The sequence below is a fragment of the Anditalea andensis genome (assembly GCF_000714815.1).
Taxonomy (GTDB): domain Bacteria; phylum Bacteroidota; class Bacteroidia; order Cytophagales; family Cyclobacteriaceae; genus Anditalea; species Anditalea andensis.
Map to the genome: position 1 here is coordinate 1 of NZ_JMIH01000011.1, position 57,671 is coordinate 57,671.

62 protein-coding genes and 1 pseudogene (1 of these 63 running past the window's edge) are annotated in these 57,671 nt (G+C 36.2%); 47 read left to right on the forward strand and 16 right to left on the reverse strand.

The window, feature by feature from the left end; all coding sequences use genetic code 11:
• Positions 1 to 336: 336 nt before the first annotated feature.
• From EL17_RS22455 to EL17_RS02185, 11 genes are all read left to right on the forward strand, one after another.
• Positions 337 to 1,647, forward strand: a complete 1,311-nt coding sequence (locus EL17_RS22455; protein WP_164674913.1) for a hypothetical protein — start codon at positions 337 to 339, stop codon at positions 1,645 to 1,647.
• Between the two features lie 630 nt (positions 1,648 to 2,277).
• The gene (locus EL17_RS02140; RefSeq protein WP_035069492.1) at positions 2,278 to 2,994 is read left to right on the forward strand and encodes a capsular polysaccharide synthesis protein; all 717 of its coding nucleotides are present in this window, start codon (positions 2,278 to 2,280) and stop codon (positions 2,992 to 2,994) included.
• Positions 2,995 to 3,469: 475 nt separating this feature from the next.
• A complete protein-coding gene (locus EL17_RS02145) occupies positions 3,470 to 5,671 on the forward strand; it encodes a peptidase domain-containing ABC transporter (RefSeq protein WP_035069495.1) in 2,202 nt (733 codons plus the stop codon).
• Between the two features lie 2 nt (positions 5,672 to 5,673).
• Positions 5,674 to 6,981: an HlyD family secretion protein gene (locus EL17_RS02150; protein WP_035069498.1), complete on the forward strand. Its 1,308-nt coding sequence runs from the start codon at positions 5,674 to 5,676 to the stop codon at positions 6,979 to 6,981.
• Positions 6,982 to 7,240: 259 nt separating this feature from the next.
• Positions 7,241 to 7,819 (forward strand): Crp/Fnr family transcriptional regulator, encoded by a 579-nt coding sequence (locus EL17_RS02155; protein WP_051719745.1) that lies wholly within the window; start codon positions 7,241 to 7,243, stop codon positions 7,817 to 7,819.
• An 84-nt stretch (positions 7,820 to 7,903) separates the two neighbouring features.
• Complete coding sequence (locus EL17_RS02160) at positions 7,904 to 8,377, forward strand: DUF2147 domain-containing protein (protein WP_240485919.1); 474 nt, start codon at positions 7,904 to 7,906, stop codon at positions 8,375 to 8,377.
• A gap of 13 nt (positions 8,378 to 8,390) precedes the next feature.
• Positions 8,391 to 9,356, forward strand: coding sequence for an NAD-dependent epimerase/dehydratase family protein (locus tag EL17_RS02165; protein WP_035069502.1), 966 nt, complete (start codon positions 8,391 to 8,393; stop codon positions 9,354 to 9,356).
• Positions 9,357 to 10,141: 785 nt separating this feature from the next.
• Positions 10,142 to 10,390: a tyrosine-type recombinase/integrase gene (locus tag EL17_RS02170; protein ID WP_084166091.1), complete on the forward strand. Its 249-nt coding sequence runs from the start codon at positions 10,142 to 10,144 to the stop codon at positions 10,388 to 10,390.
• A 182-nt stretch (positions 10,391 to 10,572) separates the two neighbouring features.
• Complete coding sequence (locus EL17_RS02175) at positions 10,573 to 10,812, forward strand: hypothetical protein (protein ID WP_035069507.1); 240 nt, start codon at positions 10,573 to 10,575, stop codon at positions 10,810 to 10,812.
• Between the two features lie 3 nt (positions 10,813 to 10,815).
• Entirely contained in the window at positions 10,816 to 11,220 is a 405-nt protein-coding gene (locus EL17_RS02180; protein ID WP_035069511.1) for a PIN domain-containing protein, read from the forward strand.
• Positions 11,221 to 11,799: 579 nt separating this feature from the next.
• On the forward strand, positions 11,800 to 12,444 hold the full coding sequence (locus tag EL17_RS02185) for a GNAT family N-acetyltransferase (RefSeq protein ID WP_035069515.1): 645 nt from the start codon (positions 11,800 to 11,802) through the stop codon (positions 12,442 to 12,444).
• Positions 12,445 to 12,734: 290 nt separating this feature from the next.
• Here EL17_RS02185 and ltrA read toward each other — a convergent pair whose 3' ends face one another.
• Both ltrA and EL17_RS02195 read right to left on the reverse strand, forming a co-directional pair.
• The gene (gene ltrA / locus EL17_RS02190; RefSeq protein WP_240485920.1) at positions 12,735 to 13,910 is read right to left on the reverse strand and encodes a group II intron reverse transcriptase/maturase; all 1,176 of its coding nucleotides are present in this window, start codon (positions 13,908 to 13,910) and stop codon (positions 12,735 to 12,737) included.
• A gap of 336 nt (positions 13,911 to 14,246) precedes the next feature.
• A complete protein-coding gene (locus tag EL17_RS02195; protein ID WP_035069517.1) occupies positions 14,247 to 14,459 on the reverse strand; it encodes a hypothetical protein in 213 nt (70 codons plus the stop codon).
• A gap of 371 nt (positions 14,460 to 14,830) precedes the next feature.
• On the opposite strand from EL17_RS02195, the gene EL17_RS02200 reads away from it, so the two are divergent.
• A complete protein-coding gene (locus tag EL17_RS02200) occupies positions 14,831 to 16,216 on the forward strand; it encodes a serine hydrolase (RefSeq protein ID WP_164674914.1) in 1,386 nt (461 codons plus the stop codon).
• A 427-nt stretch (positions 16,217 to 16,643) separates the two neighbouring features.
• Here EL17_RS02200 and EL17_RS02205 read toward each other — a convergent pair whose 3' ends face one another.
• Positions 16,644 to 16,856 (reverse strand): hypothetical protein, encoded by a 213-nt coding sequence (locus EL17_RS02205; protein WP_035069520.1) that lies wholly within the window; start codon positions 16,854 to 16,856, stop codon positions 16,644 to 16,646.
• A gap of 346 nt (positions 16,857 to 17,202) precedes the next feature.
• Here EL17_RS02205 and EL17_RS02210 point away from each other — a divergent pair, with 346 nt between their 5' ends.
• The 11 genes from EL17_RS02210 to EL17_RS02260 all read left to right on the forward strand — a co-directional run bounded on the left by EL17_RS02210 (position 17,203) and on the right by EL17_RS02260 (position 23,910).
• A complete protein-coding gene (locus EL17_RS02210) occupies positions 17,203 to 18,069 on the forward strand; it encodes a hypothetical protein (protein ID WP_035069523.1) in 867 nt (288 codons plus the stop codon).
• Between the two features lie 64 nt (positions 18,070 to 18,133).
• On the forward strand, positions 18,134 to 18,865 hold the full coding sequence (locus EL17_RS02215) for a GNAT family N-acetyltransferase (protein WP_164674915.1): 732 nt from the start codon (positions 18,134 to 18,136) through the stop codon (positions 18,863 to 18,865).
• Between the two features lie 224 nt (positions 18,866 to 19,089).
• Positions 19,090 to 19,389 carry a type II toxin-antitoxin system RelE/ParE family toxin gene (locus EL17_RS02220; protein ID WP_035069529.1) on the forward strand — a complete coding sequence of 100 codons (300 nt, stop codon included), beginning with the start codon at positions 19,090 to 19,092 and terminating at the stop codon, positions 19,387 to 19,389.
• A 2-nt stretch (positions 19,390 to 19,391) separates the two neighbouring features.
• Positions 19,392 to 19,676, forward strand: coding sequence for an addiction module antidote protein (locus EL17_RS02225; protein WP_035069532.1), 285 nt, complete (start codon positions 19,392 to 19,394; stop codon positions 19,674 to 19,676).
• A gap of 360 nt (positions 19,677 to 20,036) precedes the next feature.
• On the forward strand, positions 20,037 to 20,315 hold the full coding sequence (locus tag EL17_RS02230; protein WP_035069535.1) for a transposase: 279 nt from the start codon (positions 20,037 to 20,039) through the stop codon (positions 20,313 to 20,315).
• A gap of 5 nt (positions 20,316 to 20,320) precedes the next feature.
• Positions 20,321 to 21,166, forward strand: a complete 846-nt coding sequence (locus EL17_RS02235; RefSeq protein ID WP_262482636.1) for an IS3 family transposase — start codon at positions 20,321 to 20,323, stop codon at positions 21,164 to 21,166.
• A 187-nt stretch (positions 21,167 to 21,353) separates the two neighbouring features.
• Positions 21,354 to 21,533, forward strand: coding sequence for a hypothetical protein (locus tag EL17_RS02240; RefSeq protein ID WP_035069540.1), 180 nt, complete (start codon positions 21,354 to 21,356; stop codon positions 21,531 to 21,533).
• 74 nt (positions 21,534 to 21,607) lie between these two features.
• Positions 21,608 to 23,158, forward strand: coding sequence for an ATP-binding protein (locus tag EL17_RS02245; RefSeq protein WP_262482637.1), 1,551 nt, complete (start codon positions 21,608 to 21,610; stop codon positions 23,156 to 23,158).
• Positions 23,146 to 23,394, forward strand: coding sequence for a KTSC domain-containing protein (locus EL17_RS02250; protein ID WP_205623520.1), 249 nt, complete (start codon positions 23,146 to 23,148; stop codon positions 23,392 to 23,394). Before EL17_RS02245 ends, EL17_RS02250 begins: the two co-directional genes overlap by 13 nt.
• A 4-nt stretch (positions 23,395 to 23,398) precedes the next feature.
• Positions 23,399 to 23,503 carry a KTSC domain-containing protein gene (locus tag EL17_RS23830; RefSeq protein WP_205623521.1) on the forward strand — a complete coding sequence of 35 codons (105 nt, stop codon included), beginning with the start codon at positions 23,399 to 23,401 and terminating at the stop codon, positions 23,501 to 23,503.
• Positions 23,504 to 23,616: 113 nt separating this feature from the next.
• The gene (locus EL17_RS02260) at positions 23,617 to 23,910 is read left to right on the forward strand and encodes a WYL domain-containing protein (RefSeq protein WP_035069543.1); all 294 of its coding nucleotides are present in this window, start codon (positions 23,617 to 23,619) and stop codon (positions 23,908 to 23,910) included.
• A 411-nt stretch (positions 23,911 to 24,321) separates the two neighbouring features.
• Here the strand turns inward: EL17_RS02260 and EL17_RS02265 are convergent, their stop codons facing one another.
• Positions 24,322 to 25,773: an alpha/beta hydrolase family protein gene (locus tag EL17_RS02265; RefSeq protein WP_084166093.1), complete on the reverse strand. Its 1,452-nt coding sequence runs from the start codon at positions 25,771 to 25,773 to the stop codon at positions 24,322 to 24,324.
• Between the two features lie 295 nt (positions 25,774 to 26,068).
• On the opposite strand from EL17_RS02265, the gene EL17_RS23020 reads away from it, so the two are divergent.
• Together EL17_RS23020 and EL17_RS02270 are read left to right on the forward strand one after the other, a co-directional pair.
• Positions 26,069 to 26,221 carry a hypothetical protein gene (locus EL17_RS23020; RefSeq protein ID WP_240485921.1) on the forward strand — a complete coding sequence of 51 codons (153 nt, stop codon included), beginning with the start codon at positions 26,069 to 26,071 and terminating at the stop codon, positions 26,219 to 26,221.
• A gap of 326 nt (positions 26,222 to 26,547) precedes the next feature.
• Positions 26,548 to 27,390 carry a hypothetical protein gene (locus tag EL17_RS02270; protein WP_035069551.1) on the forward strand — a complete coding sequence of 281 codons (843 nt, stop codon included), beginning with the start codon at positions 26,548 to 26,550 and terminating at the stop codon, positions 27,388 to 27,390.
• 297 nt (positions 27,391 to 27,687) lie between these two features.
• On the opposite strand, the gene EL17_RS02275 is transcribed toward EL17_RS02270, so the two are convergent.
• The 4 genes from EL17_RS02275 to EL17_RS02290 form a co-directional block, all read right to left on the reverse strand.
• Complete coding sequence (locus tag EL17_RS02275) at positions 27,688 to 28,818, reverse strand: hypothetical protein (RefSeq protein ID WP_035069553.1); 1,131 nt, start codon at positions 28,816 to 28,818, stop codon at positions 27,688 to 27,690.
• Positions 28,819 to 29,214: 396 nt separating this feature from the next.
• Positions 29,215 to 29,706, reverse strand: a complete 492-nt coding sequence (locus EL17_RS02280) for a DsbA family protein (protein WP_035069556.1) — start codon at positions 29,704 to 29,706, stop codon at positions 29,215 to 29,217.
• Positions 29,707 to 29,713: 7 nt separating this feature from the next.
• Positions 29,714 to 30,316, reverse strand: a complete 603-nt coding sequence (locus EL17_RS02285) for a vitamin K epoxide reductase family protein (protein WP_035069559.1) — start codon at positions 30,314 to 30,316, stop codon at positions 29,714 to 29,716.
• Positions 30,317 to 30,375: 59 nt separating this feature from the next.
• Positions 30,376 to 30,552, reverse strand: a complete 177-nt coding sequence (locus EL17_RS02290) for a hypothetical protein (protein ID WP_164674917.1) — start codon at positions 30,550 to 30,552, stop codon at positions 30,376 to 30,378.
• A gap of 1,091 nt (positions 30,553 to 31,643) precedes the next feature.
• On the opposite strand from EL17_RS02290, the gene EL17_RS02295 reads away from it, so the two are divergent.
• From EL17_RS02295 to EL17_RS02325, 7 genes are all read left to right on the forward strand, one after another.
• Complete coding sequence (locus tag EL17_RS02295; protein WP_035069565.1) at positions 31,644 to 32,096, forward strand: DUF3761 domain-containing protein; 453 nt, start codon at positions 31,644 to 31,646, stop codon at positions 32,094 to 32,096.
• A gap of 26 nt (positions 32,097 to 32,122) precedes the next feature.
• Positions 32,123 to 32,944 (forward strand): ion transporter, encoded by an 822-nt coding sequence (locus tag EL17_RS02300; RefSeq protein ID WP_035069570.1) that lies wholly within the window; start codon positions 32,123 to 32,125, stop codon positions 32,942 to 32,944.
• Between the two features lie 15 nt (positions 32,945 to 32,959).
• Complete coding sequence (locus tag EL17_RS02305) at positions 32,960 to 34,042, forward strand: DUF4236 domain-containing protein (RefSeq protein ID WP_035069575.1); 1,083 nt, start codon at positions 32,960 to 32,962, stop codon at positions 34,040 to 34,042.
• 725 nt (positions 34,043 to 34,767) lie between these two features.
• Positions 34,768 to 35,604, forward strand: coding sequence for a maleylpyruvate isomerase N-terminal domain-containing protein (locus tag EL17_RS02310; protein WP_035069580.1), 837 nt, complete (start codon positions 34,768 to 34,770; stop codon positions 35,602 to 35,604).
• A 1,132-nt stretch (positions 35,605 to 36,736) separates the two neighbouring features.
• The gene (locus EL17_RS02315; RefSeq protein WP_035069583.1) at positions 36,737 to 37,228 is read left to right on the forward strand and encodes a HEPN domain-containing protein; all 492 of its coding nucleotides are present in this window, start codon (positions 36,737 to 36,739) and stop codon (positions 37,226 to 37,228) included.
• A 499-nt stretch (positions 37,229 to 37,727) separates the two neighbouring features.
• Entirely contained in the window at positions 37,728 to 38,564 is an 837-nt protein-coding gene (locus EL17_RS02320) for a helix-turn-helix transcriptional regulator (RefSeq protein ID WP_035069585.1), read from the forward strand.
• 88 nt (positions 38,565 to 38,652) lie between these two features.
• Positions 38,653 to 39,156 (forward strand): DinB family protein, encoded by a 504-nt coding sequence (locus tag EL17_RS02325; protein ID WP_035069588.1) that lies wholly within the window; start codon positions 38,653 to 38,655, stop codon positions 39,154 to 39,156.
• 543 nt (positions 39,157 to 39,699) lie between these two features.
• Here EL17_RS02325 and EL17_RS02330 read toward each other — a convergent pair.
• On the reverse strand, positions 39,700 to 40,026 hold the full coding sequence (locus tag EL17_RS02330) for a reverse transcriptase family protein (RefSeq protein WP_035069591.1): 327 nt from the start codon (positions 40,024 to 40,026) through the stop codon (positions 39,700 to 39,702).
• Between the two features lie 204 nt (positions 40,027 to 40,230).
• On the opposite strand from EL17_RS02330, the pseudogene EL17_RS02335 reads away from it, so the two are divergent.
• Positions 40,231 to 40,392: pseudogene (locus EL17_RS02335) on the forward strand (helix-turn-helix domain-containing protein); the annotation flags it as partial.
• Between the two features lie 279 nt (positions 40,393 to 40,671).
• Here EL17_RS02335 and EL17_RS02340 read toward each other — a convergent pair.
• Positions 40,672 to 41,028 (reverse strand): winged helix-turn-helix transcriptional regulator, encoded by a 357-nt coding sequence (locus tag EL17_RS02340; protein ID WP_084166096.1) that lies wholly within the window; start codon positions 41,026 to 41,028, stop codon positions 40,672 to 40,674.
• 103 nt (positions 41,029 to 41,131) lie between these two features.
• Between EL17_RS02340 and EL17_RS02345 the strand changes: the two genes are divergently transcribed.
• From EL17_RS02345 to EL17_RS02355, 3 genes are all read left to right on the forward strand, one after another.
• The gene (locus tag EL17_RS02345; RefSeq protein ID WP_035069594.1) at positions 41,132 to 41,878 is read left to right on the forward strand and encodes an SDR family NAD(P)-dependent oxidoreductase; all 747 of its coding nucleotides are present in this window, start codon (positions 41,132 to 41,134) and stop codon (positions 41,876 to 41,878) included.
• Between the two features lie 602 nt (positions 41,879 to 42,480).
• On the forward strand, positions 42,481 to 43,194 hold the full coding sequence (locus EL17_RS02350; RefSeq protein WP_035069597.1) for a helix-turn-helix transcriptional regulator: 714 nt from the start codon (positions 42,481 to 42,483) through the stop codon (positions 43,192 to 43,194).
• Positions 43,195 to 43,258: 64 nt separating this feature from the next.
• On the forward strand, positions 43,259 to 43,804 hold the full coding sequence (locus EL17_RS02355) for a VOC family protein (protein ID WP_035069600.1): 546 nt from the start codon (positions 43,259 to 43,261) through the stop codon (positions 43,802 to 43,804).
• 177 nt (positions 43,805 to 43,981) lie between these two features.
• Here EL17_RS02355 and EL17_RS22460 read toward each other — a convergent pair whose 3' ends face one another.
• Positions 43,982 to 44,935, reverse strand: a complete 954-nt coding sequence (locus tag EL17_RS22460; protein WP_051719748.1) for a helix-turn-helix transcriptional regulator — start codon at positions 44,933 to 44,935, stop codon at positions 43,982 to 43,984.
• A gap of 90 nt (positions 44,936 to 45,025) precedes the next feature.
• Between EL17_RS22460 and EL17_RS02365 the strand changes: the two genes are divergently transcribed.
• Together EL17_RS02365 and EL17_RS02370 are read left to right on the forward strand one after the other, a co-directional pair.
• Complete coding sequence (locus tag EL17_RS02365) at positions 45,026 to 46,198, forward strand: FAD-dependent oxidoreductase (RefSeq protein WP_035069602.1); 1,173 nt, start codon at positions 45,026 to 45,028, stop codon at positions 46,196 to 46,198.
• A 3-nt stretch (positions 46,199 to 46,201) separates the two neighbouring features.
• On the forward strand, positions 46,202 to 46,588 hold the full coding sequence (locus EL17_RS02370; protein WP_035069605.1) for a hypothetical protein: 387 nt from the start codon (positions 46,202 to 46,204) through the stop codon (positions 46,586 to 46,588).
• A gap of 782 nt (positions 46,589 to 47,370) precedes the next feature.
• Here EL17_RS02370 and EL17_RS23835 read toward each other — a convergent pair.
• On the reverse strand, positions 47,371 to 47,508 hold the full coding sequence (locus EL17_RS23835; protein WP_205623522.1) for a nitroreductase family protein: 138 nt from the start codon (positions 47,506 to 47,508) through the stop codon (positions 47,371 to 47,373).
• Positions 47,496 to 47,840, reverse strand: coding sequence for an NAD(P)/FAD-dependent oxidoreductase (locus EL17_RS02375; RefSeq protein WP_035069608.1), 345 nt, complete (start codon positions 47,838 to 47,840; stop codon positions 47,496 to 47,498). Before EL17_RS02375 ends, EL17_RS23835 begins: the two co-directional genes overlap by 13 nt.
• A gap of 90 nt (positions 47,841 to 47,930) precedes the next feature.
• Between EL17_RS02375 and EL17_RS02380 the strand changes: the two genes are divergently transcribed.
• Complete coding sequence (locus EL17_RS02380) at positions 47,931 to 48,470, forward strand: hypothetical protein (protein WP_035069611.1); 540 nt, start codon at positions 47,931 to 47,933, stop codon at positions 48,468 to 48,470.
• A gap of 74 nt (positions 48,471 to 48,544) precedes the next feature.
• Here EL17_RS02380 and EL17_RS22465 read toward each other — a convergent pair whose 3' ends face one another.
• Positions 48,545 to 50,689, reverse strand: a complete 2,145-nt coding sequence (locus EL17_RS22465) for a zinc-dependent metalloprotease (protein WP_051719749.1) — start codon at positions 50,687 to 50,689, stop codon at positions 48,545 to 48,547.
• An 8-nt stretch (positions 50,690 to 50,697) separates the two neighbouring features.
• Positions 50,698 to 51,171, reverse strand: a complete 474-nt coding sequence (locus tag EL17_RS02390; RefSeq protein WP_035069614.1) for a hypothetical protein — start codon at positions 51,169 to 51,171, stop codon at positions 50,698 to 50,700.
• Positions 51,172 to 52,875: 1,704 nt separating this feature from the next.
• Between EL17_RS02390 and EL17_RS02395 the strand changes: the two genes are divergently transcribed.
• From EL17_RS02395 to EL17_RS02405, 3 genes are read left to right on the forward strand one after another with little or no spacing between them, the layout of a single operon-like run.
• Complete coding sequence (locus EL17_RS02395) at positions 52,876 to 53,085, forward strand: hypothetical protein (RefSeq protein WP_035069617.1); 210 nt, start codon at positions 52,876 to 52,878, stop codon at positions 53,083 to 53,085.
• 47 nt (positions 53,086 to 53,132) lie between these two features.
• Positions 53,133 to 54,281 (forward strand): recombinase family protein, encoded by a 1,149-nt coding sequence (locus tag EL17_RS02400; RefSeq protein ID WP_164674919.1) that lies wholly within the window; start codon positions 53,133 to 53,135, stop codon positions 54,279 to 54,281.
• Positions 54,278 to 54,829 (forward strand): hypothetical protein, encoded by a 552-nt coding sequence (locus tag EL17_RS02405; protein ID WP_035069620.1) that lies wholly within the window; start codon positions 54,278 to 54,280, stop codon positions 54,827 to 54,829. The genes EL17_RS02400 and EL17_RS02405 overlap by 4 nt, the downstream gene beginning before the upstream one ends.
• A gap of 233 nt (positions 54,830 to 55,062) precedes the next feature.
• Here the strand turns inward: EL17_RS02405 and EL17_RS02410 are convergent, their stop codons facing one another.
• Positions 55,063 to 55,404 (reverse strand): PKD domain-containing protein, encoded by a 342-nt coding sequence (locus EL17_RS02410; RefSeq protein WP_035069623.1) that lies wholly within the window; start codon positions 55,402 to 55,404, stop codon positions 55,063 to 55,065.
• A 360-nt stretch (positions 55,405 to 55,764) separates the two neighbouring features.
• On the opposite strand from EL17_RS02410, the gene EL17_RS02415 reads away from it, so the two are divergent.
• The 5 genes from EL17_RS02415 to EL17_RS02435 all read left to right on the forward strand — a co-directional run.
• Positions 55,765 to 56,151, forward strand: coding sequence for a TetR/AcrR family transcriptional regulator (locus EL17_RS02415; RefSeq protein WP_240485922.1), 387 nt, complete (start codon positions 55,765 to 55,767; stop codon positions 56,149 to 56,151).
• 281 nt (positions 56,152 to 56,432) lie between these two features.
• Positions 56,433 to 56,870: a DUF6010 family protein gene (locus EL17_RS02420; protein ID WP_051719751.1), complete on the forward strand. Its 438-nt coding sequence runs from the start codon at positions 56,433 to 56,435 to the stop codon at positions 56,868 to 56,870.
• A gap of 2 nt (positions 56,871 to 56,872) precedes the next feature.
• On the forward strand, positions 56,873 to 57,337 hold the full coding sequence (locus tag EL17_RS02425) for a hypothetical protein (RefSeq protein ID WP_035069626.1): 465 nt from the start codon (positions 56,873 to 56,875) through the stop codon (positions 57,335 to 57,337).
• Between the two features lie 2 nt (positions 57,338 to 57,339).
• On the forward strand, positions 57,340 to 57,657 hold the full coding sequence (locus EL17_RS02430) for a DUF3817 domain-containing protein (protein WP_035069629.1): 318 nt from the start codon (positions 57,340 to 57,342) through the stop codon (positions 57,655 to 57,657).
• Between the two features lie 5 nt (positions 57,658 to 57,662).
• A protein-coding gene (locus EL17_RS02435; protein WP_051719752.1) for a plasmid pRiA4b ORF-3 family protein crosses the window boundary here: on the forward strand, positions 57,663 to 57,671 show its beginning. 804 nt of this gene lie beyond the right edge of the window; the window shows 9 of its 813 coding nt (coding positions 1–9); the start codon lies at positions 57,663 to 57,665; the stop codon falls past the right edge of the window.

Genomic DNA, 57,671 nt, shown 5'->3' on the forward strand with positions numbered 1-57,671 from the left:
GGGGCTGAAGTATAATTGATGAAGCTAGATAATAAATTCTAGACATAAACAAACTAGAACTTAGATTAGATAATTAGAGCCTTATGATGATTTATCTGATGTTGATTTTTATTACTGTGGCCAAAGTTTTAAGTTGGAACAATCTATTAATTAAAATACTAAATTTTAGTAAATTACAACGATTGTAGCATGAATAAATGATAATAATTGTGAATTAAGCTTTTAAGTACGATTGGGGTTTTTAGGTGATCGTGGGATCATAATTTTCCTAAGAAACTTTTATTAAAACTATTCTTCTTAAAAATTATATTTTTAGTTTGAGCAATGATCAAAAAAATGGATAGAATTGACGTGTATGTAATTAATCGGGTAAACCGGACAGACAGAAAAGCAAGTATAATTTCTGAATTTTTAAATAAAAAAGAGTTACAAATGATCCTGGTGCAGGCAATCGAGAATCCGATTGGAGCCGTTGGACTGTGGCAAACTATATATAATATAGTGGGACAAGCCAATAAAGAGAATATGGATCATGTTGTCATTTGTGAGGATGACCACATCTTTACTCATAATTATTCCGCTATCAACCTACAAAAGGCAGTATACAATGCTATACAGCTTCAAGCAGATGTTCTTTTGGGTGGAATTAGTTGGTTTACAAACTGTTACCCTGTAGGTAAAAACCTATATTGGGTTGAAAAATTTTCCGGTCTTCAATTTGCAGTTATATTTAAGAAATTCTATTCTAAGATACTCAATACTAATTTTCAGCTTGGTGATTCGGCAGATTATAAGATATCGTCCCTCAGCGATAAAATATATTTTATCCATCCCTTCATTTCCATTCAGAGGGATTTTGGCTATTCAGATGTAACAGCAAAAAACAATTCCAAGGATAAGGTTGAGAAATTGTTTAAGGATTCTTCCATTTTGGTTGAAGCAACAAAAGAAGTTAAGTCGTTTTATAAGAAAAAAATTGAGAAGCAAGTTAAACCCCTAACGTTTTCAAATTTTGATCACATATCTATAACTACGTATATAATCAATTCAAACGATTGCACAAATGTTTTATCACGAATCCATTCTCAGTTTGAAGGAAGAACTGAGTTTGATATTCGTATGATTTCATTATGTGAACATAACAATCCCGAGAAAGCGTATTTGATCACTTTAAAAAAAATCATTCAACAAGCAACTGAGGAGGAGGAAGATGTGATCATCATCTGTGATGAAGATCATTTGTTTACCACTTCCTATTCAAGAAGTTGTCTAATAAGGTATATTATAGAAGCACATCAATTAGACACCAAAATACTTTGTGGAGGAATAGACGATTTCGAAACAGCAATACCAATAACTCGAGATAGGTTTTGGATCAGAACATTCAAATCCTCTTCATTTGTTGTATTATATCAATCGGTTTTTAATTTAATATTAAGGCAACAGATATCCGATAATCATACAATCGAATGCTTTTACAGAGAATTAACAAGTAACAAAATGGTTATGTTTCCATTCATTTCACAAAGAGAGGGGTTCGATGGGGAGAATTCCGAAAGGAAACATAACTCAAATGAATTTCTCTCTTCCCGATTAACTAAAATATACCAAATAGCAGAGTCATCAGATAAATCATTGAGATCTTAAGAAATTACAAAAACTAAATAAATATATACATATATATATTATTTCTTGCGGGGTAAAAGAAGTTAGTTTGGGACCTTTTACAGCGCCCTTCTAAAGATGGTTGACCTAAATTGAAAATCTTAACCGTTTAAGACTAAAATGGGACTGAAAAGATAACGTCAATAATATAATTATTGAAAAGGATTTTCCACACTCTTAAGAAAGTTAAATTAAAGTAGTTAGAAATATTAATAAAAAGTATTGGTAATAAAAAAATAAAATATTATCGTATATTAATAAATAATATAAAAGGATATTTCAGGAATTCTAAAATTTTCCAATTACACAATTATTACTTCATATCATAATAAATTAATATTTGGCTTTTAAGAATAGAATATTCTGTCCAAATAATGTATTATATCTTTTCAAAAAGATGATGTTTGAGAAGACTAAACTTTGGCTTATTGAATACTTGGTAGAAATATATGATTCTAAAACCAGGGAATTAGGAGGACAAGATCCGAATATAATAATGGAAGCATAGAGAATAAATCGAATATAGAAATATTTTGATTTGCACTATCAATGTTGAGGAGAAGGGTAGACTATTAAAAATTATTTAAAAGTTAATTTAGAAATATAATAAAAATGAATAACATTGTACAATCACTTTGGATTTCAGAACAAATGCCGCAACTGCAAAGGTTGTGCCTGGAATCATTTCTAAAAAACAATACTGAATACTACCTGTATACTTATTGTGAGGTTAAGGGACTACCTGATGGAGTTGTGTTAATGGACGCAAATGCAATAATTCCAAAGGAATTTATATTTGTTGATAGATTTAATTCCTATGCCACTTTTGCAGATTGGTTTCGAGTAAAACTTCTTTATACTATTGGTGGATGGTGGGTTGATGCCGATGTTGTTTGTTTGAAGGAATTTGTCTCAACCGAAGATTATGTTTTTGCAACCGAAATATCGAATAACAACCCCGTGATATGCAATTGTGTGATGAAATCACCTAAAAATTCACCTGTTTTGAATGCTGTATTGCATACAGTAGAACAAAACCTATCCGGTAGGAATTATAAGACTATTTCTTGGCGAGAAATTGGGGCATTAGCTCTAGTTGATGGAATTATGGACTTTTCCTTGCTAAAATATGTGGTCAGTCCTGAAGTTTTCTGCCCAATAGACTATAAAAACTATCAATATATAGCTGGCAACAAGAAGATTATTGTCCCAACTGAAACATATGGAGTTCACCTTTGGAATCAAATGTGGGTATGGAATAATATGGATCCGTCCGTAATAATTGACAGTGCCTCATTTCTAAAGAGGTTTGTTGTGGAGGATAGCTAATAAAAATTGATATTAAAATGAATTATCATTTTCAAAACTACCACAAACCAGATCAGAATGACTGCGGCTCAAAATATTGTAAAATGATGTGCTTGCTCTACTCAAGGAATGCGTATATAAATCTCCGTCGCAAGATATATCAGGCAAAACGGGACTGTCAATCTCCCTGCATCAGTGGTGCGGTGAAGAAGCTGGGCTTTTGTACTCAAGAGAAGCTGACCATACTTTCTACCTTTATAGTTCGATCTAGTTGTGCATTTTGAAACATAAAATAAGTATCCGCTTGGCGCGTGTCTGTACTCTTTATACTTTGTCTAGATCCTGAATTTGATATAATGAGTCATTGTATTGTTACTTGAAGTTACTATATCCATTTCAAGGGAGTTTTAAATCAAACAATTTTTTTCTTATTACAAGAAATAAAAAGCTTTATTATATTATAAAAATAGTCATCAAATAATAAAATGAAATTTTCTTGAAAAACACTTTCCCATTTTACAAACAGCCCGACACAAAGGACTGCGGCCCTACTTGCCTTCGTATTATTGCAAAATACTATGGCAAATTGATATCCTTAAAGGAGATAAGGAGTTTTTCGGAAACCACCCGATCTGGCAGCAACTTACTTAAATTGAGCGAGGCAGCTGAGTCTATTGGTTTTAAGACCATTGGAGCCAAACTCAATTTTCATAAATTAAAAAATGCGCCATTACCCGTTATAGTTCATTGGGATAAGAACCACTTCGTCGTAGTTTATCGGATTAAAAAAAATAAGGTATATATTTCTGATCCTTCTTATGGTTTGATAAGCTTATCCAAAGAAGAATTCATTGGGCGATGGATCGGAAACTCGGCCGATGAAAACACCAAAGAAGGCATCACTCTTTTGGTAGATATCACTCCCGACTTCAAAAAGCTGAAGTGGGAAGATAGCGATAAGCGATCCTTAAACTTTTTGTTCCGGTATTTATTAAGCTATAAAAAATTATTAATTCAGCTTTGCATAGGTTTGCTTGTGGGTAGCCTTTTGCAGCTTATTTTTCCCTTTCTTACCCAAAGTATCGTCGATGTGGGTATCCAAAACCAGGATATCGGATTTATCTATGTAGTCCTGATGGGTCAGTTAATGCTCTTTTTCGGACGCACCAGTGTGGAAGTATTGCGGAGCTGGATATTGCTCCATTTAAGTACCCGTATTAATATCTCTCTGGTATCGGACTTTTTTATCAAACTGATGAACCTGCCTATTGCCTATTTTGACACTCGGATGACTGGGGATATCATGCAACGCATAGGAGACCATCGACGGATAGAGAATTTGCTGACGGGAACAACACTCAGTACACTGTTTTCATTTTTTAACTTTTTCGTTTTTGGAGCGGTTCTAATATACTATAGCATTACGATATTTTTGATATTTTTGGTAGGGAGCATAGTCTATATTATGTGGGTCCTGTATTTTATGAAACGCAGGAGAGAATTGGATTACAAGCGCTTTGCCCAATTAAGCCAGGAACAGAGCACTGTGATAGAACTGATCAACGGAATGCAGGAGATTAAAATGAACAATGCGGAAAAGCAAAAACGTTGGAGGTGGGAATTTGTACAAGCAAAACTGTTCAATGTCTCCATTCAGACCCTGTCCCTAGAACAGACCCAGGGAGTAGGTTCTTCTATGATAAATGAGCTCAAGAATATTTTAATCACCTTTACCTCTGCCGTGCTGGTGATAGAAGGAAATATTACTCTGGGCATGATGCTTTCGCTCCAATACATCATTGGCCAACTAAACAGCCCCATCATTCAAGCCGTTAGTTTTATTCAAGCCTATCAGGATGCAAGTATCAGCCTAGAGCGACTGAACGAGATTCATGATAAAGAAGAGGAAGAAAGCATTGAAAAGCAGTATATCCGAAAAGTCTTTATAGGGAAAGAACTGACGGTCAAAAACCTTTCATTCCGGTATATAGGAGCCGATAAGCCTGTGCTGGAAGGTGTCAATTTGGTGGTGCCTTCCAAAAAAGTCACAGCAGTCGTAGGTGCAAGTGGAAGCGGGAAGACCACCCTGATGAAATTGCTGTTGAAATTTTATGAACCCTCCAAAGGTGAGATTCTTTATGGCAATCATGACCTGAAAATAGTTGCTGCGCGAAGCTGGCGGGACCACTGCGGTGTGGTGATGCAGGAGGGATATGTATTTAACGATACAATTGCTGCTAATATAGCCGTGGGGCAGGATCAAATTGATCAGGAACAATTAATAAAAGCAGCTAGGATTGCTAATATTTATGATTACATCCAATCCCTTCCACTTGGCTTTAATACCAAAATTGGTAACGAAGGTATAGGCATCAGCACTGGGCAAAAACAGCGACTATTTATCGCGCGAGCTGTTTATAAAAATCCAGAGATTTTGTTTTTTGATGAGGCTACCTCAGCATTGGATGCAAGAAACGAGCGTGTTGTAATGGAAAACTTAAATAATTTTCTTAAAGGGAAGACTGTATTTGTCATTGCACACAGATTAAGTACAGTAAAGAATGCAGATCAGATCATCGTTATTGACCAAGGGAAAATAGTGGAACAAGGAACTCACGAAGAATTGGTGGCATCTCAAGGGGTATATTATGATTTGGTAAAAAACCAATTGGAACTGGAACAGATAAATACAAATTAAAAATGCCAGATCAAAAAGCATATAGTACTAATCTTCATCTCCGCTCCGATGAAGTCCAAGAGATCATTTCTACCCCTCCAGCATGGCTAATCCGCTGGGGAATAACCTTGGTCTTTATACTTACTGCAGTTATAATTATTTTATCCTTTCTGATAAAATATCCGGATTATGTTCAGGCAAAAATCTTGGTAACTACCATGGAGCCCACTGAGCGGGTGCTTGCACGTGCTTCCGGACAGATAGAAAAGTTATTTGTGAATAACGGGGATGCTGTCACATCGGGGCAGATGCTAGCTGGAATTAAAAGTACGGCGGCTCTTGAAGATGTCCTATTTCTGAAAGAAATACTCGAGTATGAGGCATTTGGAAAAGAAAATAATTATGATTATCCGATGGAAACGCTATCCAATCTGACACTTGGAGAGGTGGAACCAACCTTTTTGGATTTTGAAAGAAACTACATGGAATACCAACTTTTAGAAGAACTTCAACCTTATATAGGAAAAATGCAAGGTAGCCATTACTCGCTACAGGAAATCAATAATAGAATACAAAGTCAAGTTATACAAAAGGAATTGTTAGAGCGGCGATTAAAACTAGTACAGATTGATTACCTGAGGAATAAGGTTCTTCACGAAGATGGCGTGATTTCAGATAAAGATTTTGAGAATAGGGAAATGGAGTATCTCCAAATGCAAGAGCAGATAAACAGCATGGCTATAGTTATTTCCCAGATGCAAGAAGCACTCAGTACAGGAAACCAAACACTAAGAGTGATGGAAATAAACAAGCAGGAGGAAGAAACCCGAGTTCTTAAGAACTTAATTCAGTCTTACCATAGTTTAAAACGTGCAGTCAGGGATTGGGAATATATCTATCTGATGAGCTCATCTACAGGAGGGTTGGTTAGCTTCCAGAAAATTTGGAGTTCCAACCAACAGGTCAGTACAGGAGAACTTGTGTTTACTGTGCTTCCAGAAAATAAGGAAGAACTGGTTGGGGCAATGAAAATACCTGCGCAAAATGCAGGAAAGGTTGCTGTAGGCCAAAAAGTCCTGATTAAGTTAGATAATTACCCATATCAGCAATATGGCACTCTACTGGGGGAAGTTATTAGGATTTCTGTCACTCCAGACGATGAATTTAATTATTTGGTTTATGCCTATCTTCCTGAAGGTACCCGAAGCTCCTTCAACAATAATATACCATTTAACCAAGAGCTTTTGGGTAATGCAGAGATAATCACAGAAGACCTGAGTGTGGCCGAGAGACTTTTTTTCAAGTTTAAATCAGTTTTGGATTTTAAATAAAAAAGTGACAGGCCTTTTACTTTTATGATTAATATATAAAATCTGAATATTTTCAATGTGGCACTCAGGGATAAAATACAGCAACTATAACCTTTTGAACAATTTTAAATCATTAAATCTTCAATTAAGCTTATAAACAAATTCCTAAAAGTTATTCTGGAGGTATTTTTCGAATACTATATGAGGATTAGAAATCAGCTCAAATTGAGGGATTTTCTTTGCGTTAGTCAGAATTTTAAACAGACATCACCCAAAAAAAATGACAGAACAATTTTTTACATACACCGACAAATTTGTGAACTTCAGACAAGCCGACAAAGAACTTTTGGCTTCGGCCATGTCCTTTAGACATGTAAAAACAAAAACCGATCTTGTTTCATATGACAAGCGGACAGACGAGTTATTTTTCTTGTTAAAAGGTTGCCTTAGGAAGTATTATATAAAAGACGGTCAGCAGATAACGATATACATTACAGCAGAAAATAGTTTTATTGGTGCCTTTGACAGTTTTATCACTGGTACTGCGTGCAAAGAAATCATTGAAACACTTGAACCTTCAGAGTTGCTTGTCCTCAACAAAAAAGACTTGGACAAACTTTACAAAGATATTCCGCTAATGAACGAATTTGTGCGAAAGATCTTGGAACAAACATTAATTCAGTTTCAACAAGCATTAACATCTTTCATTTTAGATAGTCCCGAAGAACGATACACAAAATTACTGTCACAAAATCCTGAAATCCTGCAACGCGTTCCGCAACATATGCTTGCCACCTATTTAGGCATTACAGCCACTTCACTCAGCCGTATCAGAAAAAGAATTGTAGAAAAATCGTAACCCGTTTTCTTTCTTGTCTTTTGTAAACGTTTTTTGCAATACTCATCTACCAACTTTGCATTGTAACATAAAACAATTCAAAGTATGGACAACATCAATTTCGGTTGGAGAAGCCTTCATCAAGGCAAACTCACCACAATGCTCCTGGGCTTTCTATTTCTAAGCCTGACACTCACAGCTCAATCTTCCAAAACAGCTATTGTTGGCACTTGGCTTAACCAAGAGAAAGCTGCCAAGGTTGAAATCTATCAACAAGAGGAAAAGTTCTTTGGTAAAATCGTATGGCTTAAAGAACCAAACGAAAATGGCAAACCTAAAACCGACAACAAGAACCCCGACAAATCAAAAAACAGCGACCCAATCATAGGATTGGTCATGTTGAAAGATTTTGAGTTTGATGGTAAATCCACTTGGGAAAACGGTACAATTTACGATGCACGAAGCGGAAAAACTTATTCTTGCTATTTAACCCTTCAAGCCGACAATACCCTCAAAGTTCGTGGCTATATGGGTATTTCACTATTCGGTCAAACCAACATTTGGACAAAAACCAACTAAAATCTACAAAGCAATGAAACAAGTATTTGTAACGGGCGGTTCGGGTTTTGTAGGTCAAAACCTAATCCCAATGCTCATAGAAAACGGCTACAAAGTAAAAGCCTTGGCACGTTCGGCACAAGCCGTTCAAAAGGTAGAGCAATTAGGAGCATCAGCCGTAAAAGGAGATTTAAATGATGCACAAGCTTTGGCAGATGGCGTAAAAGATTGTGCTTCGGTATTTCATTTGGCGGCTTCGGTTGATTTTTTCGCTTCTGAAAAAGAACTTAAAAAACTGCACGTTGATGCCACCGAACTTTTGTTGGAAGTTGCCAAAAATGCCAGGGTTAAAAGGTTCGTGTATTTAAGTGCGGCTTCGGTTATTATGAACGGTAAGCCTATCAAAAATGCTGATGAGACCTTTGTTTCTGACAACATTATTGACGGCTATTCACGAACAAAACTGCAAGCAGAATATCTGGTTTTGAAAGCCAACACAAAAAGCTTTCAAACCATTGCTGTGAGCCCCCCATTAGTTTGGGGCAAAGGCGACCCAAATACATTGGTTGGTGTTATGGAAGCCACTAAAAAAGGAAGAATGCAGTTTATTGATGGTGGCAAACACCGTTTAGTAACCTGCCACGTTTTAAACGTTTGCCAAGCATTAATCTTAGCGGACCAATCAGAGCAAAATGGTAAAACCTATTTCATTACAGATGGTGAAACACCTATATTTAAAGACTTCATTAAAAAGTATGTGGCTACGCAAGGTGTAACCATTCCCGACAAAACAGTTTCGTTGACAATGGCAAAACGTGTTGCCTCTGTCATGGAATTTGTTTGGAAAATATTTGGATTGAAAGGACACCCGCCACTTTACAAAGGACTCGTAAATGTTTTGGGCGTAGAGTTTACTATCAACGACAGCAAAGCAAGAAAGGAACTTGGCTATAAGTCATTTGTAACCATAGAGCAAGGACTTGACCTCATGAGAAAGTAAAAAAACTCCCACCAATCAAGGTACTGCCTTAAATATCAAGTAATTTCTCTGACTTTTTCTTAAATTTTTGATAACGAAAAGCGGCGATTCTTTGCACGGAAGTTCATCTACTGTAGGACTGGTTTTTTCCGGTCCTACTTTTTTGGTGGATCCTTCGGATCCAAGCGAAAAGAGGGGCTAAGGTTCATCATCATCGATGTTTAAAAAGGAGGCTACAGGGGCACTCTTGACGATGGTAATGGGCCAACCTAACCGATAGACAATTAATAAATTAGGCAATATTATCACAGATCATTGGGCCACATCCTATAGGATTCTCTAACATACTTATATCACAAGTAATAAATGGTATTGACTCCTCTCCCCTTTCTAAATAAAATACCATAACTTAGGTGTTGACTTTTAGTTATATACGTATTATATTTAGGTATGATGTGAAAGATTGTTTATCACCTGGTTAATCATAAGCCTCCGAAGAATCGGGGGCTTTTATTCTATACATGAGGGTATATAAAAATAATTTTTACGGTTTACGAAAATAATTGCTCCTACTCCCCTATTACGATCTATAGAAAGTGGTCTTTGACTAGCTTTATTTGTATTACATAATATTGTAGGAAATATACCTAGAATAAGGTATTGTTTAGGGGTGGGAAAATGGTTTTATTGGGGAAAGGAGGGAAATGGATATTGCTGAGATATTTTGTATGAATATCCAATTTTGGAGTTAGGTTGATATCTATAAAGTAATTATCATCTTAGGAAGCACAAAGGAATAACCAATAATGTATGGTAGAAGGAGTATTCAAAATATTTTAAAATCTGCTGTAGAAAGAGTTGGGATAAAGAAGGGGGTGACTGATCATACCTTGCGCCATTCTTTTGCCACACCTTTATTGGAACAGGGAACCGATCTCAGGTATATTCAAAGTTTATTAGGTCACGAAAGTCCAAAGACCACGCAAATTTACACGCACATTACAACTGGAGGATTTGATCAAATTAAAAGCCCCTTAGACAAATTGGAAATATAAAAGGTCAGTTTTACATTTATCTAATTCGGTTATAGACGCCGTAATCGCGCCTAACACTCCGAATTGGAAAGCTATACGCCATAATGGCATAGAGAAAACGTTACATGGAAGTTTAAAAGAACCAAGTAGGATGAAAATCAGTTTTTATGATGTAATTTCATATATTTATTAAAAATCAGGCTATGACACATGCAGAACGCCATATCGTAGAAACGTATTCCGAGCTTATTGAAAGTTTAAATTCAGCAAGCAAACTAGAGCTGCTAGAACGGCTTGCGAAATCTATAAGGAAAGGGAGAAAGTCTAAAGAAAAGGATTTTTTCAGTTCCTTCGGAGGTTTGATATCAGAAAAGCCAGCCGAAGAAATCATAAAAAATATTAGAGAAAGCAGGAAATTCAGAGAGAAAGACTTGAAGCTTTAACGTATGCAATATTTGCATGACACGAGTATTTGTGTTTTTTTTCTAAGGGGTAAACTCAATCTTGATAAAATTATCAATGAAAAAGGTCTTGAGAATTGTTTCATTTCTGAAATAACAGTTTTTGAACTAAAATACGGAGCAGAAAATAGCGATGATCCCAAAAAATCTCACAGGGCGGTTGATAAATTTGTAAAAGGACTAACCATCATTCCGATTTTTGGGATAGTAGACCAGTATGCAAATAACAAAGTCTTACTTCGAAAAAACGGAACACCTATGCATGATGAATTTGATTTGATCATTGGTGTTACTGCACTTACAAACGAAATGATTCTAGTTGCTGACAACATAAAAGACTTCCGACATATCAAAAACCTGAAACTGGAAAATTGGGTGGAGATAAAATAACCTCCCTGTAATCGAGGTACTGTCTTAAATAGCAAGTGATTTTTGAAGATTTTTTCTTAAATTTACATTAGCGAAAAGCGGCGATTCGTTGCACGGAAGTTCATGTACTGTAGGGCCGGTTGATGCTGGGCCTACTTTTTTGGTGACTCCTACGGAGCCAAGCGAAAAGAAGGGCTTTGGCTCATCATTACCGGAATATTTTTGGGTTGATAGATGGTAGTTCTGATGTTGGACGGGTGGATACGTTAGTAAGGGAACATTGATTCTTATCCTTACTCTTCACATGTTAGATAGAGTCAGTGAAGTGTTCAGTTCTAAAGATAGAAAATTTGTATTCATCAAGTGAAATAGCCTGTTCCGATTTATCGGGATTTTTGTAAAGTGAATTTGTTATGCCAATCCTCAAGGATATTTATTTCTTGATCAAAAAAGAAAGATGGGCTTAGTTAAGAGAATAAAAAAACAAATCGATAAATTAGGTCTGACTAATGAGGATTAGAAATCAGCTCAAATTAAGGGGTTTTGTTTACGTTAGTCAGAAGGCTAAAGAGCGACTACGAAAAAACAATCCTGTAAAAAATGACTGAAGTAGAAATACCAGACTATAATATTTTTATGATGTGCGACCAACTGAACAAAAACGCACTTACTGAATTGAGTTCCGATTATTATTTTAGGAACTGTAGACCAAATGAATTGGAGAAATGGAAAGCTTTTCCGTTTGACAGTGAAACTATACCCAGCGAGTATGAGGACTTTATGAATGAGATTATTAAGGATTCGTACAGCGTTGAAATGGAAACTTTTTATAAGAACACAATTTTTATTTGCAACAATGAAGATAAACCTGTAGCAACTTGTTCTCATTGGAAAGCATACAGTAAATTTAATTCCATTCACTGGTTAAAAACACTCAAAACTCATGAAGGACAAGGATTAGGAAGGGCAATACTTTCTGAAATAATGAGGAAATTTAGTACAAAAGATTACCCTATTTATATTCATACTCAACCAGGAAGTTTCAGAGCAATAAAATTGTATTCAGACTTTGGCTTTAAACTATTGAAAGGTGGAACAATAGGACACAGAGTTAATGAACTTGAAAAATGCTTACCAATACTTAGTGAATTTATGCCTAAAAAAGATTTTGACAGTTTGGAGATAGTGGATACACCGAGTAGTTTCATTAAATTGTTGAAAAATGAAACGACAATACAATTTTGAGAAAGAAGCCCAGACCGCTAATTGAGTAGACGGCCGTGAGCTATAAGCTCACGGTGCGCCTCTCACACCACCGTACGTACGGGTCTTCCCGATTTTTCATCGGGAGCGGTTCACTGGATTGTAGGTTGCGTTTTAAGATAATAGGAAAGCATCGACTCATACCCTTTTCTTCTTAGGCGTGACAAAGTGATAGTGGTTATCAGAATCGGACTCTGAGCTACTGCCCATCCCCCTTTTTCCCTCCCCTGCAGTCTGGCCCCTCGCTAAAATGACCTAAAGAGGTCATTTCTTTACGCTCGTTCCTTCCATGCGTAGGCATGGTCTTGGTCAACTCCCAGTCTGATCAGGTTTTTGCGTTTCCGCTCTGGCTTTTTCCAGTCGTGCCAGATACAGTACCGAAGTCTGTTTCTCAACCACTCATCGAGTGATTTCAGCTTTGCGGAGATACTGGCAAGGCGGTAATTGTTTACCCATCCCCGCCAGACCTCTACGAGCTTTTTCAGCCGTTCCTCAAAACTGTACGGTCTGGTTTTCTTGGTAATCTGCTTGAGTTTGCGTTTCAGGGATTCCCAACTGTTCTGTTTCACCACCAACTGGTATTTTCCTTTTACCCCTTTCTGATAAGTCGGGACGAATGCGTGTCCCAACAGTTCAAAGTTGGAGGGTCTTCGGATCCCGCTTTTCTCCCTGTTGATGGGCAGTCTGAGCTTGTCTTTTAGAAAAAGGTAGATCTCGTTACCCACCTTTCGGGCTTCTCTTTTTGACTTGGTGTAGATGCTGAAGTCGTCAGCATAGCGGACGTATTTCAGGTTTCTCCGTTCCAGTTCCTTGTCCAATAAGTCCAGAAGGATGTTGGACAGTAGCGGACTGAGTGGCGAGCCTTGCGGAACGCCTTTTCTACGCCTGTGCAGTTTTCCGTCAATCCGGATTGGTGCACGTAGCCATTTTCGGATAAGCCGTAGGGTTGTCGGGCATTTTACCCGCTGATAGATGAATTGTAGGAGAATAGAATGGTCCACCTCGTCAAAGAACCCTTTTAGGTCGATATCCACAATGTCCTGATAGCCATCATTGGTGTATTTCAGTGCCTGTGTTACTGCCTTATGGATGTTCTTCTCGGGGCGGAAGCCGTAGCTGTATTCTTCGAACGTAAGTTCATATTTAGTCATCAGCACCTGGCTTACCGCCTGTTGGATCCATCTATCTACCACTGTGGGAACTCCAAGCAATCTTGTTTTCCCGTTTTCCTTGGGGATTTCCACCCCTCTGATAGGCTGAGGTACATACGTATGGTTGAGGATGGACGTGGCAATACTGTCCCTGTTGTTTTCCAAGTAGGAAAACAATTCGGTGACTTTCATGCCGTCTACCCCAGCCGAACCCTTGTTCCGCACCACCTGTCGGTAGGCTTTGAAAAGATTCTTACGGTTGAGTACTTTTTCTATCATAATAAATCTTTTAACCATCCCCACATCCCGGCCCCTCACTAAAAATGTCCAAAGGGATATTTTCTTAACGTTCGGTCCTGCTTAAGATGAGGCTGTACCAATATGGCACTCCCCATCGAATTTGGACGTAATCCAGCGTTCAGTCCTTCGTTACCCAGTGAGAACTCTGTAGATCTTACAGCTCGTTACCGATAACTACTATGACCTCTGCTAACTTCTTGGCTCATAGAAACCGAGTCTATTCCAACCCACCCTGCCACCTGGCCCATCGCTAAAAATATCCACTGGATATTTTCTTAACGCTCTGTCCTCTTGGTAAGATGAAAATCCTTGTGCCTATCTCTGCCATATCTACTATTTTGGTACTTCCTCCTTTTGGAAGGTTTGGACTTCGGCATGATGTGTTACCTCATCCAACCTCATAGCCTCAGTATATGGTTTATTCGCTATATTTAATTCTTTTAAGGAGCTCATGATACGCTTCGCTTGATTCTGTTCGTCAGTACAGACACCGCAGTCTGGCTTACTTGCCCCCCTGCAAGCTGGCCCCTCGCTAAAAACTTTCACAGAAAGTTTTCTTTACGCTCGGTCCTCTCACGGAAAACCAGCTTGCCACTTGCTTGGCTTCGGGACGTTACCCCCGCGCTTAAGGGACTTTATTCGCTTTAATATTATTTTTCAAAGGAGTTCATGAATGCTCCGCATTTCACCCGTTGGAACGGTCAACTTTTTGACCTATATTCACCATTCAAGGCACACACAGGCGTTTGGCCCAATGGCTGAGGACTTGGTTAATTGAACATTCTACCTCGCATCAACTTTTATGGAACATTGACAGTGATTTCCTCCGAATTCCGCCACTGTGCCAATCGCCAAAACGTTGTGTGTCATTTTAAGAATAAACCATGAAGCTCATCATAATTAATAATTACGTAAGGATGTTTGGATTAAAAACTCTTTTCTTCTTGTTATTGGTTTTTACTTTTCAAGAGACATGTGCTCAGAAGCTGTCTAAAAAGGGAAAAAAAGCAATTGATAGAATCGAATCATACCTATTGAAAGAATTTCCTTCAGACGAACCAGGTGCTGTAGTACTAATTGCTCAAAAAGGAGAAATTATTTACAAAAAAGCTTTCGGTATTTCAAATTTGGAAACAAATGAAAATCTTGCTTTAGAGGATGTATTACCAATCGCATCAATGACAAAACAATTTACAGCAGTTTCAATACTAAAATTAGTTGAGGAAGATAAACTTAGTCTAACAGACTCGATCCAAAAATATATTCCAGAATTTCCAAGTAAAAAACATAAAATAACGATTGAGAATTTATTAACTCAAACTTCTGGAATAAGAGAATATTTTGATGTTGATGAAAGTGAATATCATCTCTTAACAAAACACCATCATCCATTAGAAATTATTGAATATTTTAAAAATGACCCTTTGGAATTCGAACCAAATACGCAATATCAGTATAGCAATTCTAATTATTTTTTATTAGGATTTATCATTGAACGAGTATCGGGAAAATCCTATGGAGAATATCTTGAAAAGGTCATTTTTAGCCCTCTCAATATGTTGCAATCATCATATTGGTATAGCATAAATAACCCGAATGCAAAACAACCAATTGGATATCAATATGTAAGTGGGAATTTTAAACCTACAATTGCAGTTGACGGCTCAATTTGGTATTCAAGTGGTGGTATCACCTCTACAGTTGACGATTTATATAATTGGAATTTAGCCCTTTTCAATGACATGTTATTGAATTCAAATGAATTACTAAAAAAAGGTATTTTACTTAAAAATGGAGAGAGTACAGGTTATTCATTTGGTTTTTTTATCAAAGACCTTCAAGGTTCTGTAACATTTCAACATGGAGGTAATCTTTATGGCTATTCAAGTAGCGGTCTATATTTGCCCAAGGAAGACATATACGTGGCTATTCTTTCAAACAGAGGATTTAAGCCAACAGAAGACATCGCCAATTATCTAGGAAGTGAAATATTAGGTAAGCCAATTAAACCCTCTAAAGGATTATTTATTGATAGTGATAAGCTAGAGAAATATACGGGGACTTATCAACTTTCTTCAGACAAAAATCGAATTATGAAAGTTTTAATAGTTGCTGATAGGCTTGTCTTATCATTTCCAGAACAGAAAGGTGCAGAAGTAGATGTATTACCTTTAGGAAATCATAAATTTGAATCAAAAAAAGTGAATGCTGTATTAGAATTTTTAATAGATGATGGTGGCAACATTAAAAGTTTGATAGCTGAACAAGAAGGAAAAACGGAATGGATTAAAATACCCGAATAAAAAACGAACACACAATCGAGTAGCCTGACCTGAGCCATTTATCTCAGGTTGAGGCTCTCACACCACCGTACGTACGGGTCTTCCCGATTTTTCATCGGGAGCGGTTCACTTGTAGGTTGCGTTTTAAGATAATAGGAAATCGAGCAAAAAGATAAACTTAATAGGAGGATCCGATACTTATATGCGAGATTCCATGTGGCCTATAAAACATCAATTATATTACATGAAAGCATTGATTCGTATCCCTTTCTTCTTAGACGGGACAAAGTAATTGTAGTGATCAGAATCGGACTCTGGGCTACTGCCCATCCACCTTTTTCCCTCCCCTGCAGCCTGGCCCCTCGCTAAAAACTTTCACAGAAAATTTTCTTTACGCTCGGTCCTCTTGGTAAGATGAAAATCCTTGTGCCTATCTCTGCCATATCTACTATTTTGGTACTTCCTCCTTTTGGAAGGTTTGGACTTCGGCATGATGTGTTACCTCATCCGACCTCATAGCCTCAGTATATGGTTTATTCGCTATATTTAATTCTTTTAAGGAGCTCATGATACGCTTCGCTTGATTCTGTTCGTCAGTACAGACACCGCAGTCTGGCTTACTTGCCCCCCTGCAAGCTGGCACCTCGCTAAATACTTTCACAGAAAGTTTTTTTTACGCTCGGTCCTCTCACGGCAAACCAGCTTGCCACTTGCTTGGCTTCGGGACGTTACCCCCGCGCTTAAGGGACTTTATTCACTTTGATATTATTTTTTCAAAGGAGTTCATGAATGCTCCGCATTTCACCCGTTGGAACGGTCAACTTTTTGACCTATATTCACCATTCAAGGCACACACATAACCTTGGATACAGCGGGCGGTTCAGAGTAAATTGAAAGTTTAGTATATTTAAGAAGTTCGGAGTAGGCTGGAAGAGAACGTTTCCAAAAGCCCGCCGTCTCCAAGCTGAATCACGTTAGACTCAATTTTTAAAAAAACTTTTACATATATGAAATACTTCACTTTATTTCTTTTGTTCTTCTCTCTATCGTGTCAAGGCCAGCAAAAGAACCAGATAATTATTGATTTGGATTACTTTCCTGATCAAAAAGAAAACGTTTCAGATCAGAGTTATCATAAGGCAATTAATATTCTAAAAATCACCTATGACAATGTAAAGAACAATAGCAATCAATTAAATTACGCTGATCATATCAACCTTGCAACTGCTTTTGTATATTTAAAAGAACCTAAAAGTAAAGTTTTAGAACAGTTTGAACAAGCAAAAGAGAAAGGTCTTGAAGAAACAGCAGAACTCTTTCCTATAATATATTCGAAAGAAAGCTTACGTGATTATTTTTCATCAGCCGAATACGATTCTATTGTTTTTAAATACAAAGAAATAGTAGCAAACAAAAAAGAAGAAGTATTCGATTTAGTTGCATATACAGATCAAAACCAATTTGATTATGATTTAGTTAAATTCATGGCGGATTTAGCGGAGAGAGATCAAAGACATAGAAAAGCAAATGATAATTGGGAAAATCAAAATTACCTCGATTCAATAAATATTTTGTCAATTGATTCCCTTTTTAAACAACACAAAAAATATATAGGCAAATCAATGGTTGGGGAGAAGTTTAGCCATACAATGTGGGCGGTAATCCAACATTCTGAATTAGAACAGCAGGAGTTTTATCTACCAATAGTACATAAAGCTGTGCAAGATGGAGACTTAAAACCAGTTCCTCTAGGAATGCTTATTGACAGAATATATCTAAAAAAATATGGGTATCAAATATTTGGATCTCAATCAGGCGTGGATTTAGCCGATGATGAAACAATTCAAAAAGTAAAATTTAAGTATGGGTTATAATGTAAAACAGAGTCTAACATCACCTTGGATCCCGTTAGCTTTAATTGCAAAAAGTAAGAACCAAATGAATGACAAGATAACAAACAACTTATTCGAGTTCTGGACACTTATTGGAAAATTAACTAATAAGTTGACTGAAACAGAGTATTATTCAACTATCTCAATGAGTGATTCAGATTGGCCAAATCGAATTTTTGCTTTAAAGGAGAGTGATAGTGTTATTAAAGAATTACTGAAGCTCAATCAGGAAGGAAGTATTCCGGATTTAATTACTGTAGACAAACTTAATAGCTTTAAAAGCAATAAAAACTTTGAGCTTCTATTTTGGCAGAAAAATATGGCTCTTAATTTGAAATCTGTTAATGTTGATTATAAAAGAGATAAGAATATTCAACAAGTAAAAACAAAAAGTGACTCGGTTTATTTCGCAAAGACTGCATCAGAGTCTTTTGGATACAGAGTAGATTGCGATGTTATTTTTAAAATTGCCACTTTCATGGAGAATGTTCATTTATTTAATTATATAAAAGATGATGAAAGTTTAGGTTGTGGAATAGTATTTTTTGATTCATATAATAATGCAGGTTTGCATATGATTGGAACTCATCCTAAAGGCCGAAGACAGGGAATTGGAAAAATTATGACTGAAAATTTGCTACTAGAAGCCATTAATAATGATAAAAATTTCTGTGTTCTTCATGCATCATTAATGGGAGAACCAATTTACAGAAAATTAGGATTTGAAACATATGGAGAAATTGAAATATATAAATTCTTGAAAAATAAAGGCAACTAAAGCTAACGCTGCATATACTCGACCACCGGGTGCAGTGGGAGCCGAGAGTTTACAGCTTTTATAATCTTCAATTCTCTGCGGATACTTCTCTGCTTTAAAACCGGTGGCCAGAGTATATGCTTAACGTTATGGCACATTTTAAAAAACCCCCATTAAAGACGAAGTAACTTTTTAAATATAGAAAAATCATGTAATTTTGTATCCAAATGAAGACAGAGAAGTGAATGTATTTTATTGAGAAGACTGTTGAATTTGACAAGTGGTTGAGAAAACTAAAGGATTTGAGAGCAAAAGCGAAAATTTTGTTCAGAATCCAAAAACTTGAAATTGACGAACATTTTGGGGACTGTAAACCCGTTGGTGAAGGGATTCATGAATTGAGAATAAACTATGCTAAAGGATATCGAATTTACTTCAAGGAAAAAGAAGGGAAAATAATTATTCTTCTTGTGGGTGGAGAAAAATCAACTCAACAAAAGGATATCGAAAAAGCAAAGGAAATTTGGGAAAGTATAAAAAAATAAAAATGGAAACATCAAAATTTGATATTGCAGATTATTTGGACAGCAATGAAATGATTGCTGAATATTTGAATTCTATTTTGGAGGAAGGGGATAATGATGATGTAGTTATTGCGCTTGGTCACATTGCAAAAGCAATTGGGATGTCCAAAATAGCAGAAGAAACAGGCATGAGCAGACCTAGTTTGTATAAAGCCCTATCAACAGGTTCCAAGCCTCAATTTGAAACAATAATGAAAGTATTAAAAGCTGTCGGCGGTCAATTAAGAATAAATCCCATATCGACGTAAAAAAAACGATGCCACAATCGAGGTACTGTCTTAAATTCCAAGTAATTTTTAAAGGTTTTTATTAAATTTACAATAGCGAAAAGCGGCGATTCTTTGCACGGAAGTTCATCTACTGTAGGACTGGTTTTTAACTTTTTAGGTGGATCCTGCGGATCCAAGCGAAAAGAAGGGCTAAGGTTCATCATCATCGATGTTTAAAAAGGAGGCTACAGGGACACTCTTGACGATTGTACTGGGCCAACCTATCCGATAGACAATTAATAAATCAGGCAATATTATCGCAGTTCATTGGGCCACTGAGCATACCCCAAAAATCGGGACAGTAAATTAAGTTAAAAATTAATCTTTAAATTTACTGTGATGACCACAAGAAGAAAATTTACATCCAAGTTCAAGACCAAGGTGGTTTTGGAAATGTTAAAAGAGCGTTCCTCTCTTGCCGAACTGGCCCAAAAGTACGAACTGGCGCCCCAGCAACTGAGCAACTGGAAGCGGGAATTTCTCAACGGAGCAGAGGATGTTTTTGAGAAAGGCAGCAAAAACAAGAAAGATCCGGCCGATGAAGAGAAAGACCAGTTGCTCAAGACCATCGGGAAACTCAAAGTCGAAGTTGATTTTTTAAAAGACGCCTTGCGCTAGAACCTCTGGCAAAACGACGCAGCATGATACGCAAGGGTCATACCGAACTGAGCCTGAAAGCTCAATGTAGTATTCTCAATATCCATCGCTCTGGGATTTATTACCAACCCAAGCCGGAATCGGAGCTGAATCTGGAACTTATGAGGTTAATGGACGAACACTATCTCCATCACCCCTACAAGGGAGCCCCGGGCATGCACACCTGGCTAACGCGGGACAAAGGGTACAAGATCAGCAAAAACCGGGTGGAACGTCTGTACTACCGCTGCATGGGGCTGCAGGCAATCATACCCGGCAGACATACTTCCCGAAGACACAAGGCACATAAAGTGTATCCATACCTGCTCAGGAATCTGGAAGTGACCCGTCCCAATCAGGTCTGGGCCATCGATATTACCTACATTCCCATGAAAAAAGGATTTATGTACCTGACGGCGATCATTGATCTGTACAGTAGGCGCATTGTCGGCTGGTCCATCTCGAACAACATGGATGCAGAATGGTGCAAGGAAGTGCTTGAAGAGGCCATCAGTCAGTATGGATGTCCGGAGATCCTCAATACGGATCAGGGAAGCCAGTTTACCTCAGAAGTTTTTACCGCAGCGGTAAAGTCTAACGATATCCGCTTGAGTATGGATGGAAAAGGAAGAGCAATTGACAACGTGTTTATCGAGCGATTCTGGCGAACAATCAAATATGAGAAGATCTATCTCAATCCACCACAGGATGGACTGGATCTCTATGCGCAGATAGAAGAATACATGGACTATTACAACAACCGGAGAAGACACAGCAGCCTGGATAACCAAATTCCGGCAGAAGCCTATTCCTTGATTGAACAGGTGGCATGAAACCGAGTTTACCACATTCCCACACTACTCTGAAAATCTAAAAGAGGATTTTCAGGTGTGGAAATATGGAAAACTCATCCAGCCTCTGTATACTTGAAGTTATTTCAAATCTGTCTTAACTATTGGGGTATGCTCACTAAAAGTAGCAGAGAAAATAGCAAAATTATATTAAAGCTAACAAGAAGAAATGACAATAACAGAACTAAAAAAATTGTGGTCAGCCTTTGGTGGTTTTCCTTCAAATTCAGATGATGAAATTGAAGTTGATTTCTATTGTTGGGAAAAAGGTACTTATCGTTTTGATAATTTGCATTGGTTTGGTGAAAAATTGCCAAATGGATTAGCAGTAGATTTTAATTTGTTATAATAAATACTATGGCATTACCCATAAACATAGATGAATTACTACACGGCAATACGGTTTAATGGGATCGGATTGAGCTGAAAAAAGGTTGGAATCCTGAGGATATTATTCATACTTTATGTGCATACGCCAATGATATTAACAATTGGGATGGAGGTTATGTCATTATTGGAGTTGAAGAAGAAAATGGAAAAGCTAAGTTGCCACCAATTGGTTTACACGTCCAAGAATTGGATACCATTCAGAAAAAACTGATTGAACTATCTCATAAGTTATTCCCTGTTTATATCCCTGTTTCTCAGCCCTTTTTAATAAATGGAAAGCATATATTGGTTGTATTTGCCCCCGCTGGAGATAACAGACCCTACAAAGCTCCTATTAGTTTAAGTGAAAAAAGAACAGAAAGAGCAATGTTCATCAAACGTGGCTCAAAAACGGTAAAAGTTAAAGATGGTTCTGATGACGAAAGACGACTTATTGAACTCACGGCACGTATCCCTTTTGATGACCGAATTAACCAAACTGCCTCCCTATATGATTTGAATTTACGTTTGATTCAAAACTATTTAAAAGAAGTGAGGAGTTCCCTATATGAAGAGAGTACAAAAATTCCATTTGCTGAATTGTGCAGACATTTAATGATAGCTAAAGGTTCAGACGAATTATTGCGTCCTACAAATGCCGGATTACTGTTGTTTAATGAGCATCCCGAAAAATTCTTTTCAGGAGCAAAAATCGATTTGATAATCCACAAAAATAAAGTTGGGAAAGACTATACCGAAAAGTTATTTGCCGGATCTATCATACAACAGATTAGGGATATTTTGCAGTATTTCAAATCAACTATTATAGAAGAGTTGATCGTTAAATCAGCTATGCAAGCAGAATCTATACGTTTCTTCAACTATCCCTTTCAAGCTATAGAAGAAGCTGTAGTCAATGCTGTTTATCATAAAAGTTATGAGAGAGAAAACCCTGTTGAGATTCAAATACACAAAGATAAAATAGAAATATTGAGTTTCCCTGGTCCTATGCCACCTATTAATCAAGCTATGCTGAAAAAACAAAGGGTAGTAGCACGAGATTATAGAAACCGTAAAATAGGTGGGTTTTTAAAAGAGTTGAAACTTACAGAAGGTAGAGGAACAGGATTGCCCATTATTCATAGTAGTATGGAAGAAAACGGTTCACCTCCACCTGTTTTTGAGACGGATGAAAACAACACTTACTTTTTGTGTATTCTGCCTGTTCATCCGCTTACAGAATCTATCTTAGGCTCTCAAGATGGACGAAGAAGAATCGAAGATAATCCTTTTAAAATCAATGATTTAACAGATGCAAACCCTTATCTACGTCTCCCTGTCTTTCAATTGGGAGACGAAGATAGAAATGCTATCAAGGATAGGGTCAGTGCTTCAATTATTAAGGTGCTTCAATATTGTAAAAAACCCAAATCGAGTGATGAAATCTTTGAAGAAATAGGACTTTATAAAAACACCAAAAATCATAATCATCATATAAAACCTCTCATTGAAGGGGGCTGGTTAAACCTAACCTTACCAAATAAGCCTACAAGTAAAAACCAAAAATATTATACGACTGATTTAGGTAAAAATTGCTCACAATAGTTTCAGGAGACCATAATTCAGGAATTAAAAGAATTCCTGTAGCGTCTTCAAACATAGCGGCTGTTGGGTATGACAAAAAAGCACACATTTTAGAAATAGAGTTTCATTACGGTGCGATTTCTCAGTATGTTGATGTGCCGGAAAAAGTATATGAAGAGTTGATGAATTCGCCTTCTCAAGGCGCTTATTTTATGAATGAAATCAAAGATAAATATAGTTATAACAAAAAAAAGTAATAATATGAAAAGACAATCAGTAGAATCCTCAAACCTTGCATCTGTTGGCTATGATGCAGAAAATGAAATCCTAGAAGTGGAATTTAAGCACGGTGGTGTATATCAATAATTTGATGTTCCCGAAAGTGTTTATGAAGAATTGATGAGTGCAAGCTCGCATGGTTAATATTTTGATAGAAATATTAAAAAAGCAGGATATGAGTTTCAAAAAATGTAAACATTATGAACGATATAATTATTGAAGCGATTGAAAATAGAAAAATATTGTCGTTTTTCTATAAGGAACATTACCGAGTTGTTGAGCCACATACATTTGGTATTGTATCAAAGGGCAATGAAAATTTATCTGGATTTCAAATTGATGGGACAAGTGAAAGTATTGTTGTGCCAGATTGGGGGTTGTTTACAATTGATAAAATGGTTGGCTTAAAAATCCTAAACGAAAGCTTTGTTGAAACAAGACCTAACTATACAAAAGGCGATAGTAGAATGGTTGAAATATATAAAGAATTGTAATTATGGAAACAGCAAATACCCATACCTCCTCGTTCTTATATTGAAAAAGGGTTCAATATTCAGCGTTGGACAGAAATGACAGATGGCGGACATTTTGCTGCAATGGAGCAACCCGAATTATTAGCAAAAGATATAAGAGAATTTTTCACCAGTTTGACAAATGATAATAAATAAGAGATTAGTAAAGCTGATATTACATCAAGATGTAAATCAAATCAAGATTGCGAGGTCTTCGGTTGCAATACAGATCAACAGTATCGCTGATTCCGTTTATTTATTATTGCAGGAATAGTAATTTATATTTAAAAAGCAATTTTGCTGGCTCGGTCTCGCTAGTTCCGACCCTGTATGCTGTACTCCCGAATCGCTTTACTGGACTAAACTTAACGGTCGATCCCAGACTGGTTTAATCTAGTTGATAGAATCTCCTTTATAGATGATGACCTCCAGCATTTCATATTCCGAGTTTAAGGAATCCAAATCTATTTTCTTATTCTTCAAGTGCTTGTCAAAAAAAGAGGTGATGACTTTGCCTGTAATTTCGATGGCCAAATCAGGATTGATACTACCAGCTTGGCTTAAAGCACGAACAGGAATCATATATGGAATGTCCATAAAATTACTATGGCCTGATTGTGCAACGGTTGCTTCATAAAAAAAGGAATTACTTTTATTAATATATGCATGTTGGTTTAAATTTTGATGATCCTCAGGATAATCAGCTGAAAGGAAAAGAAAGGGCTTCTGAAATACCGTATCAACTATCTGACCCCATTGATCACCGTCAATGTTTGCGCCAGCTTTAATTCTATTTCCTACTAGCAGGGATTCTCCGGCTGCTCCACCACCTCTGGAATGCCCAAAAACCCCGATATTGGATAGATCCAACCTACCTTCGAAGAATCCCGACCTATTCCATTCATCCAGTTCGTTCACCACATCTAAAATATCCACTGCCCAACGCTCAACAATATCCCTGACATAATAGGTGGTAAGGCCTTCCCGTACAGTTGGATGCCGTTCTTCAAATGAAAGTTCGCTTTCAAAGACCTCGATTACCGGCATCATTATATCCCATGTACCTGCTTCAATTTTTCCTGCGTATTCGTAATCGAAATATTTTTGAGTGCCGTCAGGGAATGTAGCTCCGGTACTTTCATAAGTATGGTTGATCGCAAATATAATATACCCATGACTTACTATCTCCTTGAGCAAAGCATAGTATCCATTAGCCTTGGAATTGTATCCGTGAGAAAAAACAAGGACGGGGAATGTTTCATCTGCTATCTGAGTGTTTCTATAAACATTTGTTTTAATTTTATCCAAATAATAAAGAAAAGAAGGTGGTAATCCATATTTTTGGGCAAATCCATCCCTTCCTGCTTTGTCAATATAGGGATCTTCTTTTCCATCGGCCTCTTTTGACGGATACCATACTTTTATCATAAACCTTCTGGCATCTGTGGTATCTTCAGTTATTATTTCTTCCCTGTCGAGCTCAAGTAATATGTCCATCGTTCCCACAGCAAAAGGGCCCGTGGTTTGAGGCAATTTGAAAACTGGTAAAATTGATGGGAAGAAAACAGCAAGTCCCAGGAGTATTATCAAACCGGTGGTCTTTAAAACCCGGACAAATGTTGAGCTTCTCTGATCTGATTTTCTAAAGGCAGTCAACATAGCAATTAGCCAGAGCAAATATGCTGGGATCATTTGCCATCGATATCCCTCAAATACAAGATGGATGACAAGAATGAGGATTAGAAGTCCAGTGACAAAACGTTGATGAGTTTTTCTCTTTATCAATCGGCTAAATACCAAATAGCTTGCTAAAACTAAAATCAATATTAACTCTGTAACTTGCATAAAATTTTCTCTGGATTTTAAAGTTAAAATTTAGGTTGAGTAGGTTCGCAATAGTTTACGTCAGGCAACCATTCTGCCACTTGTTTTATTTGGTATTAATGATGAAATTTTAATGGAATAATTATTTAGTTAAATCTAATACTATATTTTTAATTTTCAAATTTTTATTTAACTGGAAATGCTTGTTATAGAGATGTGAGGGGATAGAAAGTGAATTTGTTTTCTGAAAATATGGGCAGCAGATTGGCGAGTTATCTGGCATACGCAAGGAAGTAGCTAGTCCCTTACGATGGTCATGCTGAATCAACTGATCGCAACACACCCACAAATAAAAAATCCTAATGTCATTTTGGTTACAGACCGGATAGATTTAAATGATCAGATTACCGTGACATTTAAAATGATAAATTCCTGTGGAGAATGCGCAGACGGGCAATCATCTGGTTAAACTACTATCATGTATCAAGACTGGCTTTTGAATCGGGATGTTTTACTGCCGCTCTTGAAGATTTGTAATCTAGAAGCCAGATAATAAGGATTATAATCCGATTAGGTAATGGTCCGATAATTCCAATGATAACCCCTTCATGAAATTTGCAGCTTCACCTTTATTTTCATACCAAATTGAAATTGGATATTAAACCATCTAGGTTTTGGCGGAATAGCAATTCACAATTAATCATAAAGTTAGACTAATCAACAGTAATGTTTTTTTCATGATTATTATTTTTTTAGAATAATAATCGTTAATTTAAACCTTAATTCCAAATATAAATGAGGTTATTTTACACATACACATTGATTCTATTGGGAAGTTGCATTCATGCTCAGGATGAAGACATTTTTGTAAATACTGATGACTGGTCTAACGATGTGAGAAATATGCTCCGAAAAGATTTGTTGCAGCCAGAAGGAAATCTACATATGATCCTATCATATGATAGCGAAGACGAATCTACACTGAAAAGTATAAAAAAGTTTTTTTATAACTCAAAAGGACAGGAAATACTAAACCTTGGGTTTTCAGCACAAAATGATACAGTAACCGTTTGGATACCTCTATACAATCAAAAAAAGGAGCTTTCGGAACTAAAGACATACCGTTATCCTAATTGGGAATTTCAACAGAATTTAAGCGGAGTGAGGTTGGATGACCTTGAATGGAGCAGCACCTCCTTTTACTCTTATGATGTAGAGGGGAGGTTGGTATTAACAGAATTCTCGAGTCCCATATATGAAAGACAGCCAAGAAAAGCTCTCCATTACAATGAACATGGGCTTTTAGAGAAGGAAGAGTATTTCCAGCATTACAATCCTATTGGCTATACAGCTTATGTATATAATGAGGACCGGAAACTTATTAAAGAAAGCGAATTTTCGAATGGTGGAGATACTCCTTTAAGAGTTTATTTAATGAGGTACGATGAGAATGGTTTATTGGTGGCAAAAGAAACTGGGGAATTGTACAATGCAGACTTAGAACTAAAAGATGTTCACAAGTATGTTTATGATGATCAGAAAATGTTAGTAGAGGAAAAGGAATATTATCCAAATCTTGGTTTTCAAATGGTGCAAAGGTTAATCTATGTATATCATTCTACAAGTGAGCATGACTGAATGCGTCCAATGAATATGACACCCCTACTAATAAAATCCGATCCATATTGGATTATTCGTCAATTTTGGTGAATGATTTAGCCTGATCCAATGAGCACCATTTTTGTAAAAGCTCATACCCTACCCTGCCGTAAAACTTCCTTTTGATGGTTTTGGGTCTATTGACCTGCCCTATCAACTATCTATTGCTTATTGTTGATACAACAGTTGGGTTCACTGCTTCAAAATCAGATTAAATTCCTCCTTTCTGAAGATTGTATCCGTTTTAGTATGAGAGGTAATATTCTCCCAAATAGCCTATTCCTTCACCACCTGAAAAATCCCATACCTAATAAAATCCTCTTCCTTATCAGGATTAATTAGTTTTATTAAAAGAGAATTATTTGGCATAGCGATTTGAATTTGACCATATGGAATTTCCAGATCCCCACTAAGTTGTTTTTTTTGATCGAAAATGATAATCCTGTGGAAATCCGGATCATTAAAATGATGGTAATGGATTTCATCGGCTCTCTTTTTCTCAAAAACCCCATAAGGAATTTCTCTGACATAATCCAACACGAGGAGTCCATTATCCAAATAGAAAATTTTCGAATTGATTGAAGCAAGTGTGTAAGGTGGATAGGAGGGTAAACTTTTATCGGATATCGGAAATTTCCTGAAACTGCCAAAATCCCCATGATTGATTTTAATATTAGAGAGTGTATTCCCTGATTTTAGATCAATTGCTGTAATTTCATTATCCAGAGTTGCGGTTACGTATAGTCTGTTATTTTTTTTGTCTTGGGCAAAGATTGGCTTGTACATAGAATTGATAGAATTGTCCAAATGCTTATAAATTGGTCTTTCAGCAATAGGTGCCAAATGGTAAGTTTTTTGTGTACGCAATTCATGCAATTCTATAAGATGATGTTTTTCCAAACTTGTTGCTTTCATAAATCTAGCTATACCTGAAGGATAAGTAGCAAAAACCATTTTGTCTTTAACGTTATCTTTGTAGAAAAATACCAAAGATGTTGTTCCTCCATAGGTGTAAAAAGGGTTGTCTATAACAAACTTTTCACTTTCCTTAAAATTCAATTTCTTATCATATTTGATAATCTTATTTGGAGTAATTACCCAAATATCTTCTCTATCCGAAAACCCTAAAAAATTCATGGAAGAATTAAATTCTCCAGGCCCCTGCCCTTCCAAATTCTTGTTATGCAAAACTCTTCCTTTCTCATCAATCAATTGCACGACATGTCCCTTACTTTGGTTTTTAAATGCCAAGTAATGCTTATTGATAGGATCATAATCCACAATATTGATTGAACTCAATGAATTTATTTGAAACTCAGTTGTTTTTTCTAATCTGTATTGGGCAAAAAGAAAATTATTAATTGATAAAAAAATTACCGGGAAAATTTTATATATCATATTTTTCATGAAAATATTTTTTAGTTAACACAAAAGTAAGTAGATCAGTCTGTTGAATAGACTGATCTACTATCGAATTATAATTCTCAATCTAATATCCGCAAACACAGTCAGCAATAGTACCTGATTCACAATAAAATGTTGCTATAGAAGAGTGACATTTAGGAACTGCCATTGGCCTTTGCCAATTTGAACATTGCAAATGACAGCTAGCAGCCCCAGACCCACCATAAATCCCTGCCAACTGACTTCTCTGAAGCACCTCTTCCGAAGCAAGCTTTAACTTTCTTAAACTTAACTTTTTCATTTTATTAAAATTTAATTGTTTGTATAGTACCCCAGCCAGTTGAGGACACCAGGGAAATATGTCCAATCATCGCAATTGAATTTCTTCGGTAAACATATTTATACAAGTATATCTTTTAGTTCTTCTACACTAAAATCCTCAGGCAATTCATACCCGTTTATGAAAATAGTTGGGGTATGTGTAACCCCCTCTTTATCAAACCATTCCTTCATTGCCAAGAGTTTTACTTTTTGCTTATTAAGCTCTCCATTCATAGGGTATCGTTTGGCAAAAGCCTCATGATCCTTTTCCGGGCTACTGTACCATCGATTTAAAGCTTTCTGGGTAACCTGACTGTCTCCCTTACTGTCTATTGCTAGAAAATGGTTGATCACCTTTGTCCTAGGATCTTCCAAATCAGGATTTGAAATAAATAAGATTTGCAAGTCTTTACTTCCCTCTTCATAAAGCTTTTCCAATACCGGATGTGCCTTGGCACAAGGCCCACAATAGGGGTTGCATACTTTAAGTACATGATATCGTAAATTTTTATTTTGTAGCTGTATTCCCAACCCTCCTGCATTATTGGATATTCTCTTTGATTTGGACAAGAAGTATTCAAAAATCTATTTTTTTTTTTTTTATCTTAGACAAATTTCTCTTGTAGAAATTTAGTTGATTTTTCTCTTTTAACAATGGTTTGACAGTTATCCAAAACAAAACAGATGCTAAAAAAAGAGTAGAAAAATCAGAAAGTATTTTTAAATCAATTACATCCAATAAGTTAACTCCCAACCACACACACAATCCCTCCAGAATCAATAACGCCTGTATCATTATACAGAATCGACACCATTTCTTGATCTCCTTTGCCTGATAATAAAAGGAAAACGCAACTATCGGTAATGCCATCATACTCAAATACCCCAACAATGACATTGCGGCAGGATCGAATGAGCTTATTAATAAACTGAAGAAACCGGCAAAGAAATAGGCAAATGACAAAGCGCTTAAACTGAATTCTATTCCCAATGCTTTCATAGGATTTGATTCCAATACAGCTTCACAATCCACCTTTCCATCCCCGGTACAGAAACGCTGCAAGGAGGGGTTATGCCGGTCCACCTCATACCAAAGCACCGTAATAGATACAGCCAATCCGGCAAGTTTAAAAAACAGGTATATTATAGGGCTTATATTAGTCCATTTAACATTGAACAATGTTATTTCTGGAATGAACGCAAAACCTATCCATATAAGTAAGCTTATAAAGAAAATGGTTAAGATAGCTTGAAATCTTCTTTTTTTCCAAATTCTTCTTTATAACCTGGTTCTATAAAATCGCTGTTCTTTTCTACAATCAAGGAAACTCCCGTCCATTGATTCATAAATTCTCTTGGGCTGACTAGAACCTTTTTATTACTTTCATTTACATAAACAACTTCAACATCTGACACCAAAGTGATGTATAAAACAAACTTTTTCTTCCATCGGAAACCTGTACGATACATCGCAGGGGAAGCTGGTCAAGTTTTTCTATACCAATTTTCACCGGAAATTGATCTAATTTATACTTTTTCAAAGTATCTGTCTAAAACGGACGTCACTGGGTTCTTCTTCACTTTTGGTGAAAATAATAGATAAGATAAAGTTGACAAATTCGGAGCTAAATAGGTTTATAAAATGATTTGATCCTTAATTTGAACAGTAAACCAGGCTGTAATATCGACTATCAGCAATGGTCAGGTGGAAGGTCAGGTCAACAGGCTTAAAACCATAAATAGAAACATGTATGGGCGGGCTGGGTTCAGTTTATTGAAAAAAATGGTGATGTCTTACTAAGGAAATTATTCATCAAAAGAGACGAAGAACCCAAGATGGATCGGAATATGCATAAAATACTACAATTTAATTAAGGATGACTTTTTTTATATAGGGAAAAATTAATCTTTAATATGTTTATTTAAAGCGTAAATTGCAAAATTTAGATGGCTTTAATCCTAACTTTTTTGGTGGATCCTGCGGATCATAGCGAAAAGAGGGACTTAGATTCATCATTTCGCATGTCTAAACCGGAAGTCCAGATCAAAGTAACGATTTTAAATGGCATAACATATTATAATTAGGTTAAAAATCAGACAATATTCCTGAGGTCATTGGGCCATGTTTTATGAAAATCTAATAACCATATCTTCATACCCTGAGCAAAGAATGATATGATCTCCTCTCCTATTCCTTCATGGGAAATTCAAACTTTATGCTATTGACTTTTAAATAGATACGTATTATATTTAGGTATAAATTGAAAGTTGTTTATCACCTGGTTGTTAATAAGCCTCCGAGGAATCGGGGGCTTTTTTTCTATTCATAAGGGTATAAAGGAATAAATTATACGGTTTCCAAAAATAATCACACCTACTTCCCTATTACGATTTATAAAAAGTGATCTTCAACCAAAGTTATTTGTTTTACATAAAATTGCAGATACTATACCGCGATTAGCGTATTGTTTAGGTTGAATATTTTAAGTATTGTTGAGTAAAAAACGATGAAAAAATCACTTTTACTATTGCTTTACCTTGTGGCAATATCCTTTGCCTCGTTGGCACAGAATACTTTACAGTTCACCATCTCCAATTTAAACCTTCGCTCAACTCCCTCCCCTGAAGGAAATGTTCTGACTGTAATACCAAAAGGATACACCTTAACGGTGGAAAAGGATGCGCTGTCAAACAACTGGGTAAAAATCGAATATGATGGACAAGTGGGTTATGTCCATAAAAAATATCTAAGTTCCCGGCCTCTCACTCAAACAACTGCCGAAACAAATTCCGCAGAAAAATCCTATATCAATTCCAAAGGAGAAAGGGTACAATCCCCTACACATTACGACAGCGCTCCTTCCGGAGCCACAGCGCTCTGCAGGGATGGTACCTATAGCTTCAGCAGAAGCAGGAAAGGCACCTGCTCAGGACATGGCGGAGTGAGCAAGTGGCTGTAATTCAATTGTTTTACTTTTCCCCATAAATGATGAATGCAAAAGTAGTTAAAGGATACATTCATAGTCTAGTTGTAGTATCCAAAAAAGCAGGTGATCTAAGTTGGTATATAGACGTATTCATTGTTACTTTGATAATACTGAATGCAGTGGCTATTGTCCTGGAATCGATAGAACCCCTCAGACTCCAATACGAGGAAATATTTTATTACTTTGAGGTTTTATCGGTAATCGTTTTTACTATTGAATATGTTCTCCGCATTTGGACATCTAACCTGATTCCGGAATACCAAAAACCATTTACAGGAAATTTGAAATACGCGTTAACACCACTTGCTTTAATAGACTTAATGGCCATTCTTCCGTTTTACCTTCCCTTTGTGGGTGTAGACCTAAGGCTATTAAGGATCATGAGGATATTCAGGGTTTTCCGTATGTTTAAAATAGCCCGATATGTGGAAGCGCTTTCCTTTATGGGAAAGGTATTTAAAAATAAAAAGGAAGAACTGGTCATTTCTTTATTGTTCACCCTACTGCTGTTACTCGTAGCTTCCACCATAATGTATTATGTGGAGAATGACTCCCAACCTGAAAACTTCTCCAGTATACCGGAGACGATGTGGTGGGGCATTGCTACGTTAACCACTGTAGGGTATGGAGATATTTATCCTATCACGCCATTGGGGCAGTTTTTAGGAGGAATAATAGCTATTATAGGAATCGGCCTTTTTGCCTTGCCTACCGGTATCCTTGCCTCAGGATTTTCAGATGAAATATCAAACAAGAAAAGCAAGGGGGAATGCTGTACGATTTGTGGCCAACCTATAAATAAAAATCCAAATGAAATTTAGAATAAGAATAATTTATTGCCTGGAATTACTTTGAATCTTAGCAAAAGGGGGATCAGCACCACTGTTGGCATACCTGGAGCAAGTGTCAATTTCAACAGGCAGGGAACATTTCTTAATACCGGCATACCTGGCACAGGGCTTTACGACCGAAAGAGATTAGATGGCAAAAAGCGAATTAATCATTCTGAGCTACATGATGCTGAACATAAAACATTTCAACAGAAAAAATCTACAGAAACAGTAAAGTCAAATGTCAATGTAGAAGAAACCACCACAGAAGGACTTCAGGATCTTCGTACTGCATTGGTTTCATGCTTTCAGCTGCTACAAGATTTAAAAAAAGCGATCATCAAAGCCAAAACAGCTTTGCAACTTAGTCAGATACTTCTATACACTTCTAATTTTTTATTAGTAGGATTGATCTTTAAATGGTTTAAGGAAAAAAGAGATCAAAAACTGGAGTTTTTGACGGACCATGAAAAGTGTCTAGCAGCATGCTTTTTATACATCGATATTAATACAGATGATCAAATAGAATCATCCTATTTCGCTCTACTTGAAAGTTATAGAACTTTGCTGTCTAGCCAAAAAATCTGGGACATCACCTCAACCCAAAAAATAGACCAAATAGGTTTAAAATCTACTGCTTCTGAATCCATCCTAAGAAAAGAGGTAAAGTTTGGTTATGGAAACCTGGAAACCATTAAATCAAAATATGACGCACTTCATTTTGAAAACGCTAACGGAGGGGATCTATATATTTATCCGGGTTTTGTAGCAATGGTAGATGACAACCAAAATTTTGGACTGATAGACATTCGGGAAATGGAGTTCGGTTTTAAAACACAGAAATTTATAGAAGAAGAAGGGGTTCCCTCAGATGTTCAAATTTTCGGAACCACATGGGCAAAAGTTAATAAAAACGGCACTCCTGACAAAAGATTTAGGGATAACTATGAGATTCCGATTTGTTTGTATGGCAGATTGGAATTAAAAAGTAACACGGGACTTAATGAAGTCTATCTGATCAGCAACCACGAGAAGGCAAAGCATTTTTCTATGATGTTTGAGAGATATCAGGAGATGATGAAGTCATAATTTATCTTTGAAAGTGAAGCGCGTGGATCATATTTCTGAAGAACTTCAGCAGAAATATTCTACTGAAGTAAAATGGCCACGCTTTAAGAAATTCATTAACTATTTCTACATATGTCAAGCAATAAACGGTGTGATCTCCTCTCCGCTACCTTCATGGGAAATTCAAACTTACTGCTATTGACCTTTAGTTAAGATACATATTGTATTTAGGTATGAAGTTGAAAGTTGTTTAGTACCTTAGTAATAAAAGCCATCGAAAAATCGGTGGCTTTTCTTCAATTAATAAGAGTATAAAGAAATAATTTTTACGGTTTCCACAAATAATTGCTCCTACTCCCCTATTTCGATCTATAGAAAGAGGTCTTCAACTAGTGTTGTTTATATTACACAATACTGTATAAAATATACCTTTAATAAGGTATTGTTTGGGGGTGGGAAAATGGTTTTTTTGAGGAAGGATAGGAATTGAGCTGTTTTGATAGACCAATGGTATGTCTATATTTATAAGAAAATGACATGGTTAAACCTCTTCAAAAAGTGTAATTTATAAACCATGATCTTGTTCCCGGAGTAACCAGCACCAAGAAAGTATAAATACCCACAATGCAGGGAGGCTATGTCCAACTCGGATGTTAACCGCAATCTTGACAGGTTTATACTAGAATTTATTTTTTTTGACTAGATTACGGTTAAATCCTTTGAAGTTGTGTGTGATTTAAAGAAATATGAAGAAGCCACAGAAAATAGATGTGATTGCCCTTTTACCAGAACTTGACAAGATGCTTTTCAAATTATTGGAAGGATTGTCAGATGATGATTGGGACAAACAAACAATTGTTCCAAAATGGAAAGTGAAAGATATTGCTGTCCACTTACTGGACGGCAATTATAGGACACTTTCGATGTTGCGTGATAATTATTATGGTGAGAAACCGGAGGCTATAAATTCTTATGCAGATTTATTAGATTTCTTAAACAAGTTAAACGCTGATTGGGTCAAAGCAACTAAAAGGCTTAGCCCAAAAGTTATTATTGATTTATTAAAGTCATCGGGAAAAGAATACTGCGATTTTCTAGCTATTTTAAATCCTGATGATAAAGCTGAGTTTTCTGTTGCTTGGGCAGGTGAAAGTGAATCAAAGAATTGGTTTCATATAGCAAGGGAGTACACTGAAAAATGGCATCATCAACAACAAATTAGACTTGCAGTTGGTGAGGAGAAAGAGTTGTTAAAAGAAAAATGGCACTTGCCATACTTGGACACATCAGTCAGGGCACTTCCTCATCATTATCGAGATGTAAAAGGAGAAGCTGAGGATTTGGTAAAATTCACTTTCTTGGGGAAAACAGAGAAAAGTTGGTTTTTATACTATGAAAAAGGCTGGGAACTTTTAACCTCTATTAGTGCCGAACCTAAGAGTGAAGTAAGAATCAGAAATGAATATGCTTGGAAAATATTCACCAAAGGAATGACAAGAGAAGAAGCGATTAAATCATCGGAAATTATCGGTGATAAAAGACTTGGTGAGAAAATATTCGATATGATTGCTGTAATGGCATAAGAAGAATAAAACCACACACAACATTGTACAATAGCATTAGCAGTTGAAGTAGTAAATCAAAGGTATGTGCATTTAATGAAATTTGGTGGTGGCGGACAGGTAATCGCCATGAAATCTGCTACTGCCATTATACTTGACCGTTTTAGAACATATTGATAGTTACAGCTGGTTATACCGGTTCGATTTGGGTTCTTCGTCTGAGTTGGTGAATATTATCCTTAGTAAGATATCGCCATTTTTTTTCAATAAATTGGACCCGGCACGCTCATATATCTTTTTTTTGATGGTTTTGAGATGGTTGACTTGACCTTCTACCTGACTATTACTGATAGGCGATATTACAGCCTGGATTACTGCCTCAAAATCATATTCAGATCTTACCGCAAACCTGTTCAGCTTTCAATTTTGGGATTTTATTTTATTTATTATTTTCAATTGATATTAAACAGATTTTCAGCTTAATTTCTAAAACGGAGTCCACCGGGACACTCTGGACAGTGATACTGGTCCAACCAATCCAGGAAACAATGAATCAGGCGTTGCTTGCGGATATCCTTAAGACACTTTGTGATACATAGCCTGTTCTTTTAACTCTAAGTAATGGAAGGTATGGTGTACTCTCCACTTTCTAAAAAACATTCAACTTAGTCATTAATATTTAGCTAGATACATATTATTTTTAGGTATGAAGTTTTAAATTGTTTGGCACCCGGTTAGTAAAAAGCCTCTGAGGTATTGGGGGCTTTTTTTTAGTAATAAGGTTATGTATAATATTTTTTATGGTTTCTGAAAAAAAATTGCTCCTACTCCCCTATTACGTTCTATAGAAAGTGGTCTTTGACTAAAATTATTATTTTACATCATAATAGAGTAAATATACATAGAATAGGGTATTGTTTGGGGGTGGGAATATGCTTTAATTAGGAATGGATAGAATGATATTGCTGAAATGAATTTTATATTATTATTAAATTATGTTGTCTGATTGAGATCTATCCAGTAATTATCATCTAGATTGATTAATGAATAAAATATTAGCATCATTGGCCCCTGATAGAAACCATGTATTAGTCAAGGGGATAAAAGAGTTGGCAGCAAGTTTATTCGACAGACAATTAGCTGAAAATCAATCATGAATAATAAAGAATTGAATTATAAAATTTTCTTACAAGCTAAACGATTTGAAGATTCTGCTGAGTTACTTTTTAAATCAGGGAACTTCGACCCAAACAAGTATTACATACCTGCTTGGGTTATAGCGGCATTTGGACTAGAACTTTATTTGAAATCAATACTGCAATTCGAAAAAGGGACAAACAAAAAGACCCATATCATTAAAGGTATATTTAGCGAGTTGTCTGATGATTCAAAAGCTAAAATTAGAAAAAGTTTTATAGAGGATGTTTTGAGAAATTCACCACCTAATATTGAAGATATTGAAAAACAAGGTGGAGTAAGAATTACACACAACTTTGACAGTATCTTAAATGATATTTCAAGTTTGTTTGTCGATTTTCGATATATGTTTAATCAGAAAAATGAGGCAAAATCTTTTATGTATATTGAGAATTTGAGAAAAGTAATAGCAGGGCGAGTTATCGAATTAGGTATAGACAAACAATAAAAACCAGCTGTCAACAGGCATTGGCAAAAAAGCGAGTTCAGTGCTTATTTGAAGCTTTGCGTTTCGTATTAAGTTCACTGCTGATAGACAGCTTAATGTTTAAAATCAGTTACTTAGCCAAGCGCCAAAATGTTCTGCAACATTTTAATAAGTCTTATTGCTAATAAATAAATCTCCCGATATCTTTATTATTATTTTTCTTTATTTAAGTTTATTGACGTTTTCTTAAATAACGGTTGTCTTTATTTAAAATTTACTCCGGCCATGATAATAATGTATGGAGAATAGAATTTCTGGAATATATAGAAAAGCGTTTTAAAATATAAAATACTAGAACCTAAATGGCGGGTGATGTGGATAATTGAACATTTTACTTCGCATCAACTTTTGTGGTGTATTGACAGTTTTGTGCCCCGAAATCCGCCACCGGGTAAAGCACCAAACCGTTGGCAGAAAGTTGAAACAAACAATTATAGAGCTTTATATAAGGTAAAAAGAAGTGCAGAAAATTCAAGAAAACGACATAAACACTATCAGTCTAACTAACTACATTTCTCAAAAACCAGCTCAAAGAAGCAAAATAGTGCTTTCATGCAATTTTATTAATTTTTTAGAGAGAGGTGAGAAGGTTTTGCACTACGCAAATAAAGCAACCGTAGTTAAAGACTCCCATTTTGCGATTCTTTCTTCAAATAATTGCTTGATGACTGAAAAACTCTCCGTTGATAAGGAATATCGAAGCACATTGTTTTTCTTCAACAATGTGCATCTAACAAGTTTTTTTATTAAATATGATTCATTAATTAAAGGAGTATCATTGCAGCAAGAAAAACATGAAGAGCCCTTTTTAGTGTTTATCAAGGATGAGTTCATTGTGAACTATATTGTTTCGCTTAAAATAATTCAGAAAAAATCATCTCTTATCTCAACTCAAATACTGCAACTGAAATTTGAAGAATTAATGCTTCATCTTTTGGAAAAATATCCGCAGCAGATACTGTCTTTTAAAACAAGAACTCAAGAAGGATATTCAGACGTAGAAATACGTAAAGCAGTGGAAAAAAACATTACAAATAATCTCACATTGAGTGAATTGGCTTTTTTGTGCCATACTAGTGTTTCTACTTTCAAAAGAAAATTTGTAAAGCTATACGGTATCAACCCAAGCCAATACATCTTACAACGAAAAATGGAAATAGCGGCATCGTTGTTATTACAAAATGAAAACCCAAGTGAAGTTTTTCATAAAGTAGGCTATGAAAGTCATTCAAGTTTTTCACAATCATTCAAACAAGTTTACGGTATAAGTCCTAAACAGTTCCAACAAAAAAAATGACTATTTCTAAACAGCTTATGAACGATTAGCAACAGTTCAAATGCATGATCTCCTTCTACCTTTGTTTTAAATTTAAACAAAAGGTAAAATGACAAAAAAGTATTTCACAGCATTAGCAAATTACAACATTTGGGCTGACAATTTAAGTATTGAATGGTTAAACCAAATCAATGATGAACAATGGGAACGACCTATTGAAAGTAGTTTTAACAGTATTAGAGCAACTGCAACTCATATTGTAAGTGCGAAAAAAATATGGATTGACTTTTGGACAAAAGCTCCCAATCCTGTTTACCTATCTTCCAAATTTAAAGGCTCAAAAAACGAACTTATTGAGATTTGGAGAAATGCATCAGCAGACTTAAAAAACTTCATTGAAAATTTTCCCGAAGATGATTATGAAAAGCCAATCACGTTTAATTATCCGAATGGACGAGAAGGACAAATGATATTTTGGCAAACATTTCCTCATTTTGTCAATCACGCTACTTATCATCGTGGACAGTTAGTAACCTTGTTACGACAAGCAGGCTTTACTAAGTTTTCTAATACCGATTTGGCTAATTATTTTATGGTTCAAAATAGTTTGTAACCAGCCGGAACAAGAACAACAAATGAAGTAAAAGCCCTACTGCCAGTCAAGTAGACGGCCGTGAGCAATAAGCTCACAGCCTGTCCAGCTTTTTCTGCAAGAGTGCGCCTCTCACACTACCATACGGATGGGCTTCCCGATTTTTCATTGGGAGCGGTTCACTGTATTGTAGGTTGTGTTTTAAGGTAATAGGAATTCGAGCAAAAAGATAATCTTAAAAAGAGGATCCGATACTTATATGCGAGATTCCATGTGGCCTATAAAACATCAATTATATTATTTGAAAGCATCGATTCGTACCCTTTTCTTCTTAGGCGTGACAAAGACATAGTAGTAATCAGAATCGGACTCTGAGCTACCGCCCCTCCCCTTTTTTCCCTCCCCTGCACCTGGCCCCTAGCTAAAATGACCTCTCATGGTCATTTTTTTATGCTCGGTCCTTCCATGTCAAAAAACCCTTTGAGGTCAATATCCACTATGTCCTGATGGCCATGCTGCCCGCCACCCGGCTCCTTCGCTAAAAATATCAAAAGTGACATTTTTTTAGCGCTCGGCCCTATATTTCAGGGATTGTGTCACTGCCTTATGGATGTTTTTCTGAAATCGGAAGGCATAGCTGTATTCCTCGAATGTTAATTCGTATTTGGTCATCAGCACCTGGGACTCCAAGCTATCTTGTTTTTCCTTTTTTCTTGGGCCTCCCCGCTTTCTGGCCCGAAGCTCCCGCTTCGTCCTCCCTCTGATTGGCTTAGGTAGATACTTGTGGTTAAGGATGGACGTGGAAATCCTTTCCCTGTTCTTTTCCAGGTAGGAAAACAGTTCGGTGACTTTCATGCCGTCTGCCCCAGCAGAGCCTTTATTCCGTACCACCTGTCGGTAGGCATTGTAAAGGTTCTTACGGTTAAGTACTTTTTTCTAACATAATCAATCTTTTAACCCTCCCCACATCCCGGCCCCTCACTAAGATGAGGCTGTACCAATATGGTACTCCCCATCGAATTTGGTCGTAATCCAGCGTTCAGTCATTCCTAACCCAGTGAGACCTCTGTAGATCTTACAGACAAGGCAAGAGAAAATAAAAATCTTACACAGGAGCGGCTAGCTGAATTGGTGGATAAGAAAAGAACCTATATTTCAAGGATGGAAAATAACGGTAGCAACCTGACACTAAAAACCCTTTATGAAACTGTTGAAAAAGGATTAGGTGGGAAAGTAAAAATTTCCATTGAAAATTAGAAATGGGAGTACGCGCTATAGAATAAAAAAATATTACGGATTCTGAAAATAAATGCCCATATCCCTATCCCGGCTTAGTCCAAATAAGTTTTAGACGCAATCTTGACATATTATAGTTATATTTTTAGGTAGATTGCGTCTACAACACTTTGCTATACATGCAAGCTGAAAAATTGTATTTTTGAAATAGTTTCACCAAAATAAAGTTTGCTATAAACTTACCTTACTAAGTAAGTTTATAGCGGATAAAAAAGCGTTAGACCTAGAACAAAAGAGCGTTTACTTTCCGATAATTTTTTTTCTGTGCATTTTACCCCATTCTGTCATATTATCTATAATTGTTCCTAATGTTTTTCCGTGTTCGGTAAGTTGATATAGTATCGTCACAGGATGCGTATCTAAAATAGTACGGGTAATCATTTGATTTATCTCTAGCTCCTTTAATTCCTTACTCAGCATTTTGTTGGAAATACCATTTACATCATTTAAAATATCTGAAAATCTTCTTTTATTATAAAAGCAAATGGATGATAGGACCTCTATTTTCCACTTTCCACGCAACACATCCATAGTATCTTGAACAGCCATCATTTCTTCTTTGTGTTCGTTCGGTTTAAAATCTTCACACTCCATCATAAGTTACTTAGTTACTTCAAGGTTACAGTTACTTTTTGTTACTTAATAACAAAAATAAATAAAACTGTTTTAAGTTTGCATATAATCTATAAAAAATTAGAAAATGGAATTCGAAAATAAAAATGTAGTAATTACTGGTGGAAGTACAGGTATTGGGTTGGCAACTGCAAAAGCCTTTATAGAAAAAGGTGCAAATGTATGGATCACCGGAAGAAATGCTGAAAATCTTCAAAAAGCAGCTGCAGAGATAGTCAGCCCACGGTTGAATACAGTAGTTTCAGATACTTCAAATTTAGCAGGTATTGCAGTATTGGAAAAAGCAGTGGCAGCAAGTGGAATTGAAATAGACGTTCTTTTCTTGAATGCGGGAACAGCCGTATTCAATTCTATTGCACAGGTAACGGAAGCGGATTTTGATGCCCAATTCAACACCAATGTAAAAGGAAGCTTCTTTACGTTACAAAAATTACTACCTAATATGAAAAATGGGGGAGCAATATTATTTACATCATCAACTGTAGCAACAGCTGCCAATTTGGGGGCAAGTGTATATTCCGCCACAAAAGGAGCACTTAATAAAATTGCCCAAATTGCTGCTAACGAGTTGGTTGACAGAAAGATCAGGGTAAATATCGTGAGTCCCGGTCCTGTTCAAACAAAAATACTCGACAGTGCAGTTCCTACTGAAGAAGCAAAGGAATATGTAGCTTCCGCCACCGCTTTGAAAAGGGTGGGTAATCCTGATGAAATTGCAAAAACAGTATTGTTCCTAGCTTCCGATATGGCTAGTTTCATTACTGGAACAGAATTATTAGTTGACGGTGGGTACACCAACTATGCCAGAAAATAAATAAGGAATAAATACTATTGAAAACAATAATGCAAAATGCGCAAGAAAGATTTGTCAATCTGTCACTTGTGCATTTTGCATAAAGGCAAGAAAAGCCATCAGGTAGACGAGGTACTGTCTTAAATAGCAAGTAATTTCTTATTCTTAAATTTGTGATAGCGAAAAGCGGCGATTCGTTGCACAAAAGTTCATCTACTGTAGGACGGGCTTTTTAATTTTTCTGGTGGATCCTTTAGATTCAAGCGAAAAAGGGGCTTAGAGTCATCATTATTCATATCTAAAAACAGGGTCTCGATTCCTCGGGATTACCCCGCGCTTAAGGTACCTTGTTCACTTTGATATTATTTTCAAAGGAGTTCAAGAATGCCTGGAATTTCACCCGTTGGGACGGTCAAATGATAGATCTATATTCACCATTCAAGGCACATACATTGTATAAGCGTAATGCAGGGTAAAGTGGTAGAACTGCCCCCTTTTTCTCCTAAGGGCCTTTGTAGTGAGCAGACAGAGAATCGCTCCGATATCCCGCACTATGCTTATATTTGCCCGTTAGCGTAAATTATAACAAAAGCAGTGATTACTAATAGACAAACAGCAATATCGTGATAAACAAAGACATTTCAAGACTATCAAGGCTGATTGCAATTCTAACACAGTTACAAACAAAACGGATTATTACTTCGACAACACTTGCCGAAAAATTTTCCGTAAGTGTTCGGACAATTTATCGAGACATCAAAGTTTTAGAACAAGCAGGAGTTCCAATTTTGGCTGAGGAGGGCAAAGGTTATACCTTGATGGCCGGTTATAAAATGCCACCTATAATGTTTACCGAAGATGAAGCTAACGCTTTAATAACAGCAGAAAAGCTTGTAATGGTGAACAAGGATATATCACTTATAAAAAATTATACCGAAGCCACTGCCAAAATAAAATCAGTTTTGCAAAACAACGCAAAGGATAAAGCAGAACTACTTTCGAAACGGGTTGCATTTTGGGAAAATCCAAACAACAAGGAAGCAACCAGTAACACATTGTCATTATTACAAATGGCTTTAACAAATTTTAATGTCGTAAATATAGAATATCATTCCACCTCCAGTGCAGAATCCACAAAACGAGACATTGAACCTTTTGCTTTTATAAATAATGTTGGGGCTAGTTGGTACCTAATTGCCTGGTGTCGATTACGTAAAGATTATCGGCTATTTAGGTTTGACAGAATTAAGGCATTAGAAATAACTGCCAAAACATTTAGTCCGCATAAAATAAGCTTGGAAGAATATTTGGCACAGTATCGGAAAAATAATTTTTGATACCCCTGACATACATTTGTCATAGACCCCCTTTAGCTTTGCATTATAATTTAAAAACTTTTATATGCAAAGCAACGAAATAAAAAAAGTCAAAACTATTCCTGACAATTATACCTCAATAACTCCTTGGATAATATCTGAATCATCAGCAGATGTTGTCCAGTTTTTAAAGACTGTATTTGAAGCAGAGGAAGTTCCGAATAGCCGGATTCTAAATGAAGAAGGGGCAATTATTCATGTAGTAGTAAAAATCGGAAACGCTATGGTAATGCTATTTGATTCAAAGAAAAACTGGGCTCCCACTCCAAGCTTCCTAAATTTGTATGTAGATGATATTGAAAATACATACCAAAAAGCACTACAGCTTGGAGCTGTTTCCGTTACTGATATTACCTATCTTTGGTTTGGTGAGAAAGTTTGTAGGATAATAGACCCCTTTGGAAACTTATGGTGGATAAACCAGCGCATAGAAGATATTGACTTTACTAAACCTGAAGAAATTGGACAAAGAGCATCAACCCCGGAAGCAACTCAGGGCATAATGTATATTCAAAAATCACTTAATGAAGCATTATTAAGGCAAAAGAAGTTTTTTGAAGACAAATCATAAAAGGGATTAATATAATCTATTAGTGGAAGTAAACTACTGCTAATAAGGTATACGGCCGTGAGCCATAAGCTCACAGCCTGTCCCGCTTTTTTTGCTCTATGCAGTGACTATAAGGGTGAGGCAGTGTTTGGCGTTTTGTGGCAGTGTTTGTTAATATTAAAATGCGATAAAAAGTTCTTAGATTCTATTTTTAACACTCCACTTCTTTGGTTTTAATCCAAAGTGTTTTTCAAATAACCTTCCGAAATAACTCAAATTGCTAAATCCTAATTGATAGCCGACTTCTGAAACTGAGAGATCTTCTTGCATTAATAGTCTTGCTGCATTTTGCATACGCAGATGATTGTAATATTCGTAAATTCCTTTGCCAAAAACTTGTGTAAATATCCTTCTTAGTTTTAGCTCATTCATACCACTGAGTTTTACCAGTTCATCTTTTGCAAGTGGTTTTTCAAGATTTGATTCTATCGTATTTCGAACCAAATAAACCCCATCAATTTCAGCATTGCTAAGGTGGTGGTGTTCTCTTTTTTCTCTTTTTAGTAAATTGCTGAAAAGCAAATAAATAAGTTCAAGTGTTTTTAGCCGATAAAAGGCTTGTGATAAAATGTTTTTTGAAGAGAAATTAGCCAATTGAGCAACAAAATCAGACATTTCAGGTGACATAAATTCTTCTATCCAAAAGGTTTTTTCTACATCAAAAAGATAAGACAATTTATCTGCATCATTTCCAACAAAACGTTTCAGGTACTCCAGTTCGACTAAAATGGTGATTTGCTGTACGTGAACATCTCTAGGAAAAATCACTTCGCTTTCTAAATGCGAAGGCATAATGCTAACATGTGGCTGATTGTTCAAGGCTCTTTTACCAACTGCTTTACCCATTTCTTCCGTAATAAAAATATTTTGAAACGAAATGAGCAATCCTTTTTCTATCACCCCGATTGGTTTTCTTTTATACGCAAAAGTCTGGCTGGCAATTAAGGAGCGAACCATTAGTAACATCTCGGGCATCAAGTCCACAATGCTCAATTGGTTGAAATGCAAAAATTTTATTTCTTCTTCAATAGAAGATAGGGAGAGGCCCAGTTTTTCTGCAAGTCGTCTCATTTCACGCTTTTCATCAAACATAATTTATTGGACTATTATTGGTTTAATTTGAGCTAATTTATCTGAAAATATAAAAATAAATTTGCAGTATAAAATTAAAGTTTAGAAACAATGAAAAAAAATATTGTGATTTCAGGAGGGGGCATTGCCGGATTATCTGCTGCAAAACTATTGAGCAAACAAGGTCATAAAGTGACTGTTTTGGAAAGGGCTGCATCATTCAGTAAATCTGGTTTTCTTATTTCGCTAAAGAGTTTTGGGATTCGTATTATGGACGAATTAGGATTAGCAGAACAATTGCAGCAGGCATCATCACCATCGGAATTTGTAAATTTCAGGGAATCAAACGATACAATTATACAAGGTCTTAGCTATGAGAAAATGAACGAGAACATTGAACGTTCCGTATTGATAACACGAGGCGGACTGCATCACGTTTTATACAACGACCTAAAGCATGAAGTGGATATTCTTTTTTCATCTTATGTTGAAAAACTAACGTATGACGAAAACAAAGTCAAAATCTCACTCAACAACCGAACCGTGTTGGGGGCCGACCTGCTTATCGTTTCGGAAGGGTTACGCTCTACAACAAGACAGAATTATTTTCCCGAAAGTACGGTAGAGGATTTTAATGTGCTTTATATGGGCGGACGCTTGAAAGAGCCTCATTCTTATGAGGTCGGCAAATTCAATATTTATATTGATGTCAATAAGATGCTGTCTATTTATCCCATTGCTTCCGATGAAATAGCCATTCAGTGCTATATACACGACAAAGGAGATCCAGCATCCATTCAAAACAAAGCCAATGAAATACTCAAAACATCTTTTATTGGATACAATGAAAATGTACAGCATTTGTTAGATCGTTTCGTAAATAATGGCCTTATGTTTCTTGATAAAATGGGTATGGTAAAATCACCCAGTTTAGTAAACCGAAATGTGGTTTTGTTGGGAGATGCGGGCTATTGTCCTACAGCACTATCAGGAATGGGAGCATCCTTATCTATTTACGGAGCAAAAGCCTTGGCTCATTTTATTCACGAAAATCCCAATGATTTAAAAACGGCTTGTGCCAATTATGATACGATCATGCAACCTATGATTCAGAAATTTCAGGGAAATGCAAAAAATAATTCGGCGTCATTTATCCCTGATAATGAAGAAAAATTAAAAAGATTTGTCCATTCTTTCAGATCTGCATCTCATGCAGATGTACAAAAAATAATGACTGATCCAATTGTATTAACGGAAGACCAATTGAATTTTAAAATAAATTAAACAATGAATTACAGAAAGATACTTTCCGTTATAGTAGGATTCGGAACGATAGGATTATTGAGTTCTCTTTTTGCCAAGGTACAAGGGTGGTTGTTCGCATCATCTTTGGAAATATTTATCAATCAGGAATTAGGTGCCACCAATATTTCTCAATTTATCATCAAACTTTTGTGTGTCTGGGTTAGCTGTTTTTTAGGGGGAATAGCTACTACAAAGACTGGAGGAAAAGCAAAAGAAAATCTGATAGTAGGGGGTCTGATAATGCTGGTGGTGGGTTGGCTATGGATGTCGGCTGTGAACCCTATCTGGTTTTGGGGATTAATGATTTTAGGTGTTTTACCCTGCGTATTTTTAGGATATAAAGTAACTTCTGCCATGTCTAAAACATAAAACTATTTTAACTGACTATTGAGTAGAGAATAAAAGCACAGCGCTTATATCTCATGATGAAGCATTTGAATTTTAACTAATTATCCTTTCTTTGGCGTTTTCTTTTCTTCATCATCTTATTGGCAAAGTCCTGTTCTTCGTATATGATACGCCCTATTTATTGGACCAAAAATTTCAATTGTTGAATATATTGGTTGGTTTAAAGCTGTTTATCCGTCCTGATAACCTAAGATATCAGGACAAACAGTGTATTTTAATTATGCTACCATATCTACCTGTCCCATATACCTTTCCCCAGATTTCTGTTTGGTAATATGGTCTACCTTTTGGTTAGCGTATGACATGTATTTTTGATCCCTTCCAGCAGCTCAAAACCGTCATCGCAGGGGTTCAGATAGATGTAATCATTCTCGACATGTTTTCCAAAAGCTCCCCTTTCCACTAGGAGATCATTACTGCATTCACTTCAAATTTCTTTGATAGTTCGGACAAGGTCAATGGTTCTTGACGGCTTAAAGAGCCATTTTGGCCTTAAAAAAACTTAATATCTATTATTCAATACCTTTTAAACCATAAAACAACAAAATTCTAATAATATTTAATAAAACAGTGCAATTGCCTTACTTTTTTATCAAGTAGGAAAGCGGCTCTATGATTTCACCTTGGAGCATAGACATGCCGAATACGGAAAACAAATTGTCATTACACTGACACGACAATAGGAAAAGCTTTTTGTTTAAGTCCCTAATAAACTGGAGAGAAATTAGGAGTCAAAGAACGCTTCAATTTACTGATGTTTTTCCGGAAGATGCTGAAAGAATGATGGCGCTAACCGTTCTCTCCAGTTTTTGACCAGAGGCTTTTTTGCTACCGTATTTCTTTGAGGCATACCGCCACTGCATTGCTTCTAATAAATCCATATCCTTTTTAATTCAGCCAGATATTGATGAACTTGGCTAATGGCCATGGAACCTTCACCCACTGCGGAGGCAACACGCTTTACAGAACCTTTTCTTACATCACCCACTGCGAAAAAGCCGGGAATGCTCCCCTCTAGAGGTAGAGGTTTTCTTTGTTCAAAAATGGTGCATTCGGTCATTGAAGCATCCATCACATCTGCCCCGGTCACAATGAATCCCTTATCATCCATAGACACCATTCCATTCAACCATTCTGTACAGGGTTTTGCGCCTATGAAGGTGAATAAGTTGGTTATTCCGATAATTTGGGTTTTCCCCTCAGTATTCAGCACCAGATACTGTAAGTGGTGAGCCCCGTTTAGCTGGACAACATTGCTGTTTTTATAAACAATTCCATAATTGATTCAATTACATGGGATAATATGACTTACTCAGATAGTGACCTCCAAGGAATCTATGAAGTGTTAATGAAGGTTCATTTTCATTTAATATGGACAGATTTAACTAATGCAATACTTTTTAATGACGACCATTACGTTAAGTTCTATGGTTTAAAAAATATTCTAGGATCTAACATATGTGGTGTGGGTAATAGAGGTATTGGAGTGTTGTTTGAGGGCGATATAAACACAATATTTAATTGGTGTATTGATAAAAAACCTTTAGCTCCCTTAAGACTTGCTAAGTTGGTGCCAATCTATGGTGAAAACAATAGTAACTATTCTGAATGGCATCCTTACGCTAAAAAACTTATTGATGATTTTGGTTATATTAAACAGGTTCTAAGTGGCTTAAATGTGAATATGGGTACCTTCTCTTGGACGGGTTCCTTGGTACCACTTTTAGAAGATCAAAAGAGTTTGTTTTTGACCATGCAAAACCATGAAAACCAGCTGATTTCTGAATGGGCTATTGGAAATTTGAATAGCCTTGAGATGCAGATAAAACAAGAACAGAAATGAAGAAAGATATTTGTAATGGATAAACGCTGAAAATTTTAAGTCAGTATAAATGCTTAGAAATCAATTTCATTTGTTCAATGTTGAACAAGAATTTTTCTTTCCTCTTTATCTCCATTATTCAATATTTGAAGTACATATACACCTTGACGTAGATGGTTTGTTTTGAACAGGATTTGCCCATCCACGCTATTGTTTTCTAACTTCGGGTTACCATCTTGATCAAACAATATAGCTGAGAAATTTGGCACTACTATTGTATTTGATTTTACACTTTGAAACTCCATCTTTCCAACCACCATAAACTCATCATCTGCCGGGTTTGGATAAACAGAAAATAAAAAGGGCGAAGAACATCCTGGACTCTGCTCCTCCAGTTCAATCAACCAGGGGCCTTGGTTTCCACATGGCGTTTGGACAAATAGTTCTATGGTTTGTGGGAAAATCTCATAGGGAGGGATGCTTATCATCCATTGATTAGGGGCTGAAATCGGGTTGGTTACAGTCGCGCTGTAACCAGGAGGGAAATACCATTGATAACCACTGATCGGAATATCGCCAAAGTATTCTACAGTATATAAATAATTTCCATGGCAAACTAAATGGTCTCCAATAATTGTAAGTTCATTTTGTGGTATCCCTCCTACAGATATTGATTTAGAAACCTCGACTGTTTCGCATGCAGTAGTAATCATGGCGGTTATAGTTACTTCTCCAAAATTGCCACCAAGCCAAGTTACAGTTGGGGAATCACTATTATCAGAAAAACTTAATGCTCCAGAAGGCGTAGAATCCCAAGATATAGATGCACCTAAAGGAACGTTATTGACTGTAAAAAATTCTGAAAAAGCTGAAGAACATAGGAAGTCTGGACCTGAGATTGTTGAATATACACATTCACATAGGCAATTTGCATTTGCAACGCTATTCCTCATTACATTGCCAGGTTGAAGACCAAAGCCAAGATTAAAATTAATGCCTGGATTTCCTTGTAAATGGCAATAACTCATTATTGTACCCCCACCTGATGGAGTCCCAGGTCTATCACAACTGAAGCAGTCAAATATCTCAGGATCTGGATTTTCCATACAAGATCCACACCCATCAATAGCTGTATCATCTCCGTTCCATACACAGGCATGAGTATGTCGAGAACCGAATAAATGACCAAATTCATGCGCAATAACTTGTACTGTCCAACTATAGTTTGGCACAAACTCGTAGGTGTTAAATAATTGTGAAACGGATAACCTTTCAGAAACATCAGGGTTACAAAGCCCATTAAATCCTGCTGCAAGCCCCCCTCCTATGGATCTAAAGGTCAATAATTGACCCAAATCACCATTAAATGTTGTCCTATTATCTTGGAATTGCTCCAAAAGAACTTGAGTGTCATTAGATTCATATGGATCAGGGGTAGTCCAAACAAAAATCTCTGCAAGAGATGTTTCAATATTCTCATTCTGGTAAAGGGTTGCCACTTGATTATATATTCCAGTTACAAAAAACTCGACTGAGGCAAAACTTCCTCTAGTCTGAAAAACATCTTGTTCAGTTTCAAAATACAAACCCACACAAATACCTTCAGATTGTATAGCCATTTTGGACTGTTTTGCAAGAATTTCAGGATCATAATTTACCCCCCCTTGTTCATGTGTAGCACATTGAAAGTCCATTTGTTCATTTAGATTTTTATCGTTGTAAAAAATGTGTCTCCCACTTTTTTTATCCAATACTAAATTGAAATTACCCTCATCCGTAACTACCAAACCTACCACCTCATTTTCCAAAAAACTGATGGCAACCAAACTATTTGGATTGTCTTTTACAACTCCCCTATAATGTTTAATATTTTGATTAGGAAAAAACCTACTCCCATCACTCGTCTCAATTTGATAATTGTAGAATGAGGATTGTACTTCTAGTAATTCCAATTGAAGTTTACCAGTTTTAAGTGGTATATCCAATAAAATGAAATTCTCCAAATGTGTTAACACTGTGTCTTCAAAATGAAGAACTTCTACTTTTTCAGGATTCCCAAAGTGTTTGAACATCATCTTTTCACCAGAAACTTGTGAAAAAGCAGATGAAGCCACCTGAACTTCGATTCCTTTGGCTTTAGTTTCCTGAATGGTCTTGTAAATTAGATTCTCTTGAGCAAAAACGAAATCTTGGCTTAATATAAAAATAATCAGGAGTAATAAACAGTAAATTTTCTTCATAATAATATCTATTTAATCCTAATAAAGAACAAAGTTGGCCCATCTAAGGATGCCAAATTTAAAGTCAAACTGCTATTTTCAATATTACAAGGCCAACTTAAATTGCCTTTTTTCAAAATGGGGTAACCATTTTCATTGGAAGAAGCCGAAGTAAACTCATAAGAATACTCTCCAGAAGCATGGTTTTCATCTCCAGTATCATTAGTTACTTCCAATAACCCATCCTCTTTAAACTCGTAAATAATATTGTTACAGGAATAGTCATTAATTCGAATTTCCCCATCAATCATCCTGAATCTTTCCTCTTTTACTAATTTCCATTTTCCAATGACATCATCATCTGGACCATTCACTGATTCAATTCGACATTTTAAATCTTCTTCAATAGTATCCACTTCCTGACAAGATCCAGTTAAATTCATTACGATTAGCACAAATATGAAGAACATCCATTTTTCTAATCTTATTCCTATGTTTTTCATAATTTTTACAATTTTAGAATACTCAATTTCGAACTTAAAGAGCCACCAAATATAATACCTTCTTATTCAATTGATTAATCACATATTGCAATTTAAAGAAAATTTATAATAAATCATATACTTATATTAGAAAAGCAGATTCCTATAATATTGAGAAACATCAATAGTTTCCATCCTAATTTAAAACTACTCTAAATGATATTGGCAGTGATAAAACCTTAGGAGTGGGACAAATTATTATTTTGAATAGAACAACATTTGACGACCAATTGATATCAAAAGTATCAACAATTAAATTAAGTATTTTGACTATAGAAGTAAATAACGAAGATAAAAGGGCATCCAATAAACGAGTAGACGGCAAAGACACCTGAAGGAGAAGGACAAAATAAGTCGAGACTGGTGATAGTTAGTTTCTTTTCTAATGTCTTATTGATAGTTTTGCACGCTTCAATTCGAGCGAATCCAATTTCATTATTCGAACTATAAGTTGAATATTGACCCTTTCTCAAAACGTAGTTGTAACCCCTAGCTTTTGGGCTTTACTGCTTATGCTTTCAATATATGATTACATCATTATTTTTTGAGAAATAGAAGCGGAAATTTTATATTGCAGTATATCTGAACCCTACTTATATAATAAACATGGACGATTTCATTTTAAATTCAAACTAAATAACACAACTTTTCAACAAGTAAAATTTGCTAAGAGACAAGTACTGACACTGTTTGCTCTCTATCCATAGGTTAATTCATTTAAGACTCAATTAAATCTAATTATCTTAGTTTTTTCAAAATCATTTTTTTTCAATCCCCTCGGATTTTTTATTGCCCCCTTTCCTTTTTTCTGACACTTCATTTAATGTAATTGAAGACTTTTTTTTACAGCCTCTTTGTTATCGGAAAATGTATTATCCTTCATTAAAACCTCTCCTGATTCTAGGTTTTGAAAACTACCAAATTTTAACTCAATCTCTTGATATAGATTGTTTAACATATCTACATCATTAGAAAATCGGTTCGAAATCTTGATAGTTGAGCCCAGTGAAGAAAATTCATATCTAAACTTCTTATGGTCATCTATATGTAAAATAAATGGCCTGTAGTATGTATCCCAATGCTACAATTCTCCCTTTTTATCTTCCCAAAAAGCAAATGCCATTATTTCTGCTTTGATATCAGCAACAACATGGAGTTTTTCTTAGTTTAAAAATTTTTCCAAATAACGATAAATACCATACGCCCACAATGCCAACATATTGCTATCAAAACTATCGAGTTTCTCCTTTAATTTATCCTACTCCATGAATCCTTGTAATTAAATCCTTAAACCCTACCCTCTTTCAAAACAAAGTTATATAAATTAACTTATCCTTCCATCTCTAAAATACTCCCATTGATAAGTGACCCATTCATTAAGGAGAGCTGTACTCTATATCCTAAAAATAATAAAGGACGCCTCGAATAATAAAACGTCCCATTAACCGTGAAAAACCTCAATTTACATTTTAATAGAAATTAACTATTTCGAAGAAAGTAGGGGACTATTTCATCCTTTTTAATCCAAACTTTTAAAATCTATTTTGTAAATTTGTTTTATAGTTATTGGGGTTTTGGCTAGAAAACAACCCCTTGCGAGTTCGCAGTGTGATAAATTCCCATCCCCTCAGCCTTTTTTTGTCATTGTACAATTAAAAAGCTGGGATGAGAAAACAAATTCAAACATCAAAATACAGTGAGGTTGAAAGAGGGTTTGGCCGGAAACATGATATTACTATAGAAGAAGTTAAAGCCTGCAACGCTTTTGCCAATTTTTCAGATATAGAGGTGCTGGAGATAATTGAAACCATCAAAAGTTTCACAACAATCGTTCATGATTGCTACCAGAGAAAAAAACTTTACCTCAAACGATAAGAGCAGATGGAGGTATAATTATTTTGTCAATCAAGAATATGATCAACATGAAAGACATATCTGTTTTCCAACAATTCGGCAAAGGGGCTCCCGCAATTCAGATCACGGGTGGAACAAATTCCGTCATTTATACCCGGGTAAGCTCTAAAGAACAGGCCGACAGGAACCTGAGTCTTGAAACCCAACGCAAAGCCTGTGACCAGTATGCTGAAAAACATAAGCATACGGTGCTTGCATACTTTGGTGGAACGTATGAAAGCGCTCAAACCGACGAAAGGAAAGAGTTTGCATCCATGATCGCTTATGTAAAAAATAGCCGTAAGAAGATTTCCAATATTATTGTTTATAGTCTTGAAAGGTTCTCCAGAAACGACAATTCCATTTGGCTTAGTGGGCAGTTGAGAAAACTTGGAGTGGAAATCATATCCGTCACCCAACCGATTGACACTTCCAATCCAGCTGGAAAAATGCAACAAAAAATGCTGTTCCTTTTTGGTGAATTTGACAACGAGCTCCGAAAGCAAAAATGTATGGCCGGTATACGGGAAATGTTGTTGAGGGGAGATTGGCCAACCAAACCACCAATGGGATTTGATAGTGTAAAACGGAATGGCGCAAGGAAAATAGTGGTCAACCAAAAAGGGAAATTATTGAGACAGGCATTCCTGTGGAAGGCACAGGAAGAAATTTCCATTATTGAAATTTGTAAGAGACTTAAAGAAAAGGGATTCACAATAAATCATAGGCGGATCTCGGAAATTTTCAGGAATCCTTTCTATTGTGGGCTTATGATTCACAACATGTTGGAAGGAAAGGTAGTGGAGGGAAACCATGAAGTGCTTGTCTCACAGGAGCTGTTTCTAAAAGTAAACGGCATCATGGATAGGAAAACGAATGGCTACTCCATCAAGGAGGAAAATGATGAAATCCCCCTGAAAAGATTCCTTCTATGCAACAGTTGTGGTAAATCGATGAGAGGGTATATTGTAAAAAGTAAAAAGCTGTATTATTACAAGTGCTGCACGATTGGCTGCAAAAACAATAGAAGTGCGAAATGGCTGAACGGGCATTTTAAAAAGATACTTGGTTACTTCAACCTAAGTGCTGAGCCAGGCCTTACAAAACTCATAAGGGAACAGACAGTGGCCACATTCAATAATTTTCAGGTCAACAGGGAGAAGAATGGCAAGTGTTGAAAGATAAGCAAAAGGAGTTAGTGAAAAAGATTATGAGGTTGGAAGAGCGCTATATCAATGAGGAGATTGACAGTGAACTCTACTATCGTTATGTGAAAAAATTCAAGCAGGAAAAGGATGAAACAGACAAACTTTTGGCGAAATCGTCAAAGAGGGGGTCGAACCTTGAAAAGTGCATTGATTTAGCGATGGATTTCTCCACCAAACTGGCTCAGAAGTGGGATTCTTATGATTATGTGACCAAACAACAAATCCAAAAATTGATCTTTCCGGAAGGCATATTTTATGATCGAAAAAAAGATGAGTGTCGAACTTCTAGGATAAATTTTGTCTTTTTGTATATCGCTCATATACAGCAAGTTAAAAGTAAAAAACAAAGAGGCATCCCCGAGTTGAACCTCGATTATGCCTCTTTTGCCGGTCTAGTAGGTGGAAAGACAGTCGAACCTCTTCTGTATAACGTAAACCCAACTTTTTCCTCTTTATTAAAATTACTGTTCTCAACTAATGCAAACTCAGTTGTGGCGATAATTCTACCGTCTTATTGATCATAAAAACGAATGATGATTGCAGCAAAAGGAAAGTTTTCCGATTCCCGAGCCAAAGGTATGTCCGTTTCCCAAGTCAAAGGTAGGTTTTCCTGCCCTACATCTGTTGTTACTTCACTTCGTAATAGTAGATCATATTCTCTGCTTTCTTTATTATACTGTAAAGCTTCCCAATAGACATCGGCATTTCCCTGAAAAGGATCTCTAGGATTACCGCCTTGCAGATAGTGGTTTTAGATAAAACTGAATAAATGTATCTCGTAGATTTTACAATGTCCTATTTTAACCTCTTGCTGCAAGACCCTTGCCTGGGCGGTGGAACCACCTGTAAGGGTGATGGTATGGAGCCCTGGTTCAGTGTAAGCAATGTAAGGTTCACGAAGATCTGATGTCTGTCCATTACCAAAATCCCATTGATAATTTGTTTCTTGGCTGACATTATTGAACGTGAGGAACACTCCTATCAGGTAATAATCATCTTGTAGTGAAAATTCCGGTAACGGAAGAGTTTCTTCAGGATTGCAGCTGAATAATAAACAAATGAAAAACAGGGATAAAAGTAGATATGCTTTCATATGGGGGAATTAAATTATACAAATGCCTTCCAGGATAACTTTCCCAGCCAGTCTGATCTTACCAGAATTCAGAACTTATTTCAGCGAGAGGCATCGAATAGTTCATTGGCCAAAGGAACTCCTTGTGATTGAGCTAAAGTTTAAATTATAAGAGCTATAAAAAATATACTATTGAGGCTGGTATTATTCCTGCTTGGGTTGGTAAGCTTTGGGCAGGACAGGACACCTTTATTGGCCATATTGCCTACCATTACCTGCAACCCTAAAAGACAACACAATAACAAGACAATAGGCGATCCGATGTTTTGGAATTACGGTATTTCTCTGTTTTTTTGATAAAAAATACTAAATGGTATCTTTATGAAAAAAGCAGCGACAACACGGCTATTAATTCTACAAAAAGCATTTGAAATGATTTACTTCAAAGGTTATCAGATTACAAGCATTGACGACATTATCGCCACGACACAGGTAACTAAAGGTGCATTTTACTACCATTTCAAAAACAAGGACGAAATGGGACACGCCATTATTAACGAAATCCTGAAACCAACACTCACAAAATGTTTTATAGAACCGCATCAAAACGAGCAAAATCCATTGATTGCTATTTATGATTTGATGTACAACCTGCGAATGGAAAACGAGTTCTTGAAAGTCAAACATGGCTGCCCTGCTTCAAATTTCACCCAAAAAATGACCTCTTGTAATACAGATTTTAAATACGCCTTAAACGAAATAACTTAACAATGGACAAAAGTAATGACCACAACTATTGAGAAAGGAAATAGAAAATGGATTTATCCAAAAAGACGTAAACGCAAAGTAAGTTACAATTTTTATAATGTCAGGTTATTGGGCTATTCGAAAGTTTGGAAAATTGGAAAACAGCAAAATGGTTTATCTACCTTATTTAAAGGAACTTAAAGGCTATCTGAACAGTCTGAAATAATTTTATTTCTTCAAAAAAATACTACTTGGTATGTTTTATTTTATCTTTGCCACTGAAACAGAAAAATAGAAAAGATATGGATACACATAATCACATCGTTCCTGACTTTACAATCAATGTCGCATTAGCTGCTGTGCTGATTGCTTTTGCATTTATCACAATAATGTCCTTTATAAAAGAGCCCTATCGCCAAAAAATAAATGCATTATTAATTGCGGGCGCAGGGGCAGTGTATTGGAGTGGCGGTTTAGGCGTTTGGGAGTATGTTTTTGGTTCGCTAATGCTATTCGTAGCTTACAAAGGACTGAAACATTATTACTTTATAGGCATTGGTTGGTTATTGCATACAGGGTGGGACATCTTGCACCATTTATACGGTAATCCAATCGTTTATCTTGAACCATCGTCTTCGGCAGGTTGCGCGGTATGCGACCCTATACTTGCACTTTGGTTTTTCTTTGGAGCGCCTACAATTTGGAATGTATTAAAAAAACCAAAAACAATAACAACGTAGGTATGTATTCAACCCTGTTATCCTTGCACTCTTTGTTTCGTTGGCTTGTATTGGTAATTTTAGTGTATTCCATTTACCGGGCTTTTATAGGCTATACCAGAAACCAGCCCTTTTCGAAAACCGATAATGCTTTTAGACATTGGACAGCAACTGTTGCTCATATCCAATTAATGATTGGAATAGTCCTTTACACTCAAAGTCCTGTTGTAAAATATTTTTGGGCAAATACTAAAACCGCCTTACTAAATTTAGACTTAACGTTTTACGGCCTGATACATATTGTCTTAATGCTGACAGCCATTGTGGTATTGACAATAGGCTCCGCCTTGGCAAAACGAAAACCAACGGACAGAGAAAAATTTAAAACAATGCTGGTTTGGTTTTCTATCGTATTAATCATCCTTTTCATTGCTATTCCCTGGTCATTTTCACCGCTATCTAGCCGACCATACTTTAGAACATTTTAATTATGAAGAAGTTATTTACAACAACAATAGGCCGGTTACGTCTTTTCGCCTATTTAGAAGGTATCTCAATAATTGTTTTGGTTTTTATAGCCGTTCCACTAAAGTATTACTTTGACAATCCTTCGTTATCAAAAAAACTTGGACCAATACACGGAGCCTTGTTCCTTTTGTACGTATTTAACGTTTTACGTGTTGGTATAGAACAACAATGGAAATTTAAAGAAACCAGTTGGAAAGTACTTCTTGCCTGCATGGTTCCATTTGGCACGTTTTATATTGATTATAAAATTCTTCGCAACATAAAAACTGATGAAACCTAATCAAAATGAATTAT

What these genes read in the sequence shown, in the direction of transcription:
- EL17_RS02340 (WP_084166096.1), bottom strand. Translation starts at nt 41,028, where the DNA reads ATGATGGAGTGTGAAGATTTTAAACCGAACGAACACAAAGAAGAAATG.
- EL17_RS22465 (WP_051719749.1), bottom strand. Translation starts at nt 50,689, where the DNA reads ATGAAGAAAATTTACTGTTTATTACTCCTGATTATTTTTATATTAAGC.
- EL17_RS02270 (WP_035069551.1), top strand. Translation starts at nt 26,548, where the DNA reads ATGAGGTTATTTTACACATACACATTGATTCTATTGGGAAGTTGCATT.
- EL17_RS02420 (WP_051719751.1), top strand. Translation starts at nt 56,433, where the DNA reads ATGGATACACATAATCACATCGTTCCTGACTTTACAATCAATGTCGCA.
- EL17_RS02175 (WP_035069507.1), top strand. Translation starts at nt 10,573, where the DNA reads ATGACACATGCAGAACGCCATATCGTAGAAACGTATTCCGAGCTTATT.
- EL17_RS02315 (WP_035069583.1), top strand. Translation starts at nt 36,737, where the DNA reads ATGAATAATAAAGAATTGAATTATAAAATTTTCTTACAAGCTAAACGA.
- EL17_RS02185 (WP_035069515.1), top strand. Translation starts at nt 11,800, where the DNA reads ATGACTGAAGTAGAAATACCAGACTATAATATTTTTATGATGTGCGAC.
- EL17_RS22460 (WP_051719748.1), bottom strand. Translation starts at nt 44,935, where the DNA reads ATGTTTGATGAAAAGCGTGAAATGAGACGACTTGCAGAAAAACTGGGC.
- EL17_RS02345 (WP_035069594.1), top strand. Translation starts at nt 41,132, where the DNA reads ATGGAATTCGAAAATAAAAATGTAGTAATTACTGGTGGAAGTACAGGT.
- EL17_RS02200 (WP_164674914.1), top strand. Translation starts at nt 14,831, where the DNA reads ATGTTTGGATTAAAAACTCTTTTCTTCTTGTTATTGGTTTTTACTTTT.
- EL17_RS02240 (WP_035069540.1), top strand. Translation starts at nt 21,354, where the DNA reads ATGACAATAACAGAACTAAAAAAATTGTGGTCAGCCTTTGGTGGTTTT.
- EL17_RS02425 (WP_035069626.1), top strand. Translation starts at nt 56,873, where the DNA reads ATGTATTCAACCCTGTTATCCTTGCACTCTTTGTTTCGTTGGCTTGTA.
- EL17_RS02150 (WP_035069498.1), top strand. Translation starts at nt 5,674, where the DNA reads ATGCCAGATCAAAAAGCATATAGTACTAATCTTCATCTCCGCTCCGAT.
- EL17_RS23835 (WP_205623522.1), bottom strand. Translation starts at nt 47,508, where the DNA reads ATGGATTTATTAGAAGCAATGCAGTGGCGGTATGCCTCAAAGAAATAC.
- EL17_RS02155 (WP_051719745.1), top strand. Translation starts at nt 7,241, where the DNA reads ATGACAGAACAATTTTTTACATACACCGACAAATTTGTGAACTTCAGA.
- EL17_RS23830 (WP_205623521.1), top strand. Translation starts at nt 23,399, where the DNA reads ATGAAAAGACAATCAGTAGAATCCTCAAACCTTGCATCTGTTGGCTAT.
- EL17_RS02415 (WP_240485922.1), top strand. Translation starts at nt 55,765, where the DNA reads ATGAAAAAAGCAGCGACAACACGGCTATTAATTCTACAAAAAGCATTT.
- EL17_RS02165 (WP_035069502.1), top strand. Translation starts at nt 8,391, where the DNA reads ATGAAACAAGTATTTGTAACGGGCGGTTCGGGTTTTGTAGGTCAAAAC.
- EL17_RS02355 (WP_035069600.1), top strand. Translation starts at nt 43,259, where the DNA reads ATGCAAAGCAACGAAATAAAAAAAGTCAAAACTATTCCTGACAATTAT.
- EL17_RS02300 (WP_035069570.1), top strand. Translation starts at nt 32,123, where the DNA reads ATGATGAATGCAAAAGTAGTTAAAGGATACATTCATAGTCTAGTTGTA.
- EL17_RS02325 (WP_035069588.1), top strand. Translation starts at nt 38,653, where the DNA reads ATGACAAAAAAGTATTTCACAGCATTAGCAAATTACAACATTTGGGCT.
- EL17_RS02365 (WP_035069602.1), top strand. Translation starts at nt 45,026, where the DNA reads ATGAAAAAAAATATTGTGATTTCAGGAGGGGGCATTGCCGGATTATCT.
- EL17_RS02370 (WP_035069605.1), top strand. Translation starts at nt 46,202, where the DNA reads ATGAATTACAGAAAGATACTTTCCGTTATAGTAGGATTCGGAACGATA.
- EL17_RS22455 (WP_164674913.1), top strand. Translation starts at nt 337, where the DNA reads ATGGATAGAATTGACGTGTATGTAATTAATCGGGTAAACCGGACAGAC.
- EL17_RS02400 (WP_164674919.1), top strand. Translation starts at nt 53,133, where the DNA reads ATGAAAGACATATCTGTTTTCCAACAATTCGGCAAAGGGGCTCCCGCA.
- EL17_RS02410 (WP_035069623.1), bottom strand. Translation starts at nt 55,404, where the DNA reads ATGAAAGCATATCTACTTTTATCCCTGTTTTTCATTTGTTTATTATTC.
- EL17_RS23020 (WP_240485921.1), top strand. Translation starts at nt 26,069, where the DNA reads ATGCTGAATCAACTGATCGCAACACACCCACAAATAAAAAATCCTAAT.
- EL17_RS02210 (WP_035069523.1), top strand. Translation starts at nt 17,203, where the DNA reads ATGAAATACTTCACTTTATTTCTTTTGTTCTTCTCTCTATCGTGTCAA.
- EL17_RS02380 (WP_035069611.1), top strand. Translation starts at nt 47,931, where the DNA reads ATGACTTACTCAGATAGTGACCTCCAAGGAATCTATGAAGTGTTAATG.
- EL17_RS02390 (WP_035069614.1), bottom strand. Translation starts at nt 51,171, where the DNA reads ATGAAAAACATAGGAATAAGATTAGAAAAATGGATGTTCTTCATATTT.
- EL17_RS02170 (WP_084166091.1), top strand. Translation starts at nt 10,142, where the DNA reads ATGTATGGTAGAAGGAGTATTCAAAATATTTTAAAATCTGCTGTAGAA.
- EL17_RS02215 (WP_164674915.1), top strand. Translation starts at nt 18,134, where the DNA reads ATGAATGACAAGATAACAAACAACTTATTCGAGTTCTGGACACTTATT.
- EL17_RS02230 (WP_035069535.1), top strand. Translation starts at nt 20,037, where the DNA reads ATGACCACAAGAAGAAAATTTACATCCAAGTTCAAGACCAAGGTGGTT.
- EL17_RS02265 (WP_084166093.1), bottom strand. Translation starts at nt 25,773, where the DNA reads ATGCAAGTTACAGAGTTAATATTGATTTTAGTTTTAGCAAGCTATTTG.
- EL17_RS02310 (WP_035069580.1), top strand. Translation starts at nt 34,768, where the DNA reads ATGAAGAAGCCACAGAAAATAGATGTGATTGCCCTTTTACCAGAACTT.
- EL17_RS02260 (WP_035069543.1), top strand. Translation starts at nt 23,617, where the DNA reads ATGAACGATATAATTATTGAAGCGATTGAAAATAGAAAAATATTGTCG.
- EL17_RS02140 (WP_035069492.1), top strand. Translation starts at nt 2,278, where the DNA reads ATGAATAACATTGTACAATCACTTTGGATTTCAGAACAAATGCCGCAA.
- EL17_RS02430 (WP_035069629.1), top strand. Translation starts at nt 57,340, where the DNA reads ATGAAGAAGTTATTTACAACAACAATAGGCCGGTTACGTCTTTTCGCC.
- EL17_RS02275 (WP_035069553.1), bottom strand. Translation starts at nt 28,818, where the DNA reads ATGAAAAATATGATATATAAAATTTTCCCGGTAATTTTTTTATCAATT.
- EL17_RS02395 (WP_035069617.1), top strand. Translation starts at nt 52,876, where the DNA reads ATGAGAAAACAAATTCAAACATCAAAATACAGTGAGGTTGAAAGAGGG.
- EL17_RS02295 (WP_035069565.1), top strand. Translation starts at nt 31,644, where the DNA reads ATGAAAAAATCACTTTTACTATTGCTTTACCTTGTGGCAATATCCTTT.
- ltrA (WP_240485920.1), bottom strand. Translation starts at nt 13,910, where the DNA reads ATGGTTAAAAGATTTATTATGATAGAAAAAGTACTCAACCGTAAGAAT.
- EL17_RS02180 (WP_035069511.1), top strand. Translation starts at nt 10,816, where the DNA reads ATGCAATATTTGCATGACACGAGTATTTGTGTTTTTTTTCTAAGGGGT.
- EL17_RS02225 (WP_035069532.1), top strand. Translation starts at nt 19,392, where the DNA reads ATGGAAACATCAAAATTTGATATTGCAGATTATTTGGACAGCAATGAA.
- EL17_RS02160 (WP_240485919.1), top strand. Translation starts at nt 7,904, where the DNA reads ATGGACAACATCAATTTCGGTTGGAGAAGCCTTCATCAAGGCAAACTC.
- EL17_RS02220 (WP_035069529.1), top strand. Translation starts at nt 19,090, where the DNA reads ATGTATTTTATTGAGAAGACTGTTGAATTTGACAAGTGGTTGAGAAAA.